At 45.3% G+C, this 57,671-nt stretch carries 32 protein-coding genes (2 of these 32 cut by a window edge); 9 read left to right on the forward strand and 23 right to left on the reverse strand.

What is annotated here, in order from left to right:
* The 4 genes from NH462_RS07370 to NH462_RS07385 all read right to left on the reverse strand — a co-directional run.
* Window positions 1-425 carry the 5' portion of a sigma-70 family RNA polymerase sigma factor gene (locus NH462_RS07370; protein ID WP_253105192.1) on the reverse strand. Its footprint begins 46 nt before the window's first position, so 425 of the gene's 471 nt are visible here — the first part of the coding sequence; its start codon is at window positions 423-425; the stop codon falls past the left edge of the window.
* Window positions 426-631: 206 nt separating this feature from the next.
* Entirely contained in the window at window positions 632-1,834 is a 1,203-nt protein-coding gene (locus tag NH462_RS07375; RefSeq protein WP_253105195.1) for an iron-containing alcohol dehydrogenase, read from the reverse strand.
* Window positions 1,835-1,912: 78 nt separating this feature from the next.
* On the reverse strand, window positions 1,913-4,240 hold the full coding sequence (ygjK, locus tag NH462_RS07380; RefSeq protein ID WP_253105197.1) for an alpha-glucosidase: 2,328 nt from the start codon (window positions 4,238-4,240) through the stop codon (window positions 1,913-1,915).
* 105 nt (window positions 4,241-4,345) lie between these two features.
* Entirely contained in the window at window positions 4,346-5,092 is a 747-nt protein-coding gene (locus NH462_RS07385) for a transporter substrate-binding domain-containing protein (RefSeq protein ID WP_253105200.1), read from the reverse strand.
* A 180-nt stretch (window positions 5,093-5,272) separates the two neighbouring features.
* On the opposite strand from NH462_RS07385, the gene NH462_RS07390 reads away from it, so the two are divergent.
* Entirely contained in the window at window positions 5,273-5,788 is a 516-nt protein-coding gene (locus NH462_RS07390; protein ID WP_010369444.1) for an acyloxyacyl hydrolase, read from the forward strand.
* Window positions 5,789-5,957: 169 nt separating this feature from the next.
* A complete protein-coding gene (locus tag NH462_RS07395) occupies window positions 5,958-7,193 on the forward strand; it encodes an MFS transporter (RefSeq protein WP_253105203.1) in 1,236 nt (411 codons plus the stop codon).
* A gap of 340 nt (window positions 7,194-7,533) precedes the next feature.
* Here NH462_RS07395 and NH462_RS07400 read toward each other — a convergent pair whose 3' ends face one another.
* From NH462_RS07400 to NH462_RS07480, 17 genes are all read right to left on the reverse strand, one after another.
* A complete protein-coding gene (locus tag NH462_RS07400; RefSeq protein WP_253105206.1) occupies window positions 7,534-8,604 on the reverse strand; it encodes a hypothetical protein in 1,071 nt (356 codons plus the stop codon).
* Window positions 8,605-8,679: 75 nt separating this feature from the next.
* Complete coding sequence (locus tag NH462_RS07405) at window positions 8,680-9,732, reverse strand: hypothetical protein (protein ID WP_010604068.1); 1,053 nt, start codon at window positions 9,730-9,732, stop codon at window positions 8,680-8,682.
* A gap of 191 nt (window positions 9,733-9,923) precedes the next feature.
* Entirely contained in the window at window positions 9,924-11,162 is a 1,239-nt protein-coding gene (locus NH462_RS07410) for an NAD(P)/FAD-dependent oxidoreductase (protein WP_045961560.1), read from the reverse strand.
* A gap of 128 nt (window positions 11,163-11,290) precedes the next feature.
* Window positions 11,291-21,088: a non-ribosomal peptide synthetase gene (locus tag NH462_RS07415; protein WP_253105209.1), complete on the reverse strand. Its 9,798-nt coding sequence runs from the start codon at window positions 21,086-21,088 to the stop codon at window positions 11,291-11,293.
* A gap of 2 nt (window positions 21,089-21,090) precedes the next feature.
* The gene (locus tag NH462_RS07420; protein ID WP_253105211.1) at window positions 21,091-28,938 is read right to left on the reverse strand and encodes a non-ribosomal peptide synthetase; all 7,848 of its coding nucleotides are present in this window, start codon (window positions 28,936-28,938) and stop codon (window positions 21,091-21,093) included.
* Between the two features lie 3 nt (window positions 28,939-28,941).
* On the reverse strand, window positions 28,942-33,495 hold the full coding sequence (locus tag NH462_RS07425) for a non-ribosomal peptide synthetase (RefSeq protein WP_253105214.1): 4,554 nt from the start codon (window positions 33,493-33,495) through the stop codon (window positions 28,942-28,944).
* Between the two features lie 23 nt (window positions 33,496-33,518).
* Window positions 33,519-34,274: an alpha/beta fold hydrolase gene (locus NH462_RS07430; RefSeq protein WP_253105217.1), complete on the reverse strand. Its 756-nt coding sequence runs from the start codon at window positions 34,272-34,274 to the stop codon at window positions 33,519-33,521.
* The gene (locus tag NH462_RS07435; protein ID WP_253105220.1) at window positions 34,271-34,978 is read right to left on the reverse strand and encodes a hypothetical protein; all 708 of its coding nucleotides are present in this window, start codon (window positions 34,976-34,978) and stop codon (window positions 34,271-34,273) included. Before NH462_RS07435 ends, NH462_RS07430 begins: the two co-directional genes overlap by 4 nt.
* Complete coding sequence (locus tag NH462_RS07440) at window positions 34,975-35,706, reverse strand: SDR family oxidoreductase (RefSeq protein ID WP_253105222.1); 732 nt, start codon at window positions 35,704-35,706, stop codon at window positions 34,975-34,977. The genes NH462_RS07435 and NH462_RS07440 overlap by 4 nt, the downstream gene beginning before the upstream one ends.
* Window positions 35,707-35,717: 11 nt before the next feature.
* Complete coding sequence (gene fabZ, locus NH462_RS07445; protein WP_017218124.1) at window positions 35,718-36,116, reverse strand: 3-hydroxyacyl-ACP dehydratase FabZ; 399 nt, start codon at window positions 36,114-36,116, stop codon at window positions 35,718-35,720.
* A complete protein-coding gene (locus NH462_RS07450; protein WP_010369409.1) occupies window positions 36,113-37,228 on the reverse strand; it encodes an ABC transporter permease in 1,116 nt (371 codons plus the stop codon). Before NH462_RS07450 ends, fabZ begins: the two co-directional genes overlap by 4 nt.
* A complete protein-coding gene (locus NH462_RS07455; protein WP_010369407.1) occupies window positions 37,221-37,988 on the reverse strand; it encodes an ABC transporter ATP-binding protein in 768 nt (255 codons plus the stop codon). Before NH462_RS07455 ends, NH462_RS07450 begins: the two co-directional genes overlap by 8 nt.
* Before the next feature lies 1 nt (window position 37,989).
* The gene (locus NH462_RS07460; protein WP_253105224.1) at window positions 37,990-40,173 is read right to left on the reverse strand and encodes a beta-ketoacyl-[acyl-carrier-protein] synthase family protein; all 2,184 of its coding nucleotides are present in this window, start codon (window positions 40,171-40,173) and stop codon (window positions 37,990-37,992) included.
* Window positions 40,166-41,662, reverse strand: a complete 1,497-nt coding sequence (locus NH462_RS07465) for an AMP-binding protein (RefSeq protein WP_253105225.1) — start codon at window positions 41,660-41,662, stop codon at window positions 40,166-40,168. Before NH462_RS07465 ends, NH462_RS07460 begins: the two co-directional genes overlap by 8 nt.
* A 34-nt stretch (window positions 41,663-41,696) precedes the next feature.
* A complete protein-coding gene (locus NH462_RS07470; protein ID WP_010369398.1) occupies window positions 41,697-41,990 on the reverse strand; it encodes a phosphopantetheine-binding protein in 294 nt (97 codons plus the stop codon).
* Between the two features lie 137 nt (window positions 41,991-42,127).
* A complete protein-coding gene (locus NH462_RS07475; protein WP_253105226.1) occupies window positions 42,128-43,747 on the reverse strand; it encodes an aromatic amino acid ammonia-lyase in 1,620 nt (539 codons plus the stop codon).
* Between the two features lie 650 nt (window positions 43,748-44,397).
* A complete protein-coding gene (locus NH462_RS07480) occupies window positions 44,398-45,057 on the reverse strand; it encodes a hypothetical protein (protein ID WP_010369395.1) in 660 nt (219 codons plus the stop codon).
* Window positions 45,058-45,337: 280 nt separating this feature from the next.
* Here NH462_RS07480 and NH462_RS07485 point away from each other — a divergent pair, with 280 nt between their 5' ends.
* Together NH462_RS07485 and NH462_RS07490 are read left to right on the forward strand one after the other, a co-directional pair.
* Window positions 45,338-45,931 carry an ATP-binding cassette domain-containing protein gene (locus tag NH462_RS07485; RefSeq protein ID WP_253105227.1) on the forward strand — a complete coding sequence of 198 codons (594 nt, stop codon included), beginning with the start codon at window positions 45,338-45,340 and terminating at the stop codon, window positions 45,929-45,931.
* A 1-nt stretch (window position 45,932) separates the two neighbouring features.
* The gene (locus NH462_RS07490) at window positions 45,933-47,006 is read left to right on the forward strand and encodes a DUF6136 family protein (RefSeq protein WP_253105228.1); all 1,074 of its coding nucleotides are present in this window, start codon (window positions 45,933-45,935) and stop codon (window positions 47,004-47,006) included.
* Between the two features lie 9 nt (window positions 47,007-47,015).
* Here NH462_RS07490 and NH462_RS07495 read toward each other — a convergent pair whose 3' ends face one another.
* Window positions 47,016-49,022, reverse strand: coding sequence for a winged helix-turn-helix domain-containing protein (locus NH462_RS07495; RefSeq protein ID WP_253105230.1), 2,007 nt, complete (start codon window positions 49,020-49,022; stop codon window positions 47,016-47,018).
* Between the two features lie 150 nt (window positions 49,023-49,172).
* Here NH462_RS07495 and NH462_RS07500 point away from each other — a divergent pair, with 150 nt between their 5' ends.
* Window positions 49,173-51,431, forward strand: a complete 2,259-nt coding sequence (locus NH462_RS07500) for a DUF5916 domain-containing protein (protein WP_253105232.1) — start codon at window positions 49,173-49,175, stop codon at window positions 51,429-51,431.
* A gap of 120 nt (window positions 51,432-51,551) precedes the next feature.
* Here NH462_RS07500 and fadE read toward each other — a convergent pair whose 3' ends face one another.
* Entirely contained in the window at window positions 51,552-54,005 is a 2,454-nt protein-coding gene (gene fadE / locus NH462_RS07505) for an acyl-CoA dehydrogenase FadE (RefSeq protein ID WP_017218115.1), read from the reverse strand.
* Window positions 54,006-54,538: 533 nt separating this feature from the next.
* Here fadE and NH462_RS07510 point away from each other — a divergent pair.
* The 4 genes from NH462_RS07510 to NH462_RS07525 form a co-directional block, all read left to right on the forward strand.
* Complete coding sequence (locus NH462_RS07510; RefSeq protein WP_010369380.1) at window positions 54,539-54,859, forward strand: DUF6419 family natural product biosynthesis protein; 321 nt, start codon at window positions 54,539-54,541, stop codon at window positions 54,857-54,859.
* A gap of 83 nt (window positions 54,860-54,942) precedes the next feature.
* Window positions 54,943-56,067, forward strand: coding sequence for a 4-phosphoerythronate dehydrogenase (locus NH462_RS07515; protein ID WP_253105233.1), 1,125 nt, complete (start codon window positions 54,943-54,945; stop codon window positions 56,065-56,067).
* Between the two features lie 37 nt (window positions 56,068-56,104).
* Complete coding sequence (locus tag NH462_RS07520) at window positions 56,105-57,121, forward strand: aspartate-semialdehyde dehydrogenase (protein ID WP_010369374.1); 1,017 nt, start codon at window positions 56,105-56,107, stop codon at window positions 57,119-57,121.
* Window positions 57,122-57,410: 289 nt separating this feature from the next.
* A protein-coding gene (locus NH462_RS07525) for a FimV/HubP family polar landmark protein (protein ID WP_253105236.1) crosses the window boundary here: on the forward strand, window positions 57,411-57,671 show its 5' end (the start). It continues 5,595 nt past the right edge of the window; only the first 261 of its 5,856 coding nucleotides appear in the window; the start codon lies at window positions 57,411-57,413; the stop codon falls past the right edge of the window.

Raw genomic sequence — 57,671 nt, forward strand, 5'->3', positions numbered from 1 at the left:
AAGTGTTTTTCGACCATGCTGACAGATATTCCCATTTGCTCTGCTATTTGTGGCTGGCTTAAGTTTCTAAATTTATAGAGCACAAATGCTTGCTTGGTTTTTAGAGGTAAGGAGTCGATACTTTGGTTAAGTAATGCCAGTTGTTGTTGACTTGCAAGCTTAGCCTCGGGCTCATAATAACTTGGTGCGACTAATTCGAAGTCGTCGGGCTCAGCAACGGTTTGATTTTTGCGATACTGATCAATCACAATGTTCTTCGCGGCTTTGAAAAATAGTGCGCGCTCTTGCGTGTTATCCTGCTTTGGATTGCTGTTTTTATAACTCAGTATTCGGGTATATGCCTCTTGAACTATATTTTGAGCCTTATCTTTGCACCCCACTGAACGAGCGATATAACTTAATACTTCTGAGTAATAATGTTCCAAAATACACCAGTTTGCTTTTCAAAAGTCGCGCATACTAGCATCAAAAATTATCATTGAGAATTGTTTTTATTTGCGTTTGCTGTCTTTAAACATTCGTTAATGGATTTTATGTTTTTAGTGCTTTTACTTATATTTGGCAGTAAGGTTTTGAAAAGATAAGAGTTATTTTAATCTTCTTTGGATCTGAACACTAAACTGAGTGCTTATTAAGGCGTCGGAGCGATACCTTTTATAATGCGCTGGCAGGCACTGGGATCCATAAAATGGGGCACCGGATAAGCCGGATGTGCTTCTTTTAACGCCAGCTCTGCGAGTAGCGCCGCATCATCAGGGAATACTTCGGTGAGCGTGGTTTGGATATGTAAATCAAGCAATAAGCGCTCAATGTGCTCTAAAAGATCATCTGCTTGGCGCTCGACGGGATAGTCTAACGAGGTTAATCCACAGTATCTGGCGATGAGCGCGAGTTGCTGGTTAATGCGCTCGCCATACCAGGTTAGCACGGGCATGAGTAACACCGCATTGGCAAGCCCGTGCGGCGTACCATATTGAGCGCTCAATTGGTGTGAGATTGCATGCACGTAGCCGACAGAGGTTCTGGTAAAAGCTTGTCCTGCGTAATGGGAAGCGAGTAGTAGTTGCGCCCTTGCTTCTAAGTTTTGTGGATCTTGTTGCGCTTTGGGTAAATATTCAAAGATAGCTCTACAGGCCTCAAGAGCACGTTCGCGGCTAAACTTAAGACAGTTAATGCTCAGTAGTGCCTCAATGGCGTGGGTTAGTGCATCAATTGCTGTAGTCGCGGTGATATGTGCGGGCATACTTGTGGTTAATTCCGGTAATAACACGGCATGGTGTGGCACTAAACAAAAATCAGTCGCGGCATATTTGGCGTGGTTGCTAGGATCGTTGACGACGGCGGCAACGGTGGTCTCCGAGCCGGTCCCTGCTGTTGTTGGGATCGCGATATTCGGCGGTAGGCGTTTTAAGACTTTAAATAACCCTTTGAGCTTTGTCACTGGTTTGTTCGGCTTGACAGCCCGAGCACCGATCAACTTTCCCGTGTCGAGTACCGAGCCGCCACCAAGTGCGATAATTGCTTTACATTGATGCTGTTGGTAGACCTTTAGACCATCTTCGACGTTTGCTATGGTTGGGTTGGGTAAAACATCTGCGTAATAATGCGTGACTAACTCTGACTCACGTAGCGTGTTTTCCACAACCTGATGCAAGTTGAGTTTGAGCAGCACTTGGTCGGTCACGACTAAGACGTTATCTCCACTTTTTAACCCCAGCGCCTTAATGGCTTCTAACAACCCCGTTTTTCCCTGATGTAATTTGGGGTTCGGGATCCCGATAAAAATAACAATGCACTTTAGGGCAAAATGGTAAATACGGTAAAACCAACTCATTGCGATCCGTCTAATTTTGTTTTTGTATCATTTAAAAAATGTAGACGGATCATCACTGAATTGCTAGCAAATTTTCGGCTAGTTTGTAGTGATTTGCTGCGAAACTGGCTTTTCTTCTTTAATTGGCGCTTTGGGCTTGTCCATCTCAAATGCTTCTATCATGAGCAAAATATGGGCCGCGCTCCATGAAAAGTTCGGTGCGCCTTGCTGCTCGCCGGTGAGTGGATTGTAGTTTTCGCGAATAGGCGCGTTTTGCAGCAGACCATCCGCATTTTGCATAAATCGCTGAAGCAAAGTGTTCGCTTCAGTTTCATAACCATAATAGCGTAGTCCCATCAAGCCAAAATACAATTGGTCAAGCCAGACACGACCACGCCAATAGATATTTGCGCCAAATGCAGGATTGGTCTGGGATGCAGAGCCTAGAGGAATATAGGTGTTGAATTCACTGGGGCTGAGCATTACTTCAGAGACGCGTTTAGCATGATACGCTGTTGCTACTTGATTAAAGAGTGGAGCCCAACCCTCCGGGCCGCGACCACGCTCAATGATTGGTTTCCCTGCACAGCCACTTTCAAGCGGTGATGCGGCAATGCGAATGTCGTAGTAGTATCCGCTGTTATCGTCGAACATGCAGCGGTTTATATAATCGGCGAGCTGCTTTGCTTGTGCTGAAAAGGCTTTGGCTTCCCGTGGCTTAGCCAAGATATTGGCGATGGTACTCAAGTTTTTGGTGTCAGAATAAAAATAACTGGCCCCATCAACCGATTCTTGCATCAAAGAGTAGCCTAGCAGATGGCCTTGAGCGTCCTTATTGCTAGCAAATTCGGCTTGCCAGTCTTTAGCATCGCCACCTTGTTTCACATAGACCTCAAGCTGCTGTGGTGAGATAAAACCAAAGTTAGCAGCATCGTCTCTTCCAGACTCCCATGACGCTGCGGTCTGTGCGGGAATACTTATCTGTTTACCTTGTGTCTGCGCATCGCGATAGGCTTTTAGCCCAAAGTGGGCATGCTTTTGCTTTCCTTCATGTAGATAGAATAATAATTCACCCGATTGATTATTATGGTGTTTATCTATGGTTGCACCAAATTCAGGAATACCATTTTGGTTGTGATCACGGTTGCGCAGCCACCAATCGCGATAGGCGACAAGTTTAGGGTAAATTTGTGCAAGCCAAGCTTTGTCTTTGCTGGCATGGTAGGTATTCAACACCGCCCAAGCGGCCAGCGAGGGTTTTGAATTCCGTTCGCTCCAATTACCGCCATCGCCACCGCGTTCTGGTGGCAGGTTATAACCAATTAAATCGGGTAATAAGCCTTTATCTTGGGGTCTCACAGGATCGTTCGCTGCTATTTGATAGGAAAATACGGCATCAATGTTGGCCTTGGCTAAATTTGGTGCAAATAGTCTCAGCGCTGATGCTTGTTTCCAGCTGTCCCAAGGCCAAGTTAAATTACCGGAAAACCAGCGAGCAGTGACCGAAGGCGATACGGTATCAAACGCGATTGCCCCTGCAGGCGCTCGCCAGTTACCAATGAGGGTTTCAACAGCTTTTATCGCCAATGTTTGTTTATCTCGTGGCAAGGTTTGATAGCGTGCTAAATAGCCCTTCCAGCGAGCTTTAGAGCGTTGCCAATACGTAACAGGGGATGAGAGAATTTTGACAACGGCCTTTGCTGTTTGTATACGCTCCAGTTGATTGTGGACATAACTTATTGCGGTATAAAACTGCAGATCACCAGAAGTTTGCGTCTCGCTATAATAACGGTTGTTTTCTACCACATTTTTGAAAGGGATTGAGCGGGCGATTGAGTACTCGTTGCTACCAGAGGTCAGAAGTGCCCACGGATCGCGAACACGACCAAAAGTGGTGCTGATCCCACTTTCGCTGGCAACCATAGTTGGTGCGAGCTTAGGGTATTGTTGGTCCAGTGTTTGTTGATCATTAAGCTGGTGGAGTAATTTGCCGTCCAATTTTAAAGTAAGTCGTTGCTTTGTATGAATAGTGGTTTGAATAAGAGAAACACGCTCACTTACAAAGCGTAAGCGGATCGTCACCGTCGCGAGCTCATGTCTAAGCGTTTGCACCAGCTCTCCGGGCAGGCTGTACAGTGCTGCATCAAATTGCAATTTGGTCTCACCATAAAAAATTTGTAGGCGCTCAATACGTTCAAATAAATACGTTAAATACTCTTCGGTGATAATCGCGTTACCCGTGAAACCACCATATTCCGCAGCGCTATCAGGAAGTAAGTGACCATGCCATGCGCCGTTATCAAACAGTGGTGAATAGGGACTATGGCCAAACTTGTCTGCGGGCTTCATTACCTGAGGGTGACCAAAGCGTGAAACCGCGTTGATGATTTTTGGGCTTGCGTACGTTTCGCATGCTACAAAGAGCATGAGTAATACCATTCCTGTGAGTACTTTCATTTTTATTTTGAATAAAGTATACAATTTTTGAGATGCTATCACAGCGACGTACAAAGTTCAGTAGCAAACGATGAATTACTCGTCTATGGGGCAGCCGACGTCAACCTTTTTGCGTTGCATCTGTACTCGTTCAGCGGCGGCGCGTAGCCGATTTATATATTCTGGAGGGGCGCTGGGGTTGGCGGTTAAATAGAGGGTTTTACTTAACTCTGGAACTTCTAGCACTTTGTCCCATTGCTCCACTAAACCCATTCTAGCAGCCATTCTATCCACAAAATTTTCGGCACCAAAAATAAAGTCAATTCTGCCTCTTTCAAGCAGCTCACCTGCACGACTCAAACTAGTTACTGATAGCATGTTCTTATCGGCGACAAAGCCTTGTGCTTTTAAATAGTTTTCGGAAAGTTGATCGGCCGCAACAGCGACAACATGTTGTTTGATTTTCCATATTTCCCACTCTTGCTGATCGGCGATATCAGCACGCTTATAAAAGGCGACCTTTAGCTCACAAAGTGGCGCAATCCAGACATGGTTTTCTTCACGTTGATCCGTTCTGGCGATCGAGTAGAGCAATGAATAAGGGGATTTTTTGGAGAAGGCTTTTGCGCGAGTCCAAGGCAACATATAAATTTGATAGCTTAGCTCTGCTTCCCACATAATGAGGCGTACGATATCAGTGGCAAGCCCAGTAATGGTGCCGTTCTTTTGCTCTATCTGGTACGGAGGAAAATGCTCGGTATAGATATCTACTTTTGTCGGTGCTGCGGCTAAGGCACTAAATACACTAAATATCCCTATAACGCTCCCAATTATATACTGCATACCACATTCTCAAGATCGTTTTTAACAGTATAACTCATAATTTGTTATTGGTTTTGGTTAAATTAATGTACCCATTAAAATTCCATGTTGGTGCTTTATTGGCAATTATTATATGGTTTTTTGGTGTCTTTTAAGAATTAAATAACGGCGTAAAATTGCCCTTGTTGTAGAGGAGTCGTTATGCGCTTAGTTTTGTTCTTGCTTATGTTGTTTGTGTCTACTTACTCACATGCTAGTGAAGTTGCAGTTGATTATGTGATGGGAGAGGGGGATGTAAAAGGACTGCGGCTTGGGTATCGTCCCTTGCATTATAGTTTAGCGGATTATGGTTTTGGCGAAGGTGCCTATGTTTATTTTGAGTTGAGTACCAACTATTGGGAATACGGCAAACCAAAACGCTCAGACACGACGTTTGCTATTGCACTGTCACCAGTGCTTAGTGTTCCACTGACCGAGTTTGCTGGAAAGCCGGTAAATTTTGAGTTTGGGATTGGCATGACCTACGTCAGTGATACTCGATTTGCGGGCAAAGACATTGGTGTTCACTATCAGTTTGAAGACCGCATTGGGCTTAGTGTTAATTTGAACCCCAGTACTAAAGTTGGGATCCGATATCTACATTATTCTAATGCAGGTTTGAGCGACCATAACCCCGGTCTTGATTTTTTAAATGTGTTCTACGTTAAGCAGTTTTAACGCTTAACTTCATTGAGTTAGTTTTATCTCCCTTTGTGATTTCAAGGATGAAATTTTTTCTTCATAAAATTCCAGTATCCAAGATAATAGAATGTAGTTAAACGCTTGACCTAAACTAAGGTTTAGGAATTAGGGTTCTGCATAAATCAATAATAATCAAGGAACATCAATGGAGAATAGCTCTGCAATTGAGCGGTTAAAGCGCTTTACACCTTTAGTTTGGGTAATGCTTGTTGGTAACTTTTTCGTTCGCGCAAGTTACTACATGGTATGGCCTTTTTTGGCTGTTATTCTTTACGAAAATTATGGACTGAGTGCAACAGAGGTTGGTTTATTGCTGACGGTGTCAGCGACTTTCGCCGTATTTTTGGGGTTTTATACGGGGAATCTCGCTGATCGCTTTGGTCGCACCAAAATGCTCTACACGGCAGTGTTTGTTGGTGTGATTTCTTTTTCACTGTTGGCTGTGGCTGAATCGTTGTGGTTGTTTGCAACCTCAGTGTTTTTAGCTTGTCTACCTAGGACGCTTTGGGATGCGCCTAGTAAAGCGTTACTTACTGAAGAACTTGCCGACGCAAAAGACAGAGAGCTTGCACTGCATTTACTCTATTTTCTCGTGAATGTGGGAGCGGCTTTAGGACCATTGTACGGGCTATGGGCAGGGCTTAATGGTGAGCAGTTTAGTTTTATCTATACTGGCATTTCGTATATTGGTTTGTTGCTCGCGCTGCTTTACTTTAGACCTAAACTGAGTGAAGCGCAGACTGTCGCTTTGCAGTCTGCCGCTCAGTCGGTACCCAAGTTTGCAAAGTGGCTGAGGATCTTACGAAAAGATAAAGTCTTTTTAATTGTGCTCATCGCTACAACTTTAGTGTATTTGGTTTATGCGCAATGTGACTCTAGCTTAGTGCAGTATTTGACGCGTGCAGAGGTCCCCGATCTAGCTTGGCTAATTTCTAGCTTAATCATCGCAAATTCTAGTGTGATCATCGTTTGTCAGTTTCCATTACTTCATCTGATGCGTAATTGGCGCATTGAAAATAGGCTTTATGCGGGTGGTGTGGTATTGATTATTTCACAAGTCATGATGGCCTTGAATGATGTGCAAAATATCTGGGGATGGATTGCAGCCATGATGGTGTTGAGTCTGAGCGAAGCAATTATGTTTACTAACATCAATGTCTATATTGACAGGTTGGCACCAGATAACCTGAAAGCTAGCTATTTTGGTGCTGCTGGCTTGTGTTCATTGGGGTATGCATTAGCGCCCATTTTAGGTGGGCTTATTTTAGATTTTTACTCCGGTATGATGCTGTTTATCATCATGACTTTAGTATCTATTACCGCACTTGGGTTTTATCGCATTGCTGAGCTGAAGCCCAAGACGGCGGCTGAAGCGATATAGCTTAGCTAACTCGGTGACCTAAAAAAGGTCACCGCTTGTATTTATGTTAGGGTCTGTTGATCTTTCAAGTTTGTTTTTGCAGCAGTTTGACTGGTATTTATACAAGGCAGAGCCTGCGTAGCATAGTTATTCTATGTAAGTTAGGCGATAACACAGTAGAAATGCCAATCAAGCGCTGCCCTTTGGGTTCACCTGAGTGCGCTTTGTTCATTGTTGCTCAACTTTCGCCTAGATTACTAGGCGGCAAGTCGAGCGTCGCGACCAAAACACACTCAGGGGAACAAAAGTCAAACAGCAAAGGTCAACAGGCCCTAATTATCCGAAGCAAAGGTTAGTTACTTTATTTCCCCGCCATTTTTTGCAAGTAACCCAGACGTTGACGCTCGGCAGCCGAGGGCTGATATGGGCGCTTCTCCAGTGCGTCAAAGTAGAAATCAGTGATGTGGTATTCGGTTATTTTGCTATCACCAAACTGCGCAAGCTCTCCGGGCATTGGCGACATTCTCTCAATCACAAATGTTTTTAACGTGAACTGGGATGGGCCGGATTTAGCTGAAAAAGGAGCAAGCACCGACTGATGTGCTTTTAAGTTGAATACCTGTTTCCCTTCGCTTAACTTTTGTTTTTCAACCAAATGACTGATTGGTGTGCCATCGCGAGTAAATAGATTTGCACGGATACGATAAGTACCACTTTGCTTTACTTCAAGTTGTAATGGAATTATCAAGTCTGCTTGCTCGGGGTAAGGTTTAGCAATGGCGAGCAGTGTGGCGCTGGGTTGGTAATAGCGAATACTTGCCGTTAATGCCACGGCCTTAGCCGAGCTTGGCTTGGCACGCACAACGACATTCAGCTCTTGAGGCCATGTTGTCTCGCCATCGACCGCACCAAGCCAAATACCATCAGACTCTTTGAGACGGGTGGTGGATAAGGTTTGCTGTGATGTAGGGTCGAGTATCGTTGCGGTTGTATTAGAAAATTGACTACCAGATAAACTTATCTCGATAGTAGCGGGGTGCACAAAGCGATATTGATTCAGCGATAAAGACACCTGTCCGTTGTTTTCTTCAATTGGCATTTCGACGGCATAGAAATGATTTGGATTGAGCCTATCAAAATCACCTTTGCCAAGGGGCTGTGAGTAAGGAGGTAGCGAAATACTATACTCATAATGTGCCGCAGCTGATTGCGCAGCTTGTGCCAGTGGTAGCGATTCAACCAATGATTGTTTTTGTGTTATCGCAGTTTTAGGGGTGGTGGGTGGCGTTGTTGTTGGTGTCAAAATAGGTGTGGTGACTTGTGGGGGGGCTGCTAACTCAGGCGAGGACAGAGCTTCGCGCTGCAAGGCAAAATAGCCTGCAGTGATACAGATCACAATAAGAATGACACTAATCAACAAAAACTTTTTCATAGCAATACTCGGTTAATATAAGGAACTGCATGGAGCAGTTCCTTGGGTATAGAAATTAGCAGAATAACCGTTAAGTTACAGTGAGTTTAGTATTAACTGTGAAAAACTTTGTGAGTTAGACTCGCTAACATAACGGTAAGTCTTTTTCCAAAACCAGCTACCCGTTGTTTCTTCATAGGTGTTGTAGCTAATCGTCTTATAACCCGCGTTAAACTGAGTACGAGCCGCTGTTACTTTGCCTTGGTATCCAGCATCTGGCAGGTTGCCGTGGCTATATTCCGCGCTCATTAGTAGTGGGTAGTGGTATGGCATAAAGCTAGTCACAGCATCATCTTGAGAGGCTAACTGACCGTTGATAGCAACGCTTGTACTACAACTACCAAAGTCGCCTTTTGTCGATGCACCACAAGAAGAGTGTGTTGATACAACACCATCATCATTACCTGGTAAGAAACCTGAAGTGAGGCCGTAGTAGTCGCTGGCATCAGCGACGAAACGTAGGCGAGGTGCGTTGTCACTAGGGTACTGAGCAACTTGTCGCGCGTTATTCACTTTTAAATCCCACATGATACCAAATTCTTCGGGCATGCTGCCAAGCCATGCCTCAACCGCTTGGCGAGTTAGTTCACCTACTACGCCACCAGAAGTCGCAGCGTTGATAGCAGTGTCTGCGAGTTCGCTTCCGCCACCCGCACCTGCAAGGTCAAAAGTAGCAACGATATTAAGTGGTTGAAGGCCCGCATTTTCAAGCCAAGTTGCTTGGTTATCTAAGATATAGCGCGCAACCAAATCACCCGTTGAGTGGGTAACAAAGACACAGCCTGGATTACAAGTGCCATTTTCTGCAAATGCTTTTAGCTTTGGCCAAATATAATCTGTTGCGATTTTGCCTTGTAGGCGTTCATAAGAAGGCCAATCAATACGTTCATCAGCGTGGTTTATCCAAAAAGATGACCAGTATTCTTCACCCTCAAGCTCGACGTTGGTACTGTTAGGGCGGTTAAGTTGGTCCGCTTGAAAGCCATGAATTAGAATTGTTTTATATTCAGCGGCCTGCGCGGGAGTTGCAAGTGCAGCGCCTGTTAATAACGCTGAAAGTGCAGCAGTGTATACAAAGTTAGTTTTCATTGTCTAAGTCCTTTAAAGCGCCAAGTGCCACATCTATGGTCGGCCTACAACAAAATTCCCCACTCTGTTTAATCGTCAATTCGGGAAACTATAGGCATCACACAACTACTTTCACTACTACTGAAACGCATCTTTGTTAGTATATTATGTGGCGTGAGAAATTATTCCCACGCCGGTCTAAAAAGCTAAAATCACGCCATTTCAGGATTGTTATGGAGTTCAGATAGCAGGTTCAGGGTTTTCTCGCTGCGGTTTACAAATGGGTTAGTCTCATCCCATACATAGCCCGCAAGCACAGAAGTGATTTGGCTCTTAATTTTTTCAGGCTTGTTGTCTGAGAAAAATAGGCGGCGCAAACGCCCGTCGTACCAGCCTTCAATGTAGGTGCGCATGACAGCAATCCCTTTAAGCATATGCGCTTCATAATCTTGCTGCCAATCTGCTTCCTCGCCATTTAACTGAGCGACTATGAGATCAGCGGCGCGCGCGCCTGACTCAATCGCAAACATAACGCCAGCTGAAAATACAGGGTCAATAAATTCACTGGCGTTACCGGTTAACACAAAGTTTTTGCCGAACAGTTGTTTAATACCTTTTGAGTAGCCTTTGATCTCCTTTGGCTCCATACACAGCGCCATTCCTTCCAACATTGCTGATGCATGTTGATCGCGAGCAAGGTAGGTTAAAAAGCGCGTTTTAGCATCGCCCTCTGCACTTTCTAAATACTCAGGGTTACCAACAAAACCGACTGAAACACGACCGTCAGAGAAAGGTATTAGCCAAACCCATACATCTTCTTCGTGAACCAGAATCGTTACTTTATTGTTTTCAGCCCCAGTCTCCATGCCATCAGCAGGTTTAAATTGCGCAAACAAAGTTGCGCGAGTTGGCGCTGATGAAGGTTCATTTAAATCAAGCAGGTTTGCGAGTACTCGGCCATAGCCGCTTGAATCAACAACGAATTTGGCTTGAATTTCCTGCACATCACCGGCCTCATTGACGACCTTAATGATAGGCTCTTCTAGATCCATGTTGGCATCGACTACGGAAGTGCCAAATTCGATAGGGGCACCCATTTTTTGCACTTCTTCAGCCAGTACATTGTCAAAGTCATCTCTTGGTACTTGCCATGTCCATGTCCAGCCATCGGTGTAATTTTTAGAGAAATCGAAAAACTCTTGGAAGTCATCTTGTTTAAAATTAGCACCGATTTTCTTTTGGTAATTGCGTGCGACTAACGCATCCATAAATCCAGCATCTTCTAGATGCTGCATACTTTGAGGTAGAAGACTTTCACCGATGACATAGCGTGGAAAGTGGCTACGTTCAACGATCTTCACGGTTAATCCTGCTTGAATTAGCTTTGCAGCGGTCATTGTCCCAGCAGGTCCAGCGCCGATAATAAGTACATCTACATTTTCCTTAGCCATTTTGTAATTCCTTAATCATATATTGTGAGAAAATGTGGCAATTAATTAATCCTAGAGTGAAGAGGGGAGCTCCCTTTAATGCCTCACTCTAGAAAATCTAATTTAACATTATATTAACGAATAAAATGTTAAAGAGTGTTCATAATTTCTGACATTTTTATTAAGTCTTCCGGTGTTTTTACCCAACTGTTGTGCGACCCTTTCATGGTGAACACTTGAACCTGACTGGGTTGCATTGCTTCTTCGATAAGATTTTGATTCTTATCAAGGTATCGGTTGATTATATGACTGGAAAGTTGCAACTCTAAGCTATCTGACTGAGCCACTTCAACCGCACAACCAGCACTAAATAGCGTCACCTTTGCGGTGCTAGAAAATGCCGGATCATTTTGGTAGTGATAATTAATTCTATCGGGCTCAAGATGACTGAACTCTGGGTGTAGAGCAAAAACTTCATCATGCATCGCGGCATAGTCAAAACAAGGGTCGACGAACACCAAGTGTTCGACTGTGCCCCCCTCATTTTGCAGCAGTTTGGCAACCTCAAGTGCTAGCGTTGCGCCAAAACTCCAACCAAAAATCCGATAAGGACCACTAGGCTTTAGCTTTTTAAGATGAATAGCATACTGCAACGCTAATGTTTGGAACTGGTAATAGTCATAGGCGAGCGAGCCCTTTGGTTTTTCCTGTGCGGCATAGATGTTATTGAAGCAATAACAAGGCGCGGAAATCTTGGGAGCAATGGATTGCAAGTAACTCTCAGCACCACCGCCACCCGGAGGGAAGAAAAACCATTCAATAGGAGCATCGGCTTCATTCACCAATACGCCGATCTCAATATCGCTCAGAGTTTTTATGCCTTGGGGATTTGCGGCTGTAATCGAATGTGAAACGACGGCTCGAAGGGCAGCATCGAACTGCTCTATGAATGCGGTGGTTTGTGTCTCATCTAACTGACTTGCAATGCTCACTTGCAGTTTCATTTGACGCACTTCGGCATTAACGATGAGTGCCATTTCATCCTGATTATCTTTGCTGCTGGCATCGCCTGAGTGTGCATTTAGCATTCGTATGCCCTGATCTTGTGCATCACTATTGCTATCAAGTTGTCCCAAGTAATTAAAACTAACTTTAGGTAATTGGCTGAAGGAAAATTCCCCACGTCTGACCAACTCGCTGAAGCCTAGCCCTTTATCTGGAATGGCACGAAGCGTTTCTTTGCTTTGAATAATCAGCGTTGATAAATCCGTGTCATTTTTCAGGGCAACCGGAAACATACTAGTAAACCAGCCTAGTGTTCTTGAGGTATCAATATGGTCACTCAGATGTTCTCGGCCGTGGCCTTCTAACGTGAGGTGGCAATAGTTTGTAGCAAAGGTATTGCACCAAGCCCGAGTAAACGCACTCATTAAGAGATCATTGATTTCTGTGTTAAATCCAGCAGGAGCGAGGCGTAGCAATTGCTCAGTAAGCTGAGTATCAAATTGATGCGTAAGACGCTGTTGTGATTTACCGTAAGGTACGTTTTGCTGTGTGCTTAACACATTTTGCCAATACGGTATTTGTTGTTCAAAAGGATGCAGGGCCATAACATCTGACCATTGGCGATAACTGCTGGTTTTGTCGCTTAAGGTGTCGCCTTGTAGCAAGCGGCTTAAGTCTTCGACCAAAATACGCCACGAAACACCATCAATAACAAGGTGATGAACGATAAGTACAAGCCTAGTTAGCGGCGTATCATCGCTGAGTAAAACCGGTTGCCACAAAGCACCCGAACCGAGTTCAAAACGGGCGTGTATTTTACTCAACGCCAGTCCGGTTTGCTGCTCGTCAAGTCCTGAGGTGTCCAAATGGATAAGCTTTGGTGTTGGACACGCTGCAACACTTTGGTATTGGGATTGCCAAGTCTCGGTTTTGCTAAATTGAGCGCGCAACATGTCATGTTGTTGATGTAGCTGCGCGAGTGCACGCTCTAAAGTATCTAGCGCGGTATTGCGCGGAAGAGCAAGCATGACCGACTGATTAAAATGTGCTTTATGACGGTAATGGGAGTTGAGGAACCATTGCTGGATAGGTAATAACTTGATTTCTCCGCTGAGCTCACCTTGTTCAGCCTCGATTTCTACCTGTTCATTATTTGCCAAAAATGCACAAAGCGCTTCTAGGGTTGGATACGTAAATATGTCTTTGGTCGACAGCGAATAGCCAGCACGTTTGAGAGCCGACATGAGCTGAATGCTCATAATTGAGTCACCACCAATATGGAAGAAGTTATCTTCCAAGCCAACCTGCTTAATCCCCAATACAGCACACCAGATTTTAGCGATATGCTTTTGCTGTTCTGTGTTTGGAGCATGGTGAGTCTCAGCTTGGCTAAAATCGGGCTGCGGCAGTGCTCGGGCATCAATCTTGCCATTAACCGTAACGGGTAGGGTGTCTAATGTGACGTAAGCACTTGGCAGCATATAACTCGGTAGCATTTGAGAGAGTGTTTGCTTGAGCTTTGCCTCATCTAGTGACTCAGTATTTGCCATGACCAAATAGGCCACGATACGTTTAACCCCATCTTGTTCACTCACGTTTACAAACGCAGTATGAATTTGCGGTTGTTGCTTAATCGCAGTTTCAATCTCGCCAAGTTCGATGCGGTAACCACGAATTTTCACCTGAAAATCATTACGACCAACATACTCTAATAAACCATCTTCACGCCATTTAACCAAATCTCCCGTTTTATACATTTTGTTCCAACCGCTTGCGAGATACTTATCCGATGCGAATGGGTTAACTAAGAATGCTTGTTCGGTTAAATCTGAACGGTGTAAATAACGTCTTGCCATACCCGCGCCGCCAATATAAAGCTCTCCTGCCACGCCTGGTGGAAGTATTTTGCCAGCAGGCGACAACACGTAAGCAGATTTATTGGCAATAGCGCGGCCAATAGGTGCTCCGTGATTTACAGAGTTGAGTAAGCAGCAAGTTGCATAAACGGTGGTCTCTGTTGGGCCATAGGCGTGATAAAGCATCAGCTCTGGCGCTTGATGCTTTACTTGCTCAACCATAGCTAAGTCGACCGCCTCTCCACCAAAATTAATCTGTTTAAGTCCGGCGTGTAAGAAGAAGTCTTCGCTCGCTAGACGATTAAATAGCGCAGTTGTTACAAAGCACGTATCAATCTGCTGTGCTCGGCAGTACTCAATCAGTCGTTCTGGATCAAGTTGAGTCTGTTTATCTATCAGGTGTAGCGCTGCGCCGTTACTGAGTGTGACAAAGCAGTCAAAAATAAACGCGTCGAAGCTAATGCTCGATAAGCTAAGGACCTTGCTCAGTTGTGTGCGGTCGATAAAATGGTCGTCCGTGGCATAGTTTAATAGTGCCTCATGGTTGATTTCTACGCCTTTAGGGTTACCTGTGGTGCCTGAGGTATAGATAATATAAGCCAAATCAGACGGGCTCACTGATACCGCTTGGTCTAAGCTTGTTTCCTCCACTGGTGTATCGCTGAGTACATGTGTCAGTGATGCAAGTGTTGTACTCGCAACTCTATCCATTAATCCCGATTGGGTGACCACGATTTTCGCACCACAGTCCTTGGCAATATATTCAATCCTTGAGTCAGGAAACTCTGGTGATACAGGAACATAACCACCGCCTGCTTTAAGAATAGCGAGGATCGCAACGATAGAATCCAACTGTTTTTCATGCAGCAATAAGACTGGGAAATCACCTTGATACTCGTTGCCGTAAACCTCAGCCTTAATCACCAATAATTGCTGGGCAAGCAGGCAAGCCTGGCGGTTGAGTACTTGATAGCTTAGTGCTTCATCTTGCCAGACCACAGCGGTTGCATCCGGGAATACGGCGACTTTTTCACTAAATAAGTCGTTGAAGTTCTCGAAGCCACATGACTGGCGCTCGGTTTCATTCCACTCGTTGAGAATACGGGCCTTTTCTACTGTATTGGCAATTTCAATGTGTTGATGAGGCAAGTGAGTATTGTCAGCGACTTGCTTAAGGATCAGTTGCAGTTGAGATTGCAGTTGTGCGGCACGTGCTGGCGAAAGCAAGCTGGCGTCGTACATCAGCTCAAGTTGCAGCTCTCCTTGCTCTTTTGCTATCAATGCAAGTGGATATTCAACTTGCTCTGGTGCTGCGTCAAACTGCCAGCGAGCTTGTTGTGCCTCTGCTTGTTCATTTTCAAGGCTTGGGTAGTTTTCGAACACGACTAGGCTTTGGAATAGCCGATTACCGCCTTGTTGCAGTGACGCAAGTGACACATTCGCATGGCTATTTAAGTCCAAAATGGCAGTTTGGATCTTCTCGAGTTGTTGCGCGATGGTAGCATCTGTAGGCCAATCAAGATAAAGCGGTAGCGTATTGATGTAAGCACCAACACTTTGCTCTATGCCGTCAATTGGTAAGTCACGACCTGCGATAGTTGTACCTACTAAAGTAAATTCGTCGCGAGTGTAGATTTGGATAAGCTTATGCCAGGCAAATTGTACCGCAGCATTGAGCGTGACAGAATGTTGCTGACACGCTTGCTGCAACTTACTTAATGCCTCGTTTGGTAGAGCAAAATGCAGCGCCTGCGGGTCATGATTATGACGGAGCGTTTCTAAATCTGTTGAGTGACTAAACAGGGTGTTAAGGTCGTTTGCCTGTGATAAATCAGCGACATGATATTGCCAAAATGCTTTGGTGGCGGCCTGATTATCTCTTAGGTAAGCATGGGCATCTAAATAGGCGTTGTCCACCGGTAAAACAGGTTCTCGACCTTGTAGTAATTGCGTATAGTTCTGGTGAACGGTCTGCATAACTAACGGGCCACTCCAGCCATCACAAATGCTGTGATGCTCTGTTTTTATTAGGTGATAATGCGCTTCACCGCGTTTTACCAAATGCAGTGTAAATAACCCCGGTCTTGCAAAATTAAATGGCTGATTTAGCACTTGGTTTGCAAGCTTTTCTATGTGTGCTTGTTGTTCTGCTTTTGAGTATTGGCTGATGTCAATCACGCTAAAGTTATCTTCATCAACACAGGTGTGATCCACGATAAGTTGCAGCATGGTTTCTTCAACATCAAAAGCACAGCGCAGCGCTGGATATTGCAGCGAGGTTAGTTGCCACGCACGACAGTAAAGCGCAGTGTCAATTTTATCGAAATACTGCATCTGTGACTGCACGCGATAGGCGGTATCTTCTGGACTATTAAGCTGGTGGAAGATAAAACCTTGCTGCAAGTTTGTTGCGGGATAAACCGCGGCTAGGTCGTAACGTGTGCGCAGTGCATCTAAGTGGGCGAAGCTGACGCCTGTCAGGTTATAGTCGCTCGGCGTTTGTTTGGCGCCAAGCGCTTTGGTATACAATGCTGTGTCGAGCACGGCTTGTAGACTGGCAGTGAACTGACTTTGGAATAGGGCAAATTCGGTTTCAGACAACGCCGTGGTGCAATTTAAGACAAGCTGACCATGAATAATTGCCGCGTTGATATCAAGAACGTAATGACCGTTATTTTCGCTTGCGACTGGTTGACCTGTAATGGCTTCAGTTAAGTAGAAGTCACCACTGGGTTGCTGCGTTTTTGTGCCACCGATTTGGCCTAAATAGTTGAATGCAACGGTTGGTAAAGTCCCCGCCACTTGTTTGGAAAAATAGAATTGACCAAAACCAACGCCATTGTCTGGCAATTTACGCAGCTGCTCTTTTGCATTTACAATAGCGCTTTCGAGACTAGAACCCGCATGGAGTGCTAGTGGATATAATGACGTAAACCAGCCTACGGTGCGTGAATGATCTATATCTTCGGCGATGTGTTCACGACCGTGTCCTTCAAGCGCAATAACCTGATCATTACTACCAGTGATATGAGCAAGAGTTAGGGACAGTGCAGCGACGACAAGGTCTCGAGGCTCTGTGTGATAGCCTTGATTAGCGTCAAACAGCAGCGTTTGTGTAAATGCAGAGTCAAGTTTAATCACTTGGTTTGTCGGTGTGTTCTTCGCTGTTAAGTGTGTTTGGCAAGTGTCAAGTACTTCCTGCCAATAGTTAATTTGTTCGGCTTGAACATGTGAATATTGGGCTAAGGTCTCAACCCATTGACGATAGCTTGAGGTTTTTTGCGCCAATTTTTTGCCTTGATAAAGGCTATTTAAGTCCTCAATTAGGATCCGCCAAGAGACAAAGTCAATGATCAGGTGGTGGAAGGCCAGTACCAATACATCTTGGCTTTGGCGTTTGACACGAATTGGCTGCCATAAAGGGCCTGAATTTAACGCAAACTGTGACTGCAAGCGGGTTAATTGCTTGGCAAGCTCGTCGTCACTGAGTGTGTCTGCATCAAGTCTAACTAAAGGTGCCATGGTGCTATTTTGTTGGTACTGCTGGGTAATATGCGCCGTCTTTTGATTGAACACAAGGCGTAGCACATCGTGTTGCTCAGCAAGCTCGGACAATAGCGCAACTAATCGCTCATCACTGATTGTACTTGGCATCACAGTAGCGAAAGTTTGGGCAAAGTGTGCGGGGTTAGCAAACTGATTTGCGAAGAACCACTGCTGGATAGGCAGTAGATCAAACTCGCCTTCAAGCTGGCCTTGTTCGGTTTTTATCGTAACCTTCTTGTCGCCATTCGCACTGATAAGCTTTGCCAGCCGCGCGGGAGTTGGAGCGGCAAATATCTCTTTAACTTGTACCGTTAACCCAGCTTCTCTTAAGCGTGAAACCAGCTGAATACTGACAATTGAATCGCCGCCAATTTGGAAGAAATTATCTTCAATACCCACTTGCTCAAGGCCAAGTACCTGTTGCCAAATCTCACAAAGCTGGGTCTCTAAGTCATTACGCGGTGCCACATAGAGGTTGTCGGCTTGAAGCTCTGGCGCGGGGAGTGCTTTGCGGTCAAGCTTACCGTTACCTGTGAGTGGAATATGCTCGATTAGGGTAAAGTGGCTGGGCACCATATACTCAGGTAAAGCAGCACTTAGGGCGAGCTTTAATTCGGTAATTTCAAGGTCAGGCTCTGCAACAAGGTAAGCGGCTAATGCTTTACCTTGCGGTGCAGGCACATCAATCACTACCGCGTTTTGTACGCCTTGTTGGTCGACAATAGCTGCAGCAATCTCGCCTAATTCGACGCGATAACCACGAATTTTCACCTGCTCATCGTTACGACCGAGATACACCAAGTCGCCGTTGTCTAGGAAACGGGCAAGGTCACCGGTTTTGTACAGCTTGCTATGGGCGGGGTCGTGGCTAAACAGGTTATCAATAAAACGCTCGGCATTGAGCTCAGGGCGGTTTAAGTAACCACGGGCAACCCCAAGGCCTGAAATGTACAACTCACCTGGTGCGCCAATGGGCATGGGCTGTAGCGACTCAGATAATACATGAAGATTGACGTTAGGATAGGCTTTACCTATGCCTTGATGAAGACGTGGGTAGGCCTGTGCTAGCATCGCACCGACCGTTGCTTCCGTTGGGCCATACTCATCGAAGATAGCGTTCACATGGCCGCTTAATGCGGTAATGGCCTGCTCAGTCAGCGCCTCACCACCGAGCATTAGGGCATCAACTTGTGCATCGCTGCCAGGCAATAGCGCCATGGCAAGACTGGGTGTGGTTTTCACAAATCCAACATTCGCGGCACTTAGGTGAGCTCTAAAAGCGGCGGCATCAAGAATATCGCCTTCATAGACACATACCGTTTGTCCAGCAAGGAGCGGGCATAAGGTGGTGGTCACCGACAGGTCAAAACAGTAGTTAGAAGAAAAGTCGATGTTACGATACTTGTCACCTAACTGGCAGGTTATGGCGTGAAGATAATAAAGCACATTGTGCTGAGTGAGCATCACGCCTTTTGGTTGTCCGGTTGTCCCTGAGGTGTAGATGATATAAGCCAGGTTAGCCAACGCAGTTGGGCGCACTGGGTTCTCGTGCTCCACCGCCAGTGCATGGGTATTGACACTGAGCGCAGTGGCTTTTCCAAGCACTGGGTTAAGTGACGGCAAGTGGCTCTCCTGCGTTAGCACTAAGTCGGTGTTGGTGTCGGTTAGAATAAACTCAACCCGAGCTTCAGGATAATCTGGTGAAACAGGCACATAGGCACCACCGGCTTTGAGCACGGCCAAAATAGCAACGAGCATCTCGCTACTGCGAGAAAAGTAGAGGGCGATAGGGGTATCGGCAGGCAATAGGCCTGCTTGGGCTTTGGGGTGCTGAGCAAGGATTTGCTTCGCAAGGGCATTGGCTTTACCGTTCACTTCGGCATAAGACAGCGCTTCACCGCTGCTGGTTAACAAGGCTGTCTGCTCTGGGGTGTTAGCGGCGTGCTGCTCTACTAAGCTTGCCAAATCTTTATCGGTGGCAAATGACTCGGCGTTGTTGTGCCAAGCACGTATTGTGTCAGTCTCAGTTCTATTTTGTAGGGCTACTTTTGCAAGTGGCTGTGCGGTTCTGGCGATCACTTGATCGATAATATTGATAAAGCGCTCAGCAAGAGTTGCGATCCAGTCACTTGGAAATAGTGCGGTGGCGTAGTTAATATCACCAAATACTTCTTCGTCACCATTTTGTAGCAGCAAACTAATGTCGAACTTAGCCACTTTATGAAGCGCTTTTACTTGTGACTCATCCACTGGCGTAAACAGCTGTTGGCTGCTGTCATCACTATTATTTTTAAATTGCTCAAGCGCAAACATCATTTGAAATAGCGGATGGCGAGACGGATCTCGTTGTAATTTTAGGGCGTCGACCAATTTATCAAATGGCAGATCTTGGTGCGCCTTTGCCGCTTTTAGGGTCTGGTGCACTTGTTGGATCAAGGCATTAAAGTCGAGTGCGTTATCAATATGAATTGGCAAGGCTAAGCTATTGACCAAAAAGCCAATAAGATTTTGTGTCTGGCTTAGATGACGGTTGTCAGACGGTGTACCGATGACTAAATCTGACTGACCGCTGGTTGCTTGTAATGTCAATGCCCAGCTGCTGAGCAGTACTACATAAAGACTGGTTTGTTGCGTTTTGGCTATGGCCTTTAGGGCTTCGCTTCGTTCCTGACCCAAATGAATACGGTGGTCGGCACCGTGATATTGATATTCATTTGGCCTTGGTAGTGGCGAATGAAATTCAAGCTGCTCAGCGCCTGCAAGTGCATCAGTCCAGTGGTCTAAAAGCTTAGTTAAGGTATCGCCGCTGAGGTACTCGCGCTGCCATTTTGCGTAATCTTGGTACTGTAACTCAAGCGCTGGTAGCTCAGGCGTTTTGCCTGAAGCTAGCATAAAATAGGCTTGGTGTAGCTCACGCATAAAGATTTCGGTGGACCAGCCATCAAACGCAATATGGTGCCACATGAATAGCACGTAACGTTCAGCCCCTAATGTCCAACAGCAAACCTTGAACATAGGCTCATTGGCTAAGTCAAATGGTATACTAATCGCTTGTTTAACAGCCGTATTAAGCGCTGCTAAGTCAGCGACTGCGCTCGGTTCAATTTCAATACTGGCGTTCAACACTTCTTGATAGTCGTGGCCTTGATCGTCTTGACGATAGACACTGCGAAGCACTTCATGCCTATCTAACACGATATTCAGTGCTTGTGTTAATCGCGTAAGCTCTGTGTGCTCAGAGAGTTTAACCAAAAACGGAATATGATAAGCGTTGGTGCCATTTTCTAAGCGTTCGATAAATAATAACCGCTCTTGTGCAAACGAAAGCGGATGGCGGTTTAATTCTGGCAGTGTATTAAACGCATCCTTTGAAAAAATGGCTTTTGCTTCAAGGTAATCCATTAGCTGCGTTTTGTTTGACTTTAACTTTGCAACAAGTGCAGCATCTGGCGCTTGCGCGCCAAATGACAGCTCTAGTCCGCCGTCTTGCAACCAGATTGAGAGATTGTGATCTTTCAGTTCAGCGAGCAATGACAACATGGTTAAATCCTCATGCTATTAGTTTGTTCTTGTTGTGATCCGGAGTCTGCTTTAATTTCGATATCCACACTCAACGTCTCTAAGTTGTCGACGATTGCGGCAATATGGGTATGCTCAAACAGGGCTGAAATTGGGATGTTTAAATCCAGTGCTTTATTACAAGCATTCATCAACCGGATAGCCGAGATAGAGTCGCCGCCAATACTGAAGAAGTTATCTTCAATGCCCACTTGTTCAAGGCCAAGTACCTGTTGCCAAATCTCACAAAGTTGGGTCTCTAAGTCATTACGCGGTGCCACATAGAGGTTGTCAGCTTGAAGCTCCGGTGTGGGGAGTGCTTTGCGGTCAAGCTTACCGTTACCTGTGAGTGGAATCTGTTCGATTAGGGTAAAGTGGCTGGGCACCATGTATTCAGGTAAAGCAGCACTTAGGGCGAGCTTTAATTCGGTAATTTCAAGGTCAGGCTCTGCAACAAGGTAAGCGGCCAGCGCTTTGCCTTGCGGTGCAGGTACATCAATCACTACCGCGTTTTGTACGCCTTGCTGGTCGACAATAGCAGCGGCAATCTCGCCTAATTCGACGCGATAACCACGAATTTTCACCTGCTCATCGTTACGACCGAGATACACCAAGTCGCCGTTGTCTAGGAAACGGGCAAGGTCACCGGTTTTGTACAGCTTGCTATGGGCGGGGTCGTGACTAAACGGGTTATCAATAAAGCGTTCAGCATTGAGTTCAGGGCGGTTTAAGTAACCACGGGCAACCCCAAGGCCTGAAATATATAACTCACCCGGTGCACCAATGGGCATGGGCTGGAGCGATTCAGATAACACATGAAGATTAACGTTAGGGTAGGCTTTACCTATGCCTTGATGAAGGCGTGGGTAGGCCTGCGCTAGCATCGCACCGACGGTGGCTTCCGTGGGGCCATACTCATCGAAGATAGCGTTCACATGGCCGCTTAACGCATCAATGGCCTGCTCAGTCAGCGCTTCACCGCCAAGCATTAGGGTATCAACATGAGCATCGCTGCCAGGCAATAGCGCCATGGCAAGACTGGGTGTGGTTTTCACAAAGCCAACATTCGCGGCACTTAGATGAGCTCTAAAGGCGGCGGCATCAAGAATATCCCCTTCATAGACACACACCGTTTGTCCAGCAAGGAGCGGGCATAAGGTGGTCGTCACAGACAGGTCAAAACAGTAGTTAGAAGAAAAGTCGACATTACGATACTTGTCACCTAACTGGCAGGTTATGGCGTGAAGATAATAAAGCACATTGTGCTGAGTGAGCATTACGCCTTTTGGTTGTCCGGTTGTCCCTGAGGTGTAGATGATATAAGCCAAGTTAGCCAACGCGGTTGTACGCACTAAGTTCTGATGCTCCACCGCCAGTGCATGGGTATTGACACTGAGCGCAGTGGCTTTTCCAAGCACTGGGTTAAGTGACGGCAAGTGGCTCTCCTGCGTTAGCACTAAGTCGGTGTTGGTGTCGGTTAAAATAAACTCAACCCGAGCTTCGGGATAATCTGGTGAAACAGGCACATAGGCACCACCGGCTTTGAGCACGGCCAAAATAGCAACGAGCATCTCGCTACTGCGAGAAAAGTAGAGGGCGATAGGGGTATCGGCAGGCAATAGGCCAGCTTGGGCTTTGGGGTGCTGAGCAATGATTTGCTGTGCAAGTGCATTGGCTTTACCGTTCACTTCGGCATAAGACAGCGCTTCACCACTGCTGGTTAACAAGGCGGTCTGCTCTGGCGTGTTAGCGGCGTGTTGCTCTATCAAGCTGGCCAAATCTTTATCGATGGCAAACGATTCTGCGTTGTCGTGCCATTGACTGAGCGTGGTCTGCATTTGGTTATTGACCAAGCTAATGCTTTGATGGCTTTGTGTTAGTCGCTCCCCAAGCTGAATTAAAATAGCTTGTACTTGGTCAAGGATCCACTCTGCCCGAGCTGTGCTTAACCATTCCCCGTTGTAGTGCATCACAAAGTCTAAGCGGTCTTGCTCGCTTTGGGCCACCACAGAAAGCGGATAGTCGCCTTTCTCTATTGATTCTCTGAACTTCCAGCTGCCAGTATTTTCTGGAGTCGGGTAGTTTTCAAATACAAAGAGGGTGTGGAACAAGCGTTGACCATCACGCTGCAGCTTCGACAAGCTCATATCGCTGTGGCTATTGAGTGCAGCGACGCCTTTTTGAATGGCTTTGAGGATGTCATTACAGCTTGCTTCTGCTTGCCAATTCACCACTAAAGGTAAGGTGTTGATGAACAAACCGACCGCTTGTTCAATCCCATTGACTGGAATTTCACGACCGGAAACTGTGCTACCAACAATCGTTTGGCTATCACCAGAATAGGTTTGCAGTAACTTATGCCAAGCAAATTGCAGTGCAACGTTGAGGGTTACGCCAGCTTGTTGACAAGTATGTTGTAGCGACCTAAACGCCTCGCCTTGAAGACTAAACTGCAGCGATTGCACTTGCTCAACGATTCGACTTTGCGACAAGTCATACTGACCACCGAGTAATAAGTTAATATCGTTTGCGGTATCAAATTCGGCTTGTTGTTGCTGCCAGTATGTCTGAGTTTGCTTGGCATTTTTAAGGTAATAAGCTTGCGCCTCTAAATAGGTTTGCTGCGCTTGCACCTCAGGTGTTTTCCCTGCACAAAGCTGGCGATAATACTCAGCGACTGCTTGCAGCATTAACGGTCCACTCCAGCCATCATTAATGGCATGGTGCTCGGTTTTGATAAGTGTGTAGAGGTTTTCACTGCGCTTAAATAAGGTGAAGCGAATAAGCCCCGGTTGACTTAGGTCAAACGGAACTTGTCGATCTTCGGCTTGAGCTTTGCTGATGGCTTGCTGTTGGTGGTGCTCGTCAAGGGATGATAGATCTACTATGGTGAAGTGACTGTCATCAATACTGGCGTCGCGACATACCACTTGGAGTAGACATTCTTGCCAATCAAAAGCGGTGCGTAGAATAGGGAAGCGAAGCGACGCTAAACGCCAGGCATGAATAAAGTGTTCAACCTCTAGCGCTTGTTCAATATCCATGACCAATTGCACTCGGTAGGCATCATCCGTTGGGAAGTTAACAGCATGATAGATAAAGCCTTGTTGCAAGCTATTAGCTGGGTAAAGTGCTTCGATATTATAGTGCTTGCTCAGCGCTTGATAATGCCCATAAGACAAGTCGCTTAACCCCATATCGCTTGGGGTTTGCTGTGGTGTTTGCGCGGCTAGTTCACAGCTTGCATTAATGACCTGATGAAGCGCCATTTCAAAGTGCTCAACAAATGCCAGCGACTGTGATTGGTTCAACCTCGAAACCACATCAAAGTGAAGCTTGTCACCGCGAACTGCGCCATTGATGTTGAGTAGCAGTGCATTGTCAGCCTGAGCGTTTGCCTCAGTCATCACATAGCCTGCTTGAGTATCATCCAGCTGCCAGTCTCGGCTTTGCTGTTGTTGCTGATTCAATTGACCTAGGTAGTTAAAGCTCACCTGAGGGCGAATTGCGCTGACTTTGTCTGCTTGCACAAAAGCGCCATAGCCCACGCCTTTGTCCGGAATGTGGCGCAGCATTTCTTTGGTGTTTGCGATGGTTGCAATAACGTCGTCGTGGTGTTCAAGGCGCACAGGATACATACTGGTAAACCAGCCTAAGGTTTGCGACACATCCAAGCGCGGATCTATATTTTCACGACCATGACCTTCAAGTTGAATATGATTAACGGTACTGTCAAAAGTGCTGTGTAGGGCAATATTGAGTGCCGCCAAAAGCAAGTCGTTAATGTCAGTATTCAAACCAAGATTGGCATCTCGTAGCAATTTAGCGGTCGTTTCTTGCTCAAACGTGATGCTGTATTGTGATTGTGCTGAGTAAGTGGGTTGGCTAGTAAAGCCTTTTTGTACCTGCTGCCAATAGTACGCTTGCTCAGGGTGAGCCGAAGGGTAGGTGGCAATGGCATCCACCCACTGACGATAGCTGGTAAGCTTGTCTGTTAGTGCTTCACCATTTAATAGGGTTTGTAAGTCTTGGCTTAACACCCGCCACGATACCACATCAATAATGGCATGATGGAAGGCAAAGAATACCTGACTGCCCTCGGCCGTTTTCACCAACGCTGCCTGCCACAGGGGGCCATTGAATAAATCAAATTGGCTTTGTAGTTTGGTCAATTCGGTAAATAACGCGTCCTTACTCAGAGTTGTTGCATCAAGTAATGGGACTTCAAACTCTATCGCCGCTTGGTACGCTTGTTTTACCCCGTTGCAGGTCTGAACAAAGTGACAACGCAGCATGTCATGATGCTCGCTCAGCGCTTGAATAGCTTGAGTCAACCCTTTGTAATCAATGTGTTCAGGCAAGTTAAGGGTAAATGCTTGGTTCCAATGGTGTGGATTTGGTAGCCCTAAATCGAAAAACCACTGTTGGATTGGCAGTAGTGCAAATTCGCCACTCAACCTACCTTGCTCCGTGATAAGCTCAATGGTTTCAGTGCTAACGTGTTGAATTAAATAGGCCTGCGCTGCCACGCTTGGGGCGTCAATGATGTCTTTAACCTGAAGGTTAAAGCCAGCTTTACGCAGCGCAGACACAAGTTGAATACTGACAATAGAATCGCCACCGACTTTGAAAAAGTCATCATTAACGCCCACTTGTTCTAGACCCAAGACTGACTGCCAAATACCACACAATTGTTTTTCTAATTCGCTGCTCGGTGCTTGATAGTTGTCTTCATCCACCACGGTTGGAGTGGGCAATTGCCTGTGATCCAGCTTACCATTGTTGTTAAACGGTAACGCCGACATCACTTCAAAGTAGCTTGGGATCATATAGCTAGGTAAAACCTGAGCCAGTTCCTGTTTTACTGCATTTAGGTCTAACTCGCCGTGCTCTGGCACCACGTATGCGGCAAGTTGCTTGTTGCCCGCTTGTTCGAATACCACCACAGCGGCGACTTTCACTTGCGCCAATTCGTTGAGCTGTGCTTCTATTTCAGCAAGCTCAATCCTAAACCCGCGGATCTTCACTTGGTGATCGTTACGGCCTAAAAACTCTAGCACACCAGACTCGGACCAACGTCCTAAGTCTCCCGTTTTATACAGTTTATCTAGGCCGAGTTGTTTGGCCTTTGTGCTTGCAAACGGGTTATCGATAAAGCGCGCAGCACTCATTTCGGGTTTATTAAGGTAGCCACAGGCAAGTCCGGCACCCGCTATAAATATCTCGCCTGTCGCGCCGTATGGCACTGGATTAAGATGTTTATCAAGCAATAATACTTGGCGATGATTAATGGCTTGGCCGATGGGCACCGGGCCATCAATATTGGCACATGGATAGAAAGTGGTAAATGTCGTGCTTTCAGTTGGGCCATACGCGTTTATCACCAACTCTGGTCGCGTATCTCTGGCGAGAATGCGTTTGACTATGCTTGGAGTGATTGCCTCTCCGCCTGTTAGTACGCAGCGGACATTGTCATAAATATCAGGTTGTTGTAAATACAGCGAATCAAACAGTGTGCGCGTTAGCCAAAGTACACTAACACCGTGCTGTTTAATTAACCTTGATAGACTGTCAGGATCCGCACCTTGTTGCGCACTTGCTACAACCAATTTGCAGCCGTTTATCAGTGGTGTCCAAATTTCAAACGTTGCGGCGTCAAAATTTGGATTAGAGAGGTGAATAAACACGTCGTTTTCTGACGTGTTAATTAAATCAGTATCTTGTACCAAAGAAACAACGCCACGGTGTGGAACGACCACGCCCTTTGGCTCACCTGTCGTACCCGATGTATAGATCACATAGGCTTCGGTTTGCGCATGTGCGCCTGACAGTACCGGCGCTGCATCAGATAAAGACAAGCTATCTAAGCAGGTAATTTGCGGCTCAGCATCACAACTTGCAACGAGTGCTTCGATACGCGGGCGCAGCTCGCTTTGTGTTAAAATCAAACTAAGTTGCGTGTCGTTGAGCATATACTCTATGCGCTGGTCTGGATAATCAGGATTAAGCGGTACATAAGCACAACCCGCCTTTAGGATAGCCAGTTTTGCGATTACCATTGCAATAGAGCGTTCACAGAAAAGCCCAACAAAGCGATGGCTAGCGCCAACGTCCACATGATCTTTAATGTAGGCGGCAAGCTTATTCGCACTTTGTTCTAATTCTTGATAGGTCAGCTGCATTTCGCCTTCAACCAGCGCTATTCGAGCTGGCGTTTTTTGTGCTTGCTGAGCAACCAATTCATGGATAGTAGCGTGCAAATAATCCGCATGCTCGTCTACCTCAACCATGGGTGTTCGCTCATCATTACTTAACAAAGAAATTTGACTATGCGACTGGTTTTCATCAGCAATAATGGCATCTAACACCAATGTCATTTGGGTGAGCAATCGCTGTGCTTTGCTTGGTGCCAGCATGGTTTCGCAGAAGCTCAACTTAAGTAGCAAGATATCTTGTTGTTCAACAATGCTGATGGTGAGCGGATAGTCTACTTTTTCAATCATCTTATCGAATGACCATTCGAGTACGTCTTGTCCCGCTGGCGTCGGATAGTTTTCAAATACAAATAGACTGTTGAACAGGCGAGTATTCGGCTCTTGTAGTTGCGACAGTGAAACACTGCTGTTGCCGTTAAGTTCTGCAATTTTTTCTTTCAGCGCTGTAAGCTGGGTGCGAATACTGGCCGTTTCTTGCCAATCAAGGGAAAGAGGTAGGGTATTGATATATAAACCAACACTGGCATGGATCCCGTCGATGGGTAGTTCACGACCCGAGACCGTTGTGCCTACTATGGTTTGCTCAGCGTCGCAGTAATATTGCAGTACTTTATGCCAAGCAAATTGCATTAAGACGTTCAGCGTGAGTCCGTGCTGTTTAGCAAAAGCTTTGAGCTGTTGATGGCGCTCTGAAGAGAGCTTGAATTCGCTCGCCGCCGCTTTTTGGATCTGTGACGAGCCAGATTGGTCAATATTTTTACTCAATAAGCGGTTGATATCATTGGGCTCACCAAATTGTGCCTTTTGGGTTTGCCAATAGCTATCGCTAGATTTTTGATTTTGCTGATAGCGCGCTTGTGTTTGCAGGTAAGCCGTTTCTTCTTCAACAATGACCGGCTCGCCTTTGGTTAGTTTGGCGTAGTTTTGATGCACGTTTTGCAGCATCACCGGAAAGCTCCAGCCGTCGCTGATGCTGTGGTGCTCTGCTTTAATTAGAGTGTAATGTGCATCAGCGCGTTTAACGATAGCAAAACGCATTAATCCCGGTTGAGTCAAATCGAAAGGCGTATTACGGTCGTCGAGAATGAGCTTATCGATACGCGTCTGTTGTTCAATGTGGTCTAACGTACTGAAGTCGTGAAAACTGAAGTGATTTGCGGTAAATCCGGCTCCTCCTTTGATCACTTGGATGATTTCATTTTCCCAGTTGAACGCAGTACGTAGCGCAGGGTAACGCATTGATGCCAAGATCCAAGCCTGTTGGTAAGCATCGACATCGAGTGCTTGATGGTAATCGATGACTAACTGAACGCGGTAAGCATCGTCATTTGGTTGGGCAAGGTGATGATAAACAAAACCTTTTTGCATACTGTTAGCATCAAAGATGGCACGGATCTCAGATGCCTTTTTATGCTCAGTCGCTAGCAACTGTTCAAAGTCTTGCTCGGAAAAAACTTGCTGCGATACAAGGTAATCTAATAATGCGGCTTTATTTGCTTTGAGGTAGTCAACCCATTGTTGGCTGAGTCCTTGCTCACCATGGACAATCTTAAGTTTGTCTCCATTGGCCCAAAGCGCAATGTTATCCTTTGCAAGTGATTGGCATAAATTCAACATGGTTTAAATCTCTAATTCTTGTGTTTTTTCAGACTGAGTCGTGGTTTGTTCTAGTTGTGTTTCACTTAACTGGGACTGCAGTGCAGCTAGTTGCTCCTGAGAAAGCGAGCCCGCGCCAAAGTCGCTAGGGGTGCTTACACCGCCGTGCTTTTTCGCCTCGAGCGCCGTATCCAATACATCATGCAGCGCTTGTGTTAAGTGAGTAGCGAAGGCATCGGTAAGATTGCCATCTAGTAATGAATCCACTTTGATCCTGAGTTGCTCGCCCTGAACCAGCGCATTGATATCGAGGATCAGATCCGAGCCGTTTTGTGTGGAACTTGTTTCGGTTTGCAGTTGGTTGTCTATCTGCCAAAGCGCATCGCTTTGCCCACCCATTTGGCCTAGGTAGTTAAAGCTGATATTTGGCAACGTTAAGCTGGTGTCTTGCAGTTGAGCGCTACCAAAACCAAGACCTTTATTTGGGATCTGGCGTAGCGCTTCTTTGGCATCAATAATGGTGTCGCTTAGTGTCGCTTGTTGAGTTAGGCGTAGCGGGTACAAGCAAGTGAACCAGCCAATTGTTTGGTTGATATCAGCATCATCACGCCACATTTCACGACCATGACTTTCCAACGTGATAGCATGCTGAGTTTGCTTAAAGGTTTTACTCAATGCTTGGCACAAAGCAGCCAGTAGTAACTCTTCACCTTGCGTATTGAAGCCTGCATTCGCGTCACGTATTAAGCGGGCCGTGGTTTGCGCGTCTAGCTCTAACCACGCGGTTGACGGTGTTGCAGCCATGCTTGGCGGATAGCTTGGCAAGTTGGTTGCTAAACGCTGCCAAAATGCCATTTCTTGCGGGTGTGCTGCTGGGTACGCTTGCATCATTTCTACCCATTGACGATAGCTGGTACGTTTACTCAGCAACTCACCTTGTGCTAAAAGGGTTTGCAGATCTTGCGCGATGATCCGCCAAGAAACCGCATCAATGATTAAGTGGTGAAGCGCAAAGTGAAGCAAGTCGTAGTCTTCGCAAAACGCTTCGATATGTGTAACTTGCCAAAGTGGGCCATTACAAATATCGAACTGGCTTTGTCGCGCGTTGAGCTCTGCTTGTACATCGTGCGACTTGCCGTTAAGGACGTTGAGTGGCGCCATCGTACTAACATCGTTATATTCTTGCGTAATATGGCCTTCAAATTCCATAAAGGTTGTGCGCAACATATCATGTTGATCACTTAAACTGTGTAGTGCCTCTTGTAATTGAATTTGGCTAAAGCCGCTTGGGATCCTAATTGCAAATGCTTGATTCCAATGATTCTCCTCCGGTAGTGCTTTATTGAAAAACCATTGTTGAATTGGCAGTAGATCAAAGCGTCCGCTCAGTAGGCCTTGCTCTTGTGTTATCTCTCGTTGAGTCGCTTGTACGCTAACAATACGCTGACTCAACGCCGCTGCAGTTGGACAGTCAAAGATATCTTTTACTTGCAGTTCAATGCCTTGCTTTCTGAGTAAAGCAACGAGTTGAATCGTGAGAATAGAATCACCACCGATAGCAAAGAAATCATCTTTGGTGCTCACTTGCTCAACACCAAGCAAAGTTTTAAATGCTTCACACAGTTGCGCTTCAGTTTCGTCTTGCGGCGCTACATATTCGCTTTGGCTTACCAGCTCAGGCTCTGGCAACGCTTTACGGTCTAATTTACCATTGCCAGTCAAAGGTATTTCCGCAAGCTCAGTCCATGTTTTTGGCTGCATATAACTGGGTAGCGCTTGACTCACATGGGCTTTCACTTGGGCAGTTTGGCCGTGATGTTGTGGCTTAAACTTGATATAAGCGGCTAGGTAGGGAACACTTTGTAAGGTACGGTCGATAACCACTGCTTGGGCAACTTCTGGCAATTGGTTGATCACGCTTTCGATTTCACCCAGTTCAATACGGTAGCCACGGATCTTCACCTGATTATCGTTACGACCGATATACTCCAACTCACCATCCGGTAGGCGTCTTGCCAAGTCACCGGTTTTATACAGTCTGGCTCGTCCTTGTTGAATGTCTTGTTCGCTTGCGTATGGGCTGCTAATAAAGCGTTCTTGACTGAGCGCTTCGCGGTTTAAATAACCACGAGCAAGACCTGCACCGCCAATATATAACTCACCGCAGGCGCCGGGTTCGACCAACTGCAATTTGGAATTTAGCACGTACGCTTTCATATCTAATATGGGTCTACCGATATGAGAGGCTTTAGAGCTTGATTGTTGCGTGAGTGCTTTATAGGTTACATGCACCGTGGTTTCAGTGATCCCATACATGTTGACCAATAGCGGCTGTTCATCGCCGTAGCAGTTCCACCAAGGGTTGAGCATTTCGGGGTTGAGTTTGTCACCGCCGAAAATCACATACCTCAGTTTGTCAAAATTCAATTTTGCGTTTAGTGCCGCTGCACTAAATTCATAGAATGCGGCAGGAGTCTGATTAAGCACAGTCACTTGATTGTCTGAGCAGTAGTCTGCAAAGGCCTCAAAATCGCGGATCAGGCTGTTGTCAGGAATACAGAGTTTACCGCCATAAAGTAGGGCACCCCACATTTCCCATACACTAAAGTCAAAAGTATAGGCATGGTAAAGCACCCAGATATCGTGATGGTCAAAGCCATAATCTTGCTCCGTCGCCGTGAACAATCGAGCGACGTTTTCATGAGTTTGCATCACGCCTTTTGGTTGGCCAGTCGTACCTGAGGTATAAATGATGTATACCAAGTCCTGCGGTGATTGGCTGATGACAGGTGCTGTGTCGCTTTGTTGCTGAGCATTAAGTGGCGTAATTAATGGGCAAGCCACCTCCGCCAAACTGCATTTGTCTTGTGCGGCGGCATACTCTTGCTCGTCGACGATCAACAGGCTTGGGTTGGTATCACTTAGAATAAAGGTTGTTCGCTCGCTGGCATGGTCGGGAGACAGCGGCACATATGCCGCCCCCGCTTTAGTGACAGCAAGAATTGCAATCAGCATCTCGATAGAAGGCTGCATGTACAGCCCAATTAACGTATCGGCAGTGAGGGGTTGTTGATACTGAGACTGATATTGCTCCCGTAAATGCAAGGCAAGGGCGTTGGCTCTGGCGTTAAGGGTTTTATAATCGATAGATTGTGTTTGGGTTTGTAGCGCGATTTGATCTGGGTGCTTACTTACCGCTTGTTCAAACCAGTGATTTAAAGTGGTGTCGGAAAAGAACGTTTCATTGTCTTGATTGCTGCGCGCCAAGATAAGCTTTTGCTCTTCTTCATCCAGTACCGGCAGTTCGGCGATATTAAGGTCGCTAGAGTGGGTAAGTAATTCAATAAAGCGCGCCTGAATATCGGTGATCCGTGTCATTGCCACGCGAGAAAAGACAGACTTAGCGGCGACCACTTTACGACAAAGGCCTCCTTCTGTTTCAAAATGCGTAAATTCGATATCAAATTGTGAAACACCAGGCTCAATGGATACCCCTTTGATAATGGTATCTCCCGCTGTGCCCAAAGCAAGTTCGTACCCTTGGCGACCAATCATCAACGGGGTGATCCCTGGACGAATGCCATTGCTTTTTAGCTTGGCTAAGTAGTTACAGGTGACATTAATATGCTTCGCAGCGTCTTTATTATTATTTCCTGACAGCAGTAATTGGGTGAGCTGGTTACTGACTTCACTGATAAGCGATGCGCCTGTGTACTGCTCAATATCGCAAATAGAAACCGTTTCAACGTCTGAGTAATGACCTAAGATCGCGCGTGTTTTACGGGTGCGGCGAGCCATCGGGATCCCTATGGTCAAATCGGTTTGCCCAGTGGTATGAAATAAAGTCAAAAAGACGCTGGCAAGCACGACGCTAAAACTCGTAACACCAGCTTGAGAGGCTGCCTGTTTTACTTGTTTGAGTGCCTCTGGGTTTTCTTCACGAAACGCGATGCCGTCATAATGGTGCGCTAGTGCCTCAGTATTACTCTGGTAAAAATCGATAGGATAGAGTTCGCTCTTTTGTGAGGTTGCTGCACGCTCAGGCTTTTCTTCAAACATCACTTGATAATCAAGGGGGGCGAGATCAAGTTCAGAGTTATCAAGCACCGCTTCTATACATGCGAGTAAATCGCTCATCAGTACTTGCAATGCCCACTGGTCACAGTTGATGTGATGCCCTTTGATGGTCAATAGCAACCGAGTTTCCGAGCTACAAGCGTAGAATTGAAAGGTCTCTTTGGTGATATCGATGGCTTGCTCAATTAAGGTTTTGGCGGTGATAGAGTCACTAAAAGCGGCAATCTCATCAGGCACGGCTAATAACTTAGGGGCACTGGCTAATAATTCGAGTTGTGGTTCGCCTTGAGCCTCATCAATACGACTCGATAAAACTGGGTGCCTTGCAAATAGCAACACCAAGGCTTGCTCTAGTGCCTCGGCTGTGAGCCCGCCGGTAAACTGTACCGCGCAAGCGATGTTATATACTGGATTTGCCAAATCAAGCTGTTGGGCTTGCCATACGTGAAGTTGCCTCGTTGTCAGAGACTTGAAATTGGCGGAATTGGACAGTGAGTTCATTGCGTGATCCTTGTTTTTTCGCCTTAACACAACGGCTTTTGCCAGTTTGCTTTTTGGTATTTTGTTTGCTGCAAGCGTGCTAAGTGTCGCGCTACTGCGGCGACAATCACCTCACACGCCAGCGTTGGGCGTTGTTGTAAATACATATGACCACCATCGACATGATGGTGCTGAAAATGGTTCTCGCAGTACTCAGACCAAGCTTGGTGTGACTCAGGCTTAACCAAGTGATCTTGTGTGGCGAGGATCAGTTCGACCGGCATCGTCAACGTAATGTCTGTACTGACGGGTTGCTCGGCTAACATAAAGTCGTCTTTAAACATGGCAGCCACAACCGCTTCTACATCCTTCGTTAAACGATGTTTAGGCAGCATGTCGAGATGATATAAAGTCGTGAGCAAGTCCGAGTCAGTCAATTTTGAGTACTGGGTAGCCGAGGGAATACTTGGCGCGCGGCACCCAGATAGACAGAGTAAATCCGGTGTTGTCAGTGCGTGTTTAGCAAGATGATCGGCAAGCTTATAAGCCACCATCCCGCCAAGACTGTGACCAAAAAACACGCACAGCCGCTCACTACGCGGCTGAAGTTGCGCGCTACTACTTAGGTGACTAAGTGCCTCATCCCAGTCCCGTAAAGATTGCATACCTGCTTTAGTACCACGGCCCGGTAAGTCGATGCCGTGGAGTTGCCAATGCGCAGGTAAATGTTTGGCCCATTCCCTAAAAAACAAAGAAGAGCCACCTGCGTGATGGAAACAGTATAAGTCAACCGGCATCATAGCTTGAGCTCCAGCGTTGGTGTGAATGCGATGGATTGACCGGTGAGCATGGAGTTGGTTTTCATAAAGTTGACTAGGTATTCCACCAAGTCTTGATAGCTGTATACCGCAGGTCGTGCACCCAGTACGCCTCCTTTTAGGTTGCGCTTTTGGATCCTTGCGGCTTTGCTATCGGTAGCCAGTAGCGGTAACACAAAACTGTTAACTGCCAGCTTGCTACCTTGATATTCGCGCGCGAGCGTCATCATCAATGCGTTATGAGCGTGGTTACAGACACTAGCGGTGGCCTCTAACTCGTAATTTAAGGTGTCGGATTGCGTTAAAAAGACGAGGTTTCCACCACTCACTCTGAGGTTGTCGGCGATGACTCTGAGTGCCGAAAATGCGCTTTCTAGGCGTGCGATCACTTGCTCACCAATGGCAATGTCTTCGAGTAGGTTGCTTTCATCAAGGCGATTGGCACAATGCAGTACCATCACTTCTTGCTGATTATTATTGATTTCAAACCAATCTAGTAATGCATTGGTATTTAACTCCGAGAGGGGAGCGCAAAGTTGGATATGGCTCGCTTCTGGATTATGCGCGAGCACTTCAGCACTTGCATTGATAAGGAGTAACGGATGTTTTTGCGACAGCAAATGGGTAACGAAGTGGCTATCAAACTCACTTGTTGGGTAAAGTAAAATAAACGCTTGAGCATTCATACCGCAAGCCCTCCATCCAAACGAAGCACATTTCCAGTTTGGTAGTTAGAGGCGCTAGAAGCGAGATATAGCGTGGCATCAGCAATTTCTTTGACGCTCCCAACACGACCTAGTGCGGTATGTTTAAGCACCGGGTTGATAATGCTTGCGGGGATATCATCAATCATATCGGTTGCAATAAACGTCGGAGCGAGTGCATTACAGTAAATACCACAGTGACCATATTGCCGTGCAATAGTCCGAGTGAGGCCAATAATTGCGCCTTTTGAGGTCGCGTAGTTAGCTTGACCTTCACGTCCGCTTATTCCGCTTTGCGACACCATGTTGATAATCTTGCCTGCACCTTGCTTAGTCATGACTGGTAATACCGCTTGGCAACACAGCAATGTACCCTTGAAGTTGATATCTAACACGTTATGAAAAGCGTCGTACGACATCTGAGAGAACAAGCTATCACCCGTGATCCCTGCGTTATTCACTAACACATCAACCCGACCCGTGTCGCTTATCGCTTGGCGAATAGCGGAGTTGACGAACTCGCTGTCGGTAATATTGCCGCTTTGTTGAGTGAAACGAGCTTGATACTCAGGTTTGTGTAACTCCGCGATGGGGGTTTGTGTGCGACAAATACCGTATACTCGAGCACCACCTTGCAAAAAGGCGAGTGCGATGCCTTTGCCTATCCCTTTGGATACGCCAGTCACTACTACTGTCTTTCCAGTAAACACAACCAAGTTCCTTAATCCGTGTAAACAATCGTGAGTTCGGCTTTTGCAACCAACTCATCTTCAACGTGTGCTTGTGCTTTAAAGCGTGCCATCGCACCAAATTCAGTTTCTAGTTTTGCCGTTACTTTAATGATTTCACCGGGGCGAACAGGGCGACTAAATTTGGCTTTTTCTATGGAAGACAGCATGCCTCCTGTGTGCGTGTTGTTGCAGCACAAGCCACTGATCTGCGCCATGGTCTCAATGATTAACACACCTGGGAAAATAGGCTCATCCGGAAAATGTCCTTGCAGGCCTGGCTCGTTATGCGAGACGAACTTCAATCCAACAATCATCTCTCCTGGAGAGTGTTCGATTATCTTGTCTGCAAACTTAAATGGTGCCTTGTGCGGCAAGTTATCGGTGATCATGATTTTTCATCTCCCCAGTCAAAGCAGAAGTAAACGATGAGGAAGAACACCACGCTGGTGACGCCTAAAATAATCAGTTGACGACTTACCGCAGCCAGTTCAACCCCTTGGTTTGCGACTAAGCGCAGTGCATCCAAAAACGCAGTGGTTGGCAGTAACGAAACTATTTCTCGCAGTAGAGTGGGAAAGTTAGCAGTGTCGAAATAAATGCCTGATAAGAACATCAACGGAAAGTAAAGTAAGTTAGCTATCCCTGATGAGACTTCAACCCGTTGGCTACGGGCGCCGACTAACACGCCGAGCATACAGATACAAAATGAACCGAGTGCCATTACCGCAATGATATCCAGCACGTTTCCTTGCAGCGTGTAGCCAAATAAAAAGTGAAATGCGACGAACAGAATCAGCATTTGGAACACCAGCAAGAATAAGCGTGCGAGCACGATCCCAATGATGTAATCACGGCGTTTGAAAGGAGAAAGGCGTAGACGTTTAAAAAAGCCGTTTTGTCTGTCCGACACTAAACTGTTGGCAATCGACACCAGTGCTAAACCAAGGACTTGTAACACGATGATCCCCGGGATCAACCAGTCAGTGTAACGATAACCTTTGACGCTAATGACATTGCTTCGCATCTCTTCGCCGTTAGCTTGCGCTTTAAGACGCAATAGATAGTTACGTGCCATTAACGACTCATCGGAGTTATGAGTAGAAAACATAGCGTTGGGGGCAAGGTAAACTTCAGGGCTCACCTCATTTTGCAGCTTACGTAGCACTGAGCCTGGTGAGCTGATCACTTCCGCCAGCTGAGCAGAAGCAAAGCTGTCTTCCAGCACAATTGAATCGGTTTGTGAGAGGCGGGTAACGGTAACGAGTGGATCTTCCTCCATCGCTTTAAGCCATTTCTGTTCAATTTGCTCGCCATGCATCACCACCACATTCATAGGAGACATTTTTGGTCCACCGGAGAAGGCTTGGATCAACAATAGGGCGATAAAAATAGGTAAACCGAATGTCCATAGCAATACCGCTTTATCACGGAAAAAAGGTCGAATATTGACCATCATTAATTGCCAAAATGGATATAACTTAGTTTGACTTAACTCAGGCATAACTTTCCCTCTCCATCGTGGAACCTGTGAGTTTCAAAAATACGTCGTTGAGTGTGGCTTTTCTGGGTTCTTTAATCACCGGAGTCTCAAAGGTGCGATTAATAATGTCGCTTGGCGCGCCTGACTCTATGATTTGACCTGAATTAATGATGGCTAAGTTGTCGCATAAGAACTCTGCCTCATCCATGTAGTGCGTCGTTAACATCACACAGGTACCAGCTTCTTTGAGATCTTTAATGATGTGCCAAAACTCCTGGCGACTCGTGGGGTCAAGTCCCGTAGTTGGCTCATCTAAAAACACCAACTTGGGCTGGCCAACCACTGCCATCGCCAAAAATACGCGTTGCTTTTGTCCACCGCTGAGTTCGCTTAGCCAAGCGTCCTTTTTCTCGCTTAAATTGAAGCGCTCAAGCAGCGTATCAATTGGCGTGTAGCTTGGGTAAAAGCTGGCAAATAGCTCGACGCACTCTTTTACTTTGAGTTTTTCGTAGAGGTTATTGTGTTGCATCACGCCACCCATAAGGCTGCGAAGTTTGGTTTCGTGTTGCTTCCAATTAAGACCGAATAACGTCACTTCACCTGACGTTGCACTACGCAAGCCCTGAAGTATTTCCAACGTCGTGGTTTTTCCGGCGCCATTGGGCCCAAGGAGTCCAAAACATTCGCCTTCGCTAACGCTAAAAGAGACGTCGTCGACGGCAACTTTTCGTGTTCTTTTGTAGACCTTCCTTAAGTTCTTCACTTCGATCACGGTCGTCATCTTATTTCCTTACTGTTCGTAAAATACATCCCGTCATACTTCCCGCGAGATTAACGCTTAGGAGTAGGGTTTGATCTAACTCGGTATCACCTGCTGGGGTGTTGAGTGCATGCATTAGCGCACGCACTGCTAATTCTGTACTGTGTAGAGGCGTGGTTTGTGGTTGATATTTTATAAGTTGAGCCTGTGGTAAATGGCTGTCCAAGCTTGCTGCAATGGTGGCAAACGCTTCGTCGTGATGAGTACTTAACACGACATTGCCCACTTGGCTTAGCTTCCTAGCATTGCTTGCCAATAATCTGTCTAGTGCTTGATGTTCCTGCGCATCATTGATTTGAATAAAATCAATGAGCTCTGCGAGAGGTTGGTAGCCTGCCGGTAACACCTCGCTGGTTGCCAAGAGCGCCGCACTGGAAAAATGACCGATATCTGCTTGGAATTGATGTGCAGCCCAGACCTGCTGTGAGAGTGCTGTATCGTCTTGCGAGCTACATACCATCGCATATCGACTTCGACCTTCACGCATATCAAGTGCTGCGCTCCAAAGCGCATGTAAAAAGTCATTGCCTAAATCACTCACACAAGTGGCCGAGTTTTTAAAGCCAAAGCCGAGCGCCAGTTGTCCTAATGTGGCATTGACGACGGTATTGGGGAAATGCGTACTTTTTAGCTCTGCAATGCCATCTTGAAATGATGCGAGGTTTTTATCTAAGGTTTCCAGCGAGCCAATGGGATTAGCATAGTAGGCTGCGAATTCTGGCAGTGGTAATTGTGCTAAATTGAGATCGCTGTCTTGTAAGGTAAATTGGCAGGCACCTAAGGCAAATTGTGCAACACACGGTGTACGGCGCTGGAAAAGTGCAGGGAACTGCTGTTTTAAGTTAAATTCAGCAAAGTGGTCGGTGCTATTTTGTCGAGCATTGTATACTTCAGTATCAGACAGGCTGGTGGCAGCAAGTAGATACACCGGTTTTGACGCCGTGTTAATCGACGTTTTCTGATGTTTACTGAGTAGCATGCTGGTGTTGTGGCCACCAAATGCTGAGTTAGTCACCGCAAAAACATCAACAACCTGAGGTCTGGCCTGATTGGTCACTAATTGATACGCATGGCAACACGACCTTATTGAGTCGACCCCCAGTGTTGCTGGTAGAAGTCCTTCATCCTGGCTGACCAAAGTTGAAATAAGTTCTACGGCACCAGCGGCACCAAGGGTATGACCAAAGTAAGATTTACTACTTGAAACCGAGACGTCGCGCATGGCCTGTTCACCAATGGCTGATTGGATCCCTTTTAGCTCTGCGCCATCATTTGCTGGCGTACCAGTCCCGTGGCTGTTGATATATTCAATATCACTTGCTGCAACGGGCGCATAGGACAATGTCTGCGTAAAAGCGCGGCGTACACCATCGCCCTCGGGGTTAGGCGCTGTAGCGTGGTGAGCATCTAAGCTCGACCCTGTCGCGAGCAGTTGATATCGCAGCGTTGCGTTACGCTGATTGGCATGTGTTTGCGATTCAAAGACTAAAAAACCTGCGCCTTCACCTAAACTTAATCCCATTTTTTCGCTGTACGGAGCACAAGGCTCAGGACTCAAGGACTGTACCGACTGAAAGCCGCCGTAAACCAGCTCGCTCAGGGCATCCGCACCGCCAGCAATGACGACATCTGCTTGGTCGTTTTCGATAAGTTGTTTAGCAAAAGCAATGGCACAGCTACTTGCGGTACAGGCCGAGGTGAAAGTCATTACAGGGCCCTGAATACCGAAGTGGCGGCTGACATCGGTTGCAATTTGATGTGGTGGATAAAACTTAAACCCCAGTTGGTGCTGACCTTTAAGGCTCTCCATCAATGAAAACATACCGCAGTTAGCATTACCGAGAATAAATGCCACACGGGTACTGTCCATCTGATTTAAGGCTAAATTTGCATGCTCAAGTGCTTCTGTAACGGCATGGATAGCGTATTGGCTCGCCAGATCCATATCAAAATGTTCTGCGCTGTGGTGCTCGTAGTTGATAGCGAGCGCCCCAACATTGTGTGTTAGTCCCTGTGTGTCGAAACGATTAATGCGGTCAATACCAGTGCGGTTTTCCTTGATGCTAGTTAGCAGCGCTTGGCGATTTTCGCCTGCTGCACAGAGCACACCATAACCAGTAATGAAAGTTTGTTGTTTATTATTCATGTACGCATTCCTGTAGTGCCGAGAGGGTGATTTTGCCGAGTTCGTTTTCTGGAAATTGCGCCAAAAAATGAACCTGCGGCGTGGGTAAATCTTTAAACCAACTTCTGATGTCCTGAAGGGTAGGGATGCAAGATAGTCCTTCGACAAAGGCGACCAGCTCGCCCCCTTTATTATTGTTATTGTCCTCGATAAAAAACACGCGATGGCGAAGTCCCACAAAGCGTTCTTGGAGGATTTTTTCTATACTTTGTAGCGAGTAGCGTTTACCTGCATATTTAAATATTTGGTCTGCGCGCCCACCGTGTGTGAATTGATTTTCATTGCTGAAAATCAGCTTATCTTTGAGCTCAAACTCTTCACAATTAGCCACTAAAAACGGCGATCTCAACATGGTTTTGTGCTCGCCATTTTGATAAATGTCGACGGCAGTGAACTTAGTAAAGTGCGTTTCGTTGTTGCCTAATGGACGATAGCCGATACCGCCGGTTTCAGTGCTTCCTAGTACTTCAAAAGCTTGTATTGAAAGTGATAGGTAAGAAATAAGGTCGGCAAGTTTTTGCTCTTTCTCACCTTTGAATGGTGCACCTGAGCTTATTAAATAACAGTGGTTTTGATTTAACTGATCGGCCACAAAGTCAAACATAGTTGGCGTTAAGATCACACCTACCTGTTTGTCTTTTACAGGTTGTAAATCCGGTGTTGAACCGAGTTCGTAACACACAGGTTTGCCTAGCTGAAGAGGGAGCATAAATGCCCAAATAAAACCGAACATGTGGCGGATATCTACGCAAGCACAGAAATAATCTACTGCGTCAAACGAGAAAGTGTCAGCAAAGGTGACGGCTTCTGCATGGAGTGAGGCGATGGATTTATGCCAAGTTTGTGGCTTACCTGTGCTGCCTGACGTTTCAAAGCCAATTGTCTTATCGCTATGGTGCTGTAAAAATGCCGTCATGGAATGAAACGGAATTTCCACCTCTTGATTGGCAAGCGTGAGCTCTCGCCAGCTAAACGCATTGGCGTTCGCGGCCGTATTCGCACTTAATACCGGAGTGATACTGTGTGCTAATAACACCATAGTGCTCACAATGATATCGCATGGCGTACTGTCTTTGATAAGGCGAGCCTGACCGTTGATCTCACACTCTAGACTACGCTGTATCAGTGCTAGTAAATCGGTCTCTTTGAGAGAGGTGACTTGATCTGCCCAAGTCTCTAAGGGTGTTGCTTGTTTTTGTTGCGTTAAGTTTAACGCTATTTGACGTGTTAGTGTCGCCAAAGTTACAGTGCTCAATTCGCCCAAGTCTTTTAATTGGAACGCTTTTTTACATGCAGCAGATAACTGCATAAGGTCGACCGAGTCGAGAAACAGTGGCGCCTCAATTAAATTGGCGTCGTCACTTATTACGTCTAGTTGTTCTTTATCTACTTCTAACTCAGCTTCAATCAGTTGCATGAGTGTTGAACGAATGGCACTGTATGTTTGCATGGTGTCCTTCCAAGCGAAAATGGTTACGGTCAGATCAACAAGCTTCAGCTGTTGTTTGTGCTTCAACTTGTTCGTGAACAAAGCTAGCTAAGGTACTGACGTTTTTCATTTTTTCTTGAATGGTTTGTTCTGGGTAATCTTTGAACTTAAGGTTGTATTTTTTCTCGATAGATACCACAAGATCGAGCACCTCGATGCTGTCTAGATCTAGACCGTCACCGATAAGTTGAGCATCATCTTCGATTTCATCAATGCTATCTACCACTTCTAAATTGTCTACAATGATGTCTTGTTTAATAAATTGTGTTATTGATTCTAAGCTACTCATTTTTATATCCTTTTTAGTTTCTTTGGTGTGTAGTTTACGTCTCATTAGTGGTTTTTGAGCAACAACAAGCCCTAGCTGGCTGCAGTGAAGCTGCCAGCTATAGCGTTATCGTCATCTCAAAAATGACTTAGAGAGGGTTACTGCTCATTAAACAGGGCGTTAACCATATTGTTGATTTCGACATCCATCGGCCTATCTTCAATGACTGGTTGGAAGTTGCTGCTAATTTCGTCGAAAAACTCGCGAGAAAGTGCGTTGAGTTTCTCTGCTTTCGCATCTTTCCCGTCAACATAAAATGCCTGGCGGATCGCCATTGCCTGAATAGCAATAACTGGCTTAATGAGATCTGTAATACGACGAAGGTCACGTGCGGCGATAGTGCCCATGCTGACGATGTCTTGGTTAAGTGCTTCTGTTGTGCGTGAAAATACTGACATAGGGCCTGCATTTTTAAGTGCTTCTGCAACAAGAGAAGAAGAGGTAATTTGCATTGCTTTGAAACCGTGGTGTACCCAAGCTTTGTCGCCAAGATCTTCACGCGCAACCAAGTTGTTAGAAATTCCACCGTTAAGGCGGTCATCAACCAAAATGCCTAATTCACGCTCTAGTAACGCGCCCATGTTTGCAACAAGTGGCTTGAGGGTATCGCACACCGCTGCAACGTGACCACCGTAGAAGTGACCCGCGTTAAGGATAAGGTCGTTCTCATCATCAAATAGTGGGTTATCGTTCACTGAGTTGATTTCAGTCGTTAGGATCTGTGATGCCCACATCTCAGCATCAATTAATGGACCTAACACCTGCGGAGAGCAGCGAATTGAATAGCTATCTTGTAACCTGAATGTTTCTTGCTTGCCAAACTCAATGTTGTCATCGGTGCGGTTTCTGCGACCTAAACGCTGATCGACGTTAGTTAAGCGTTCTAGAATTTTCTCTGCGCAGATCTGCTGTCCGCGGTGTGGTTTAAGTTCGTGTACGCGTTTATGGAATGGCGATGCACGACCTTCGATAAGTTCGACATAAAGCGCGATCAGTTTACAGCTTAAATCAATGCCGCGGCGGATGTCTTTTAGCGCATTCGTGGCGATAGCAGACATAACCGAAGTACCATTCATGATAGCTAAACCTTCTTTCGGCTTTAGCTTGTATGGCGCAATGTTTAGCTCTTCTAATACTTCAGCGGTGTCACGCAGTTGTCCTTGATAGTACACTTTACGCTTACCACCAAGTGCGGCACCGACATAAGAAAGTGGTGTTAAGTCGCCACTCGCACCCACAGAACCCATAGAAGGGATAGCTGGGATGATGCGGTTGTTTAGGAAGGTTTCCATCTGCGCCAGCAATTCCCAACTAACGCCTGAAAAGCCTTTGGCATTACAGTTCATGCGGATCAATAAAGTCGCGGCACAATCAGACTCTGAAAGGTAATCACCAACACCACAGCCATGATAAGCAATGAGGTTTTGTTGTAATTCTTCAGAGAGAGAAGTCGAAATACGGTTACTTGCTGAGTTACCAAAACCAGTCGTCACGCCGTATATATCTTCTTGATTTGCTAATTTATTGTCCAGGTATTGACGGTTTTGCTCGATTCTAGCTTTTAATGCCAACTCGTCCAATTTTACTTTGGATAAGGGCTGAGCTGCGTAATCTTGCACTGACTCCAGAGAAAGTGATTGATCTTGCGAGATGAAAACAATACTACCGAGCTTTTTCTCGACCTGAATTGCTTCCTTTTCTGTGTTGTACTGGTTCATGACTTTCCTACTCTGACTAAAATAATGAATCCGATTGTGATTTTCACAATGCTTATATTTTTGTATGACCGGAAACTGTTTAGAAAACCCAATCATACTTGTTAGAGGCGAGTACTACTTAACCAACGTCCCGTGTGTGCCAATCCGTTAACTTGGTCGGCTTTGTCGCGATACTATTGTCGCTATCTTTGTTACAAGATTATTTTATTTGTAAATAAAAAATATTAAATGTGATTTTTTGATTGTTGTGTTTTAAGAACGGCGGCTAGGTTAAGCCTGAGTTTTCAGGGTGTCAACACGAAAAATTTGACATTTTAATGTTAATTAAATCTAACGTTAACATAATTGAAATGTTATAAAATGATTGCAATTTGGAGTTGTTAATAGCTATTTTTTATCTCTATGAGATATAAAGAATTAATTGATTTTTAAAGCTAAAACTCTATTTTTATTGTACGTGGAAAGTTTAATAAAACTGACTTATGACAAATGTCACTATTTTGTATGGTCGGATCTGAAAATGAATAGAATTGACTTATTTCGACAGAAAGTTGAATTTTTTGTGAATAAAAAATGCGTTATAAATATAAATCTAGACGGCTAACCGTTGAGGTTGCCGGAATATCGGCAGCCTCAAAGACGGTGATTAATTAGTATTCTAAAACGGTGCTCATTAATCCAGTTTCACCGACGACGAGTAAGTAAGAGCGGTCTAGCGATGCATTGCAAAGACTTATAACCTCATCACCCATCATAATATCTTGATTACAGTCATCCACTTGATACCAGCTACTGACTTCTCCTTTATCAAATTCAACGTCTGAACCGTTAATATTTAATGTCATTGTTTCAGAAGCTAATACTCGTACGGTAAATTTATTATCGTGATCATCTTTAGACTTTCTAACAACCTTTATATCTAAGGTATCGTTGCTATCCTGCATTACCACAAAGTGATAATCTCGGTCATTACTCACCTTAATTTTTTCTTGTTCTACCATGCCAAGCTTGTTGACTGACTCAGCATAAAAACTGATTTCACGGTTGGTGTTATGTTCGTGTGTTATGCGTACGGGTTCTGAACCGGAAGCTAGTACTTTGACGCGATATTTATCGTCAGCGACATTTCGTTCATCACCGTCTAGTTCAGTGTTAGCAAGGTGAAATGCAATTTCATAATCGGTGGCATTAACCAAGTTATATTGGTTTTTATAGATGTCAGAACCGAAGTTGGCGGTCTCGACATCTTCAGACGAACAGGCAACCGCTAATAGGGATAGGGTGGCTGCAGTTAGGATACGAAAGTTCATAGTTGATCTCCTTTATCAATATTTTGAACATAGGTCGTTATTCAAGCGATTTCGGAGCAAGAGTATAGGATGGAAAAATGAAAGGTTACTTAATGATGTTTATAAGATGTTAGAAAATGTAGTATGTAAGGCTTTGTTACAAAATAAGGTACGTGGTATTCGCCATTTTACTTTCTAACTAGGTGATAAATATTGGCTTTTGTAATAAGTTAAGTTTTATGACAACTACATTTTTAAACATAAATATAAATCCCTATTTGGATTTATAGTGTAGAGCAAGATGATAACGATAAAATCTTTAAGTAAAAGTTTCTCCAAAGAGGTACTGTTTGACAACTATTCACAACAGTTTGATCATAATAGAATTTGTTTAGCGGCGCCGAATGGCGTAGGGAAAACCACCTTACTGAGTATGATTGCTGGGCTTGATGATGCGTTCAAAGGCGACATTCTTTTACAAGACAAGAAAATCGATAAACGCCAAACACTTGTTGCACTTGCGTCAGACAATATTCCATTTCCTGCTTTTTTGCGTGCAAAAGAGTTATTAACTCTCACATCAACCGCATGGCAATGTGATTTTCCTTCGCAGCTTATAAACGACTTTCAGTTTGAATCCTTTTTAATGACGCGCTACGCGGATCTCTCCTCTGGTAACAAAAAGAAGCTTCAGCTTATTAATGCTTTGATGCGTAATACCCCTTATTTATTGCTCGATGAACCTACAGCGGCTTTGGACGCGGCAGGCTGCGAGTATATCGTTGAGCTTGCGCAAAACTACGCTGGCATGGTGCTGATGACAAGTCATGAGCCTGAACCTTTTTTACAAGTTGGATTTCGCTCTGTTCCCTTAGCACCAAAGCAGGGTAGTTAATATGCTTTATTACTATCGTTACAGAAAAGCATCACTTTCCTTATCGCTGCAATCGATAGGCCAGCAACTTCAGCAATTTGGCTTGATGATAGCTGCATTGTTTCAAGTTTATCTGCTAGGTTTTATCGCAATACTATTTATGGGTATAGGTAAAATTGTAGAAAGTGATAATCCCATTGCACAGGTACAAATTGCATGGGGATTACTTGCGGCGCAAAGCTTTATTTTATTTGTGTTTAGAGATGCGGTTTTGGACAAAGCGCACAGAAGTTACCACCACACAATCCTCCATCGTGCCATCCATCAAAAAGTGGCAGATGGGTTGTCCGTGCTTGTTGTTCATCCCTTATTATTGATGACTCTAATTCTCTGCTATTCGATTGGAATTGAGAAAATCACACAAGCGTGGCAATTACTGGTTTTTGCGGTGACGCAATTCTTCATTGCCCTTTGTTTTATTTATCGACCCTTGGGGACCAGTATTGGGTTATTGATAACAGCTATTATCAGTTTTGCTGTTATCGAAATTACTTGGTATTTGGTTGCTGTAAATCTAATAGCACTTGGCTGTGCAGTTTTGCTACCGCGTAAAGTGACGCTATCGATAATGGTTAAAGGATTGACGACATTTTGGCTGAGCTTTGCTTACAACCACTATTTTGTGTTGCTTTGGCGCATTGTGATGAGTGTATTGGTGATATGGTTTGGCGCGATCTTAAGCGCAGAGCGCCCCGATCTGATGGCAAATTACGTCCCAGGTCTGGTGACGTTAAATCTATTATGGTGGTCGAGCCTTGCCATTGATCTCAAACCTGAAGTCTACGACCGTACTGCATATTGGTTGAATATAGATAAGCTGCAATCGGCAAAGCAGAGTATTTGGATTATTGTGCTGACGGCCGCCGTCTGTTTTTCAGTGCCTGTCTATATGTTATTGGGACTGAGTGTAGTGAGTCTATTACCTTATGCCTTTCTACCACTTTTAGTGTTAAGTGCATTAAAAAGTCCACAGCATTTAGCTATGACTTGGCTCAGTACTTTAGTGCTGAGCTATACCGCGTATGTGCTGTTGTAATGATAATCGTTAGTTGGCAGCTTCAGATAGGCGAGTCAGTTTCTTTATATCGCCTTCTACACTTTCCATTTTTGCTATGAGTAGATCCCCAAGCGCGTCGATATCGTAGTGCCAAATCAAGTGGCCGACTTTTTTAAGCGTAGGGTTTTGCTCTGGCATCAACGTGAGTTGCCAAATGTAGTCCTCTTTTGACCAAGCGGATTGCCAATAGATGTCATTGCCGCGAATTCTTAAGTTACTAAATTGATTGGTTTGCTTTTGACTTAGCGTATATTTATTTAACGCTTCTGAGTCGCTTTCGAAGAGCGTCTCGTACTCCAGCAATAGGTTTTGTTGTAGCACAAACCAAGTTTGTCTTTCAGGGTGATAAAAGACAAAGTCAGCTGTACTGTCATGGCTGCTGATAAGCGCCCCAGACAAGCTGTATTGGTTTAATGTCTCACCGTCATAAGCCCATAGTGTTTGCTCATCTATCCAGCCCATGCTTTTGATAGGCTGACTCAGCTGTGAATTGAACTGGGTGAGTGGGCGTTTTCGGTCGTATATCACTAAATCGTTATCACGGTTTGAGGCCAAATAGCTCAGCTCTGGACTCCATACTAAAAAACCAACGTACTCATGCCCCTGATGAAAGGAAAGCTGACTGATTTTATCATCGCGATATAGATACACCTCGCATACGCCGCTGCGCCTCGACATAAATGCCGTTTCTCCCAAGCTGTTGGTCAGTGGTAAATAATCGATGCTTGAGCTTGAAAATAAGGGGAGATCGTCTCGGTCTTTGATATTAACTTGAAAACTCTCCAATGCCGCGAATATATCGCCGCGATTATCGCTTGAGAAGCTCGTGTATAAGCCAATTTCCGTTTCTTTGATGGCTTGACTGTCACCGTCTCTAAAGTGTCGTGATAGGCTGCCATATTGACTCGCAATCACGGCTTGATGATAAACCTCAAACGCAACCGAAGTGACTGGAGCTGACCACTGCAGATGTACCGTGCCATCAAGCGTTTGTAGCCTTGCTAACCGCTGTTTATCTTGAATCAAATAAAAGGTTTTGTCTTGCCACGCTCGAAGGGCCATTTTTAATTGTTCATTGGCTGCCAAAGCAAGTGGCAGCTTAACCATTTGATGGGACTCAAGCCGATAAAGGTGTGCTGCTTTGGCATTATATTGGCCGAACGTTAAGATGAGCTCTTTGTCATTTTTCCAAACGGGTTTAGTACCAACTTGGCACGGAAGAATTTGAGAGCTATGAAAAAATTGCCCTGCGGCAGTCATAACGTGAAGTTGGCAGCCACTACCTTGATATTGCCAAAAAGCCAGTTTGTCTGAGTCAGGACTCCAACTTGGAAAACTGATCCGCGAATCAAAGCGGTGTTCATTTAATTGATAGCCTTGTTTGTTGGCAATAATAAGGTGAGTAAAATCTTTTACATAGGCGATGAGATTTTTGCTTTGGTGGGCATCAACGTCAAATTCAAGGCCAAGCTCATGACTGAGGTTTGAGGTTTCGTAGCGTGATGGTGTTTTTTCAGTTGGCGTTTGATTAAAAAAGGCGATTGCGCCAAAGCATAGAACCGCCATTGCGACGGCACTGAGTGAGAAAATACGAGACTTGGCGATTACGTTGACTGGTTTTGCCGTATGACGAGGTGCCATTTCATGTCTTTCTAGTGGTGCGATAAAGCGATAGCCCCGCTTTGGGATGGTTTTGATGTAAATCGGGTTTTTAGGGTCATCCCCGAGCACTTTTCGCAGTTTAGTCAGAAGCTGATAAAGGCTATTGGGTTCGACAACCGCGTGTTGCCACAGCTGTTCGGTAAGCCAATATTTCTCTAGCATTTCGTTATGATGCTCAATAAAAAGTGCGAGTAACCTTGCCATTTGTGGCTCAAGTTTTACGGTTTTTTGGCTTTGCCTATGTGTTAGGCAATCTTGCTGGAGATCAAACTGCCAATGTCCAAAACAAACCATCTCTACTTCCTGTGCCTGCACGCCGAGTACCAATTTCAATAATCAAAACCAATTGTTCCCATAACGTTAGCGTTTCTTAAGATTAAGTCAATGTTTATAAAGGTTAAGTCAGCTTTCTTCAGAAAAAGTTAAGAACTTTTTACGGCAAAGTTTGTTGCAATAGCAGGCATAACTCTGAGGAAAGTATGTATGAATAAAAGCAATAAATTTTGGCTCGGTTTAAGTTATCCCATGATGGCAGGCGCTGTACTTGCGGAACCTATCGTGGTTGATGGTAAGTTGAATGAAGCGCAGTGGGGTTCTGCTACGCACTTTGAACAATTTGTTCAGGTTGTGCCTGTAACTTTGGCCTCTGCCAATGACAAAATTACCGCAAAAGCCTTTGCAACCGCCGACGGCGTTTATATTGGTATTAAAAACTTTCAGAATAAAGCCGAGCGTAAGCGACAATTCAATATCCATGACCGCTTTATGCAAGCTGACTTCAATCGGGTAGTTGTGGACTTTTCAGGCGACGGTAGTAGTGCATATCAATTTTCGGTGACATTAGGTGGTGGCTCGCAAGATGGTGTTGTAACCCCAAGCTTAAACGTGGATTACGATTGGGATGGGGACTGGCACTATGCCAATCACATTGACGATACGTATTGGACCACGGAATTATTGATCCCTTGGCATACCGTGTCGTTTCAGCCAGGAGATGAGCAGGGGCTTACAAAAATTGGGGTTTCGGTACAGTTGTATGAACTTAAAAGTAATTTTATCTATGCAAACCATGAGGATACAACAGCAAATAGCGATTTCTTCCTGACCATGCCAAAAATCACAGCACAGATCCCCGCGCATTCTCAATTGGCATTTGTGCCTTACTTTGCGCATCAGGCTCAATTTGCACCTGTAGGCACTTCGCCTTCAGAGCGCCAGCACCAGTCCGATGTTGGCTTTGATTTGTTCTACAAGCCTTCTCATCATCAGAAGGTGAGTCTTGCAGTGAATCCTGACTTTGGTCAGGTGGATATTGATGATGTTGACGTGAATTATTCGGCCGTGGAAACGCTTCGCACCGACAAACGTCCATTTTTCACCCAAGATATCAGCCTTTTTGAAGTTGCTGCACTTGAAAGCACTAAGCTTATTCATACTCGTCGTATAGGGGCATCAAGTGATGACGGTTCACGCGCGATCACCCCTATAGATGCGGCGCTACGATTTGTACATAAAGGAAAGTCGGTACAATTTGGTACTTTTGCCGTGTCTGAGTCGGACTTTTCGGACGATATTGGCAAGCAGTTTTTTGCAGCAAGAGCTAATTATCGCACGCAAGATTGGCAAGCGGGTGTGCTTGCAACCAAAACAGACAGGCCGTTTCTTAAGCGCGATGCCATGAGTTATGCCCTTGATGGTCAGTATCGTAGTGATACTTGGTCTTTCAAAGGCGCGCTATTACAAACTGAGGTAGAAACACAAAAGCAAAGTGTTACAGGTCAAGGTGTATCGCTAGACGCGGAGTATCAACATTCGTTACAGACGAAGTTCGCTGCGCGCTACTTTGCTGTGGATGACGAATTTGATAACCGTGATCTCGGCTATATGAAACGCAATGATTGGCAGGTGAGCGAGCTTTATGGTGAATACTCGGTGCACCCAAAAGACAGCTGGTTTACCAGATTAAAGCAGTCACTCACACTGAGGCATGAGCAAAATAATGCAGGAACAGGTTTAGCAGCCAGACAAGCATATTTAGCGCAGTTTTTGTTGGCAAATGGTGGTCAGCTCAACCTCGGGCTAGATTATTACACCAGTGGTAAACAAGACAACTTAGGGCGAGGCACTGAGGTGTTTGAGATGCCAAGCCGTGTGGAGTCTCGAGTATTTTATCAAAGCCCTTATGTGGGAGATTTTTCTTGGGCAGCAAGTGTTGAGCTTGACCAAGAAGGAATATCAGGCTCAGCACAGCAATACGCCGTGGATTTGACTTGGATGCCACACTACAACTGGAACCTTAAGTTGAGTAATTTCTTTAGAAGCGGTGATGGCTGGCTGATGGCGAACGGGCAAAACCGCTTGAGTGAATACGACAGAGATGAGTTTTCCAATAAGTTTGAATTTAATGGCCGGATCACCGACAACCTTGAACTCAGTGGTTCGCTACAGTGGACGATACTTGAAGCGCAAAGCAAGACGATTTATCAAATTACCAACGGTGAGCTTCGTGAAGTTCATGCTGATACCAGCTTTGACGACAGGCGCTTAGCAAGCCAGATAAAACTGCGTTATCGCATGGGTGCATATTCAGATATTTTTTTAGTGTATCAGCGAGGAGGTGCAAACTTTTCGACACTTGAAAAGTCGCAAGTAGGGCGCAGAGACTGGTTTGGGAGTGTCGCCGATTTATGGCAGCAACCAGTGCAAGACTTAGTGACGTTTAAGGTGCGATATTTATTTTAAATCACTAGAGCTGTGTTCCCCCGGCTCTAATCTGCCAAGAAAAAAGGTCAGAAAATTCTGACCTTTATATCCACGCTAATTGCTAGGGTAGTATGGATAGCACTACCTAAACAAAAATAGTTATGCTGCGTCTGCTTTACTTGATTCCTTAGTTCTTGCTTTACCGGCAAGTAACTCTTCAGGGTCAAAGTCATCAACGTTGATAACGGCAAGACGTTTTGCTTCAACGGCAGTCAATTTAGCTGCTTCGTCTTCGCTCAGTACACCTGCTTCAAGTCCCATTGCTGCCACTTTATCAAGTTGCATAAACGGTAACTTTTTACCAGTACCACGGCATACCTTTTCAAATAACGGCTCTACGGCAAGAATGTCTTTTAGCGTTTGCTCTTGCTTACCAAGCAAGCACAGCGGCTCATCTTTTAAGTAGATATGTGTTGCAAGGCGGTCACGCGTTTCGCTAGGTACTTGAAGTAACTGAGCAAGTTTGTGCTCCATTTTGTCGGTTGGTTTACGAACCGGACGACCAAATGGGAACAGGACCACTTTCAACAGGCCACGTAATGCAGCAGAAGGCATGTTGTTGATTAAGTCAGCAAGGGCACGTTGACAAAGGTACAGGTGCTCCTGACAAGACCATTGAACAAACGGTAAGTCTTCTTTACGGCGACCTTCATCGTTATAGCGCTTAAGCGTTGCAGAAACCAGATAAAGGTAGCTTAATAGGTCGCCTAAACGTGCAGAAATACGCTCTTTACGCTTAAGTGAACCACCAAATACAGCCATACAAATATCAGACATTAATGCCAATGATGCACTGTAACGAGCAGCGTTACGATAATAAACCGCAGTTTCATCGTTAAATGGTACTTTGGTGAAACGTGCACCGGTTAGCGCTAACCACTTAGTTCTTACCAAGTTCGACATAGTGAAACCGATGTGACCCATCAATGATTTATCGAAGCTATCAAGCGCTTCTTGTTTATCTTTGATAGAACAAGCCTCAAGTTCAGCCAGTACAAAAGGATGGCAACGAATAGCGCCTTGACCGTAGATGATCATGTTACGGGTTAGGATGTTTGCACCTTCTACCGTAATTGCAATTGGTGCACCTTGGTAACCACGGCCAACATAGTTGTTTGGACCTAGACAAATCCCTTTACCACCATGAATATCCATGGCATGGATGGTTGAAGCACGCATTTGTTCGGTTAAGTGGTACTTCAAAATGGCAGAAACAACCGAAGGCTTTTCACCTAAATCTACCGCGCCAGTTGACATAGTCACCGCAGCATCGGAGCTATACGCATAGCCACCAAGTTTCGCTAGTGCCTCTTCAATCCCTTCCATCTTACCGATAGGAAGTTTGAACTGGCGACGAATGCGACTGTATGCGCCACTTGCAACTGCAAGGGATTTAATACCACCGGCAGAGTTTGAAGGTAGCGTAATAACACGACCAACCGACAAACACTCAACTAGCATGCGCCAGCCTTGTCCTGCCATTTTTGCGCCACCGATAATGAAATCGAGTGGTACAAACACGTTTTCGCCTTGGGTAGGACCATTTTGGAATGGCACATTCAGTGGGAAGTGACGGCGGCCAATTTTTACGCCAGGCGTGTTTGTAGGAATAAGAGCACAAGTAATACCTAGCTCTTCTTTATCACCTAATAGGCCGTCCGGGTCGCGCATCTTAAACGCCAGACCAAGGACTGTCGCAACAGGTGCTAAAGTAATATAACGTTTGTTCCACGTTAGGCTAATACCTAATACTTCTTCACCTTCCCATTCGCCTTTACATACCACACCAAAGTCAGGGATCGATGAAGCATCAGAGCCCGCTTCCGGTGACGTTAATGCAAAACAAGGGATTTCATCACCCACAGCAAGGCGAGGTAAGTAGTGCTCTTTTTGCTCGTCAGTACCGTAGTGCTGAAGTAGTTCACCTGGGCCTAACGAGTTAGGTACGCCCACGATAGACGAAAGTAAAGTTGATTTACTGGTAAGCTTTTGTAGTACACAAGATTGCGCGTAAGCTGAAAACTCAAGACCACCGTATTGCTTTTTGATGATCATCGCAAAGAACTTGTTGTCTTTTAAGTATTGCCACACGTCTTGCGGTAAGTCAGTCAGCTCGTGTGTTGCTTCCCAATCGTTAAGCATGGCACACACTTCTTCCACCGGACCATCCAAAAACGCTTGTTCTTCAACGCTCAAACGCGGCTTTGGAAACTGATGAAGTTTATCCCAGTTTGGGTTACCACAAAATAGATCGGCTTCCCACCAAGTAGTACCTGCATCAATCGCTGACTTCTCGGTTTCTGACATTGTTGGCGTAACTTTTTTGAACGCTTTAAATGCCGGAGCCACGATGTACTGCTGACGCAGGTTCGTTACTGAAAGCGGAATAACAATCGCTAAGAAAACTAACCAAGATATAATGCCAAATGCACCAGCAAAGGTGCCAACTAGCATTGTAACTGCTGCAATACCTAGAGCGGTATTCCAGCTTGCGCGATGATAGCTTGCTGCGCTGAGCAAGGCTAACAATGCGAGAACAAATATAAGTGTCATGTTGTTCTTCCTTATAAGAGGTCTGACCACCAAGCTAGACTAGCTGGTTAACGCTGATATTTCAAGCGTCTTCATACCCTGTATGCGAATTAGTTGATGCCTTGTTGTGACATATTATTTACGTTTTGTACTTAATCTGAGTGTTAAATGAGTCATGCTTCTTATGTCAGTAATTTAAAAGTTATTGATTACACCCCCAGCTATAACCTGAGAGAATTTTCAACGCTATTAATTACTGATCGATATTTAAGTGTAATGAACGTAGTGCAATATGACGAAAATGCACATGAAATTTCTTTCAGAGAAGTTCGTTATCTGTGCATTATAATTGCCAAAACTTCATGTCTGATTTGCATTGAAATACACGTTAATGTTTCTACAATTGGGTTAAGCATAGCCACGAAATGGTGCTTTTAAGAATTGCTAAGGAGTAGCAAATGCAGTCCATTTTTTTGGTCGCTATGTGAGTTAGGATTCACCGCCACGCCCTAGTGTAGCGGTTGATATAGCTGTCCACGTTAAGGAGAAACAAGATGCAGCAGAGTATTTTTTATCTAGTCACTATTTTGGCCTTCACGGCTATGTTGTCGGCCTTTCACCTCTTTCCTGAAGCGGTAATTTTTAATGTTTTTAGCAGCTTGTTTGCCGCATTACTTGGCTACCGTGCTTATACCCGTTGGGCTTTATTATTGTGTTGTATTAATGTGTTGGCCATGACGTTTTGTCCTTTACTTGATTCAGGAGGTTGGTTAAGTCTTAAGGGAGCGGTCGTTTTTGTATGCTGTGTGATGTTTTTCGCAATAGCCTTTGGTTGCAATAAAACGGTGACACAAAATAAAAGGTTTTATTATTAGTCGCCTACCTTGCCATGTTAAACTCGACTCAGGCGATGTGTTATCGCCTGAGTACTCGAGACAATAGGTGATAGGAAACCCGCATGCGAATATTAGCCGATCAAAATATGCCCTTAGTTGAGTCATTCTTCTGTGAAATTGGTGAGGTAACTCGGTTTGATGGCCGTAACCTTCAACCTGATGAGCTAAAAAATGTCGATATTCTGTTGACTCGTTCAGTCACTAAGGTCAACAAGGCCCTGTTAGTAAAAGCCGATAAACTGAAATTTGTGGGGACTGCGACAATAGGGATTGATCATATTGATACCTCGTTGCTGGACAGCGCCAATATCTCGTTTAGCAGCGCACCGGGTTGTAATGCGATAGCTGTTGCCGAGTACGTGATAAGCGCTTTACTTGCGTACGCACAAGAAACCTCCACGCCACTTCAAGATAAAACGATTGCCATCATTGGTGTTGGTAATATTGGCGCGTGTTTGGCATCAAAGCTTAAAGGGCTTGGTCTTACGATACTATTGTGTGACCCCGTAAGGCAGCAAGCGGGGACACTGGATTCACATGTAGCCATAGATGAAGCCTTAGCGCGCGCGGATATCGTGACATTTCACGTTCCATTAGTTAAGCAGGGCCCGCATAAAACGGTTCACCTACTTGATGCACCGCGGATAGCGGCATTAAAGCCGGGTACGGTGATAATCAATGCAAGCCGTGGAGATGTTATCGATAATCAAGCGCTTTTGCACGCGGTAGAGAAGGGGCAAACGCTTGAGCTGATCTTAGACGTTTGGGAAAATGAGCCGAATATTTTGCAGCCATTATTGCAATATACTCGTTTTGCCTCTGTACATATTGCCGGCCATACGCTAGAAGGCAAGGCACGAGGCACGCAAATGTTATACGAAGCCGTATGCCGAGAGTTCGATTTACCAGCCAACAAAACGATTAGTGATTTTCTCCCTAAGCCAAGTGTCACTGGCTGCCAATTGCAAAGCACAGCCAACGAGCAGGATATTGTCAACTTAGCGCATCTTGTTTACGACATTCGTCGCGATGATGGCATCATGAGAAAACAGCTAAACACATTAGGCTTTGATACCTTGCGTAAGGCATATCCCGTGCGTCGAGAATTTAGTACAATTGCAGTCAATAATGACTCACCAATCAGTGAAAAGCTTTACCAACTTGGCTTTTCTGAGCACAAGAGTTAAGTGCAATGGTTGGTATATTACAGAATGAGGAAAAATAATGTCGCAAAAATATAATGTTGCGGTACTTGGTGCAACAGGTCTTGTTGGCAAGCAAATTATCGAATTACTAGCGGAACGAAAATTTCCTGTAGACACATTGTACCCACTCGCGAGTAGCCGAAGCGCGGGTGAAGAAATTGACTTTATGGGTGAAAAAATCGAAGTTCTGGATGTTGAAGAATTCGATTTTTCTAATGCCCATATCGGTTTGTTTTCAGCGGGTGGTGCCGTGTCAGAGAAATATGCACCAATCGCCGCTGAAGCTGGCTGCATTGTGATAGATAACACCTCACATTTCAGATACGACTTTGATATTCCATTAGTAGTTCCTGAGGTGAATAAAGACAGTCTTGCAGATTTTAGAAATCGTAACATCATTGCTAATCCAAACTGCTCTACAATCCAAATGCTAGTGGCACTTAAACCAATTTATGATGCCTATGGCATTGACAGAATTAATGTCTCAACTTACCAAGCGGTATCTGGCGCAGGTAAAGAAGCGGTAGATGAGTTGGCTAAGCAAACTGCAAACTTAATGAATGCAAGACCGATGGAAAACGAAGTATTTAGCAAACAAATCGCTTTTAATGTCATTCCTCAAATTGATGCGTTCCAAGAAAATGGTTACACCAAAGAAGAAATGAAGATGGTGTGGGAAACGCAAAAAATCTTGGGCGATTCGAGTGTTTTGGTTAACCCGACTGCGGTTCGCGTTCCTGTGTTTTTCGGTCATGCTGAAGCCATTCATCTTGAAACGCGCATGCCTTATGATCTTGAACATGTTAAGCAGTTACTTGCTGATGCGCCGGGTGTTGAGCTAATTGAAGACGAAAATGATTACCCAACACCGGTAAGTGATGCAAGTGGTAACGATACCGTCTATGTAGGTCGTGTAAGGCAAGATATTTCACATCCACTAGGCTTAAACTTATGGGTGGTATCAGACAACACTAGAAAAGGTGCCGCAACAAATAGCATCCAAATTGCAGAAGCCCTGATAGAAAGCTATCTATAAGTACCCATTGATATCGCAAAGTAAGCAGAGTTTTGCTTACTTTTCCGCGCTATAACGGCAAACTTCTGCCAAGAAGTTTGCCGTTAAGTCAAATACTTGACTATTCTTCACCTATATCAGCTATTCCAAAATCAGTAAAAAGCATTATAACCATGTTAACTTTCAATACGTTGCAATGGATATTCCAACATATCTGGTTTATAGTTTGCATTTGGAATAGAGCTTGCTTCAAAGCCATAATAATAAAACGTCGTTTAACGGGTGTTAAACATTTGAGTAAAGGATCGGCATGCGCGGTTTAGCCTTATTTAGTATCTTTGTATTCGCACTGATTGCCACACCAGTATATACCCAAGAGGGGGTAGTGCTAAAAGGCCCTAAAGGGGTTGATTATGGGGCTCAAGGTCGGTCAATAGGGCCTATCAGACCCACTGATACATTGTGGCGTATAGCACAAAAAGTGCGACCAGATGACTCGGTCACCATTTATCAGGTGATGAAGGCGCTTTACGATAAAAATCCTAATTCATTTCTAGATAAAAACCTCAAC

The sequence above is a fragment of the Pseudoalteromonas sp. OANN1 genome, assembly GCF_024124685.1.
GTDB lineage: Bacteria > Pseudomonadota > Gammaproteobacteria > Enterobacterales > Alteromonadaceae > Pseudoalteromonas > Pseudoalteromonas piscicida.

Coding starts and splice junctions, on each gene's coding strand:
- NH462_RS07405 (WP_010604068.1), bottom strand. CDS start 9,732: ATGAAAACTAACTTTGTATACACTGCTGCACTTTCAGCGTTATTAACA.
- NH462_RS07395 (WP_253105203.1), top strand. CDS start 5,958: ATGGAGAATAGCTCTGCAATTGAGCGGTTAAAGCGCTTTACACCTTTA.
- NH462_RS07465 (WP_253105225.1), bottom strand. CDS start 41,662: ATGCAAACATACAGTGCCATTCGTTCAACACTCATGCAACTGATTGAA.
- NH462_RS07485 (WP_253105227.1), top strand. CDS start 45,338: ATGATAACGATAAAATCTTTAAGTAAAAGTTTCTCCAAAGAGGTACTG.
- NH462_RS07500 (WP_253105232.1), top strand. CDS start 49,173: ATGAATAAAAGCAATAAATTTTGGCTCGGTTTAAGTTATCCCATGATG.
- NH462_RS07390 (WP_010369444.1), top strand. CDS start 5,273: ATGCGCTTAGTTTTGTTCTTGCTTATGTTGTTTGTGTCTACTTACTCA.
- NH462_RS07490 (WP_253105228.1), top strand. CDS start 45,933: ATGCTTTATTACTATCGTTACAGAAAAGCATCACTTTCCTTATCGCTG.
- NH462_RS07430 (WP_253105217.1), bottom strand. CDS start 34,274: ATGATGCCGGTTGACTTATACTGTTTCCATCACGCAGGTGGCTCTTCT.
- NH462_RS07400 (WP_253105206.1), bottom strand. CDS start 8,604: ATGAAAAAGTTTTTGTTGATTAGTGTCATTCTTATTGTGATCTGTATC.
- NH462_RS07420 (WP_253105211.1), bottom strand. CDS start 28,938: ATGTTGAATTTATGCCAATCACTTGCAAAGGATAACATTGCGCTTTGG.
- NH462_RS07510 (WP_010369380.1), top strand. CDS start 54,539: ATGCAGCAGAGTATTTTTTATCTAGTCACTATTTTGGCCTTCACGGCT.
- ygjK (WP_253105197.1), bottom strand. CDS start 4,240: ATGCTCTTTGTAGCATGCGAAACGTACGCAAGCCCAAAAATCATCAAC.
- NH462_RS07475 (WP_253105226.1), bottom strand. CDS start 43,747: ATGAACCAGTACAACACAGAAAAGGAAGCAATTCAGGTCGAGAAAAAG.
- NH462_RS07410 (WP_045961560.1), bottom strand. CDS start 11,162: ATGGCTAAGGAAAATGTAGATGTACTTATTATCGGCGCTGGACCTGCT.
- fabZ (WP_017218124.1), bottom strand. CDS start 36,116: ATGATCACCGATAACTTGCCGCACAAGGCACCATTTAAGTTTGCAGAC.
- NH462_RS07435 (WP_253105220.1), bottom strand. CDS start 34,978: ATGAATGCTCAAGCGTTTATTTTACTTTACCCAACAAGTGAGTTTGAT.
- NH462_RS07375 (WP_253105195.1), bottom strand. CDS start 1,834: ATGAGTTGGTTTTACCGTATTTACCATTTTGCCCTAAAGTGCATTGTT.
- NH462_RS07385 (WP_253105200.1), bottom strand. CDS start 5,092: ATGCAGTATATAATTGGGAGCGTTATAGGGATATTTAGTGTATTTAGT.
- NH462_RS07415 (WP_253105209.1), bottom strand. CDS start 21,088: ATGTTGTCATTGCTCGCTGAACTGAAAGATCACAATCTCTCAATCTGG.
- fadE (WP_017218115.1), bottom strand. CDS start 54,005: ATGACACTTATATTTGTTCTCGCATTGTTAGCCTTGCTCAGCGCAGCA.
- NH462_RS07460 (WP_253105224.1), bottom strand. CDS start 40,173: ATGAATAATAAACAACAAACTTTCATTACTGGTTATGGTGTGCTCTGT.
- NH462_RS07520 (WP_010369374.1), top strand. CDS start 56,105: ATGTCGCAAAAATATAATGTTGCGGTACTTGGTGCAACAGGTCTTGTT.
- NH462_RS07450 (WP_010369409.1), bottom strand. CDS start 37,228: ATGCCTGAGTTAAGTCAAACTAAGTTATATCCATTTTGGCAATTAATG.
- NH462_RS07470 (WP_010369398.1), bottom strand. CDS start 41,990: ATGAGTAGCTTAGAATCAATAACACAATTTATTAAACAAGACATCATT.
- NH462_RS07480 (WP_010369395.1), bottom strand. CDS start 45,057: ATGAACTTTCGTATCCTAACTGCAGCCACCCTATCCCTATTAGCGGTT.
- NH462_RS07455 (WP_010369407.1), bottom strand. CDS start 37,988: ATGACGACCGTGATCGAAGTGAAGAACTTAAGGAAGGTCTACAAAAGA.
- NH462_RS07515 (WP_253105233.1), top strand. CDS start 54,943: ATGCGAATATTAGCCGATCAAAATATGCCCTTAGTTGAGTCATTCTTC.
- NH462_RS07425 (WP_253105214.1), bottom strand. CDS start 33,495: ATGAACTCACTGTCCAATTCCGCCAATTTCAAGTCTCTGACAACGAGG.